The sequence below is a fragment of the Cryobacterium sp. TMN-39-2 genome, from assembly GCF_004402745.1.
In the GTDB taxonomy this organism is placed as follows: Bacteria; Actinomycetota; Actinomycetes; order Actinomycetales; family Microbacteriaceae; genus Cryobacterium; species Cryobacterium zongtaii.
The window spans coordinates 343,242-399,594 of sequence record NZ_SOFX01000027.1; the positions used below are offsets into that span (position 1 = coordinate 343,242).

Annotated in this window: 55 protein-coding genes, 2 tRNA genes and 1 riboswitch (2 of these 58 only partly in view); of the genes, 17 read left to right on the forward strand and 40 right to left on the reverse strand. The window is 68.9% G+C overall.

Annotated features, from left to right (window positions below; all coding sequences use genetic code 11):
* Both E3O57_RS09680 and E3O57_RS09685 read left to right on the forward strand, forming a co-directional pair.
* Positions 1-508, forward strand: the 3' portion of a protein-coding gene (locus E3O57_RS09680; protein WP_103479572.1) for an EI24 domain-containing protein. Its footprint begins 311 nt before the window's first position; only the last 508 of its 819 coding nucleotides appear in the window; its start codon lies beyond the left edge, outside the window; it ends in the stop codon at positions 506-508.
* A 143-nt stretch (positions 509-651) separates the two neighbouring features.
* Positions 652-1,338: a hypothetical protein gene (locus tag E3O57_RS09685; protein WP_241990363.1), complete on the forward strand. Its 687-nt coding sequence runs from the start codon at positions 652-654 to the stop codon at positions 1,336-1,338.
* Between the two features lie 100 nt (positions 1,339-1,438).
* Here the strand turns inward: E3O57_RS09685 and nadE are convergent, their stop codons facing one another.
* Positions 1,439-2,260, reverse strand: a complete 822-nt coding sequence (nadE, locus tag E3O57_RS09690) for an ammonia-dependent NAD(+) synthetase (RefSeq protein ID WP_103459937.1) — start codon at positions 2,258-2,260, stop codon at positions 1,439-1,441.
* A 159-nt stretch (positions 2,261-2,419) separates the two neighbouring features.
* On the opposite strand from nadE, the gene E3O57_RS09695 reads away from it, so the two are divergent.
* Positions 2,420-3,508: a YeeE/YedE family protein gene (locus E3O57_RS09695; RefSeq protein WP_103479573.1), complete on the forward strand. Its 1,089-nt coding sequence runs from the start codon at positions 2,420-2,422 to the stop codon at positions 3,506-3,508.
* 63 nt (positions 3,509-3,571) lie between these two features.
* The gene (locus E3O57_RS09700; RefSeq protein ID WP_088456421.1) at positions 3,572-3,799 is read left to right on the forward strand and encodes a sulfurtransferase TusA family protein; all 228 of its coding nucleotides are present in this window, start codon (positions 3,572-3,574) and stop codon (positions 3,797-3,799) included.
* A gap of 55 nt (positions 3,800-3,854) precedes the next feature.
* On the opposite strand, the gene E3O57_RS09705 is transcribed toward E3O57_RS09700, so the two are convergent.
* The 3 genes from E3O57_RS09705 to E3O57_RS09715 form a co-directional block, all read right to left on the reverse strand.
* Positions 3,855-3,927, reverse strand: a tRNA-Arg gene (locus E3O57_RS09705).
* Positions 3,928-3,981: 54 nt separating this feature from the next.
* The gene (locus E3O57_RS09710; RefSeq protein WP_088456422.1) at positions 3,982-4,242 is read right to left on the reverse strand and encodes a thioredoxin domain-containing protein; all 261 of its coding nucleotides are present in this window, start codon (positions 4,240-4,242) and stop codon (positions 3,982-3,984) included.
* 8 nt (positions 4,243-4,250) lie between these two features.
* The gene (locus E3O57_RS09715; protein ID WP_088456423.1) at positions 4,251-4,469 is read right to left on the reverse strand and encodes an SCO4848 family membrane protein; all 219 of its coding nucleotides are present in this window, start codon (positions 4,467-4,469) and stop codon (positions 4,251-4,253) included.
* 74 nt (positions 4,470-4,543) lie between these two features.
* On the opposite strand from E3O57_RS09715, the gene orn reads away from it, so the two are divergent.
* From orn to E3O57_RS09735, 4 genes are all read left to right on the forward strand, one after another.
* Complete coding sequence (orn, locus tag E3O57_RS09720; RefSeq protein WP_103459941.1) at positions 4,544-5,164, forward strand: oligoribonuclease; 621 nt, start codon at positions 4,544-4,546, stop codon at positions 5,162-5,164.
* A gap of 46 nt (positions 5,165-5,210) precedes the next feature.
* Positions 5,211-5,286, forward strand: a tRNA-His gene (locus E3O57_RS09725).
* 67 nt (positions 5,287-5,353) lie between these two features.
* Positions 5,354-5,704: a metallopeptidase family protein gene (locus E3O57_RS09730; protein ID WP_103432014.1), complete on the forward strand. Its 351-nt coding sequence runs from the start codon at positions 5,354-5,356 to the stop codon at positions 5,702-5,704.
* A 34-nt stretch (positions 5,705-5,738) separates the two neighbouring features.
* Complete coding sequence (locus E3O57_RS09735; RefSeq protein ID WP_103479574.1) at positions 5,739-7,061, forward strand: D-alanyl-D-alanine carboxypeptidase family protein; 1,323 nt, start codon at positions 5,739-5,741, stop codon at positions 7,059-7,061.
* 36 nt (positions 7,062-7,097) lie between these two features.
* On the opposite strand, the gene E3O57_RS09740 is transcribed toward E3O57_RS09735, so the two are convergent.
* The 9 genes from E3O57_RS09740 to E3O57_RS09780 all read right to left on the reverse strand — a co-directional run bounded on the left by E3O57_RS09740 (position 7,098) and on the right by E3O57_RS09780 (position 14,623).
* On the reverse strand, positions 7,098-7,358 hold the full coding sequence (locus tag E3O57_RS09740; RefSeq protein ID WP_088456427.1) for a hypothetical protein: 261 nt from the start codon (positions 7,356-7,358) through the stop codon (positions 7,098-7,100).
* Positions 7,359-7,392: 34 nt separating this feature from the next.
* Positions 7,393-7,959, reverse strand: coding sequence for an ATP-binding protein (locus tag E3O57_RS09745; RefSeq protein ID WP_241990364.1), 567 nt, complete (start codon positions 7,957-7,959; stop codon positions 7,393-7,395).
* A 13-nt stretch (positions 7,960-7,972) separates the two neighbouring features.
* The gene (locus tag E3O57_RS09750) at positions 7,973-8,767 is read right to left on the reverse strand and encodes an energy-coupling factor transporter transmembrane protein EcfT (protein WP_370289965.1); all 795 of its coding nucleotides are present in this window, start codon (positions 8,765-8,767) and stop codon (positions 7,973-7,975) included.
* A complete protein-coding gene (locus E3O57_RS09755; RefSeq protein WP_103479575.1) occupies positions 8,764-10,326 on the reverse strand; it encodes an ABC transporter ATP-binding protein in 1,563 nt (520 codons plus the stop codon). The genes E3O57_RS09750 and E3O57_RS09755 overlap by 4 nt, the downstream gene beginning before the upstream one ends.
* A gap of 10 nt (positions 10,327-10,336) precedes the next feature.
* Positions 10,337-11,014, reverse strand: a complete 678-nt coding sequence (locus E3O57_RS09760) for an ECF transporter S component (protein WP_103479576.1) — start codon at positions 11,012-11,014, stop codon at positions 10,337-10,339.
* Between the two features lie 31 nt (positions 11,015-11,045).
* A riboswitch (TPP riboswitch) is annotated at positions 11,046-11,156 on the reverse strand.
* An 82-nt stretch (positions 11,157-11,238) separates the two neighbouring features.
* Positions 11,239-11,565: a hypothetical protein gene (locus tag E3O57_RS09765; RefSeq protein ID WP_088456430.1), complete on the reverse strand. Its 327-nt coding sequence runs from the start codon at positions 11,563-11,565 to the stop codon at positions 11,239-11,241.
* 9 nt (positions 11,566-11,574) lie between these two features.
* Positions 11,575-12,858: a DNA polymerase IV gene (gene dinB, locus E3O57_RS09770; RefSeq protein WP_088456431.1), complete on the reverse strand. Its 1,284-nt coding sequence runs from the start codon at positions 12,856-12,858 to the stop codon at positions 11,575-11,577.
* Between the two features lie 84 nt (positions 12,859-12,942).
* Positions 12,943-13,560: a hypothetical protein gene (locus tag E3O57_RS09775; protein ID WP_103459945.1), complete on the reverse strand. Its 618-nt coding sequence runs from the start codon at positions 13,558-13,560 to the stop codon at positions 12,943-12,945.
* 28 nt (positions 13,561-13,588) lie between these two features.
* Positions 13,589-14,623, reverse strand: a complete 1,035-nt coding sequence (locus tag E3O57_RS09780) for an LLM class flavin-dependent oxidoreductase (protein WP_103479577.1) — start codon at positions 14,621-14,623, stop codon at positions 13,589-13,591.
* Between the two features lie 229 nt (positions 14,624-14,852).
* On the opposite strand from E3O57_RS09780, the gene E3O57_RS09785 reads away from it, so the two are divergent.
* On the forward strand, positions 14,853-15,443 hold the full coding sequence (locus E3O57_RS09785) for a TIGR03086 family metal-binding protein (RefSeq protein ID WP_241990365.1): 591 nt from the start codon (positions 14,853-14,855) through the stop codon (positions 15,441-15,443).
* A 114-nt stretch (positions 15,444-15,557) separates the two neighbouring features.
* Here E3O57_RS09785 and E3O57_RS09790 read toward each other — a convergent pair whose 3' ends face one another.
* The 11 genes from E3O57_RS09790 to E3O57_RS09840 form a co-directional block, all read right to left on the reverse strand.
* On the reverse strand, positions 15,558-16,667 hold the full coding sequence (locus tag E3O57_RS09790; protein ID WP_198416821.1) for a VIT1/CCC1 transporter family protein: 1,110 nt from the start codon (positions 16,665-16,667) through the stop codon (positions 15,558-15,560).
* A complete protein-coding gene (locus E3O57_RS09795) occupies positions 16,664-16,975 on the reverse strand; it encodes a hypothetical protein (RefSeq protein WP_088456435.1) in 312 nt (103 codons plus the stop codon). The genes E3O57_RS09790 and E3O57_RS09795 overlap by 4 nt, the downstream gene beginning before the upstream one ends.
* Entirely contained in the window at positions 16,975-18,510 is a 1,536-nt protein-coding gene (gatB, locus tag E3O57_RS09800) for an Asp-tRNA(Asn)/Glu-tRNA(Gln) amidotransferase subunit GatB (RefSeq protein WP_103459948.1), read from the reverse strand. Before gatB ends, E3O57_RS09795 begins: the two co-directional genes overlap by 1 nt.
* The gene (gene gatA, locus E3O57_RS09805; RefSeq protein WP_088456437.1) at positions 18,510-20,057 is read right to left on the reverse strand and encodes an Asp-tRNA(Asn)/Glu-tRNA(Gln) amidotransferase subunit GatA; all 1,548 of its coding nucleotides are present in this window, start codon (positions 20,055-20,057) and stop codon (positions 18,510-18,512) included. Before gatA ends, gatB begins: the two co-directional genes overlap by 1 nt.
* A 4-nt stretch (positions 20,058-20,061) precedes the next feature.
* Positions 20,062-20,358, reverse strand: a complete 297-nt coding sequence (gene gatC / locus E3O57_RS09810) for an Asp-tRNA(Asn)/Glu-tRNA(Gln) amidotransferase subunit GatC (RefSeq protein WP_088456438.1) — start codon at positions 20,356-20,358, stop codon at positions 20,062-20,064.
* A gap of 36 nt (positions 20,359-20,394) precedes the next feature.
* Positions 20,395-21,843 (reverse strand): alpha/beta hydrolase, encoded by a 1,449-nt coding sequence (locus E3O57_RS09815; RefSeq protein ID WP_103459949.1) that lies wholly within the window; start codon positions 21,841-21,843, stop codon positions 20,395-20,397.
* A 245-nt stretch (positions 21,844-22,088) separates the two neighbouring features.
* Complete coding sequence (locus tag E3O57_RS09820; RefSeq protein ID WP_088456440.1) at positions 22,089-22,319, reverse strand: hypothetical protein; 231 nt, start codon at positions 22,317-22,319, stop codon at positions 22,089-22,091.
* A 66-nt stretch (positions 22,320-22,385) separates the two neighbouring features.
* The gene (locus E3O57_RS09825) at positions 22,386-23,390 is read right to left on the reverse strand and encodes an NAD-dependent epimerase/dehydratase family protein (protein WP_103479579.1); all 1,005 of its coding nucleotides are present in this window, start codon (positions 23,388-23,390) and stop codon (positions 22,386-22,388) included.
* An 87-nt stretch (positions 23,391-23,477) separates the two neighbouring features.
* Positions 23,478-25,799 (reverse strand): NAD-dependent DNA ligase LigA, encoded by a 2,322-nt coding sequence (gene ligA / locus E3O57_RS09830; RefSeq protein ID WP_103479580.1) that lies wholly within the window; start codon positions 25,797-25,799, stop codon positions 23,478-23,480.
* Positions 25,792-26,988: a tRNA 2-thiouridine(34) synthase MnmA gene (gene mnmA, locus E3O57_RS09835; protein WP_198416822.1), complete on the reverse strand. Its 1,197-nt coding sequence runs from the start codon at positions 26,986-26,988 to the stop codon at positions 25,792-25,794. Before mnmA ends, ligA begins: the two co-directional genes overlap by 8 nt.
* A gap of 3 nt (positions 26,989-26,991) precedes the next feature.
* Positions 26,992-28,215: a cysteine desulfurase family protein gene (locus tag E3O57_RS09840; RefSeq protein ID WP_103479581.1), complete on the reverse strand. Its 1,224-nt coding sequence runs from the start codon at positions 28,213-28,215 to the stop codon at positions 26,992-26,994.
* Between the two features lie 89 nt (positions 28,216-28,304).
* Between E3O57_RS09840 and glgX the strand changes: the two genes are divergently transcribed.
* Together glgX and ybaK are read left to right on the forward strand one after the other, a co-directional pair.
* The gene (gene glgX, locus E3O57_RS09845) at positions 28,305-30,362 is read left to right on the forward strand and encodes a glycogen debranching protein GlgX (protein ID WP_103459955.1); all 2,058 of its coding nucleotides are present in this window, start codon (positions 28,305-28,307) and stop codon (positions 30,360-30,362) included.
* On the forward strand, positions 30,359-30,850 hold the full coding sequence (gene ybaK / locus E3O57_RS09850; protein WP_103479582.1) for a Cys-tRNA(Pro) deacylase: 492 nt from the start codon (positions 30,359-30,361) through the stop codon (positions 30,848-30,850). Before glgX ends, ybaK begins: the two co-directional genes overlap by 4 nt.
* Positions 30,851-30,872: 22 nt before the next feature.
* On the opposite strand, the gene glgP is transcribed toward ybaK, so the two are convergent.
* Positions 30,873-33,461 (reverse strand): alpha-glucan family phosphorylase, encoded by a 2,589-nt coding sequence (gene glgP, locus E3O57_RS09855; protein ID WP_103459957.1) that lies wholly within the window; start codon positions 33,459-33,461, stop codon positions 30,873-30,875.
* 94 nt (positions 33,462-33,555) lie between these two features.
* Here glgP and E3O57_RS09860 point away from each other — a divergent pair, with 94 nt between their 5' ends.
* Together E3O57_RS09860 and glgB are read left to right on the forward strand one after the other, a co-directional pair.
* Positions 33,556-35,634, forward strand: a complete 2,079-nt coding sequence (locus tag E3O57_RS09860; RefSeq protein ID WP_370289971.1) for a maltotransferase domain-containing protein — start codon at positions 33,556-33,558, stop codon at positions 35,632-35,634.
* Complete coding sequence (gene glgB, locus E3O57_RS09865; protein ID WP_103479583.1) at positions 35,631-37,847, forward strand: 1,4-alpha-glucan branching protein GlgB; 2,217 nt, start codon at positions 35,631-35,633, stop codon at positions 37,845-37,847. The genes E3O57_RS09860 and glgB overlap by 4 nt, the downstream gene beginning before the upstream one ends.
* A gap of 83 nt (positions 37,848-37,930) precedes the next feature.
* On the opposite strand, the gene E3O57_RS09870 is transcribed toward glgB, so the two are convergent.
* Together E3O57_RS09870 and E3O57_RS09875 are read right to left on the reverse strand one after the other, a co-directional pair.
* Positions 37,931-38,896, reverse strand: a complete 966-nt coding sequence (locus E3O57_RS09870; protein ID WP_103459959.1) for a tetratricopeptide repeat protein — start codon at positions 38,894-38,896, stop codon at positions 37,931-37,933.
* Complete coding sequence (locus E3O57_RS09875; RefSeq protein ID WP_103459960.1) at positions 38,893-40,701, reverse strand: hypothetical protein; 1,809 nt, start codon at positions 40,699-40,701, stop codon at positions 38,893-38,895. The genes E3O57_RS09870 and E3O57_RS09875 overlap by 4 nt, the downstream gene beginning before the upstream one ends.
* A gap of 269 nt (positions 40,702-40,970) precedes the next feature.
* Here E3O57_RS09875 and E3O57_RS09880 point away from each other — a divergent pair, with 269 nt between their 5' ends.
* Positions 40,971-42,584, forward strand: a complete 1,614-nt coding sequence (locus E3O57_RS09880) for a hypothetical protein (RefSeq protein WP_088456451.1) — start codon at positions 40,971-40,973, stop codon at positions 42,582-42,584.
* A 28-nt stretch (positions 42,585-42,612) separates the two neighbouring features.
* Positions 42,613-43,662, forward strand: a complete 1,050-nt coding sequence (locus E3O57_RS09885) for an AI-2E family transporter (RefSeq protein WP_088456452.1) — start codon at positions 42,613-42,615, stop codon at positions 43,660-43,662.
* 89 nt (positions 43,663-43,751) lie between these two features.
* Here the strand turns inward: E3O57_RS09885 and E3O57_RS09890 are convergent, their stop codons facing one another.
* The 9 genes from E3O57_RS09890 to rpsB all read right to left on the reverse strand — a co-directional run bounded on the left by E3O57_RS09890 (position 43,752) and on the right by rpsB (position 50,560).
* Positions 43,752-44,480 (reverse strand): alpha/beta hydrolase, encoded by a 729-nt coding sequence (locus E3O57_RS09890; RefSeq protein ID WP_103479584.1) that lies wholly within the window; start codon positions 44,478-44,480, stop codon positions 43,752-43,754.
* A gap of 54 nt (positions 44,481-44,534) precedes the next feature.
* The gene (locus E3O57_RS09895; RefSeq protein ID WP_088456454.1) at positions 44,535-44,834 is read right to left on the reverse strand and encodes a hypothetical protein; all 300 of its coding nucleotides are present in this window, start codon (positions 44,832-44,834) and stop codon (positions 44,535-44,537) included.
* Positions 44,835-44,894: 60 nt separating this feature from the next.
* Entirely contained in the window at positions 44,895-45,653 is a 759-nt protein-coding gene (locus tag E3O57_RS09900) for a lytic transglycosylase domain-containing protein (RefSeq protein ID WP_241990366.1), read from the reverse strand.
* Positions 45,654-45,710: 57 nt separating this feature from the next.
* Positions 45,711-46,259 (reverse strand): DivIVA domain-containing protein, encoded by a 549-nt coding sequence (locus E3O57_RS09905; RefSeq protein WP_174776329.1) that lies wholly within the window; start codon positions 46,257-46,259, stop codon positions 45,711-45,713.
* 46 nt (positions 46,260-46,305) lie between these two features.
* Complete coding sequence (locus tag E3O57_RS09910) at positions 46,306-47,286, reverse strand: phosphatidate cytidylyltransferase (protein ID WP_103459964.1); 981 nt, start codon at positions 47,284-47,286, stop codon at positions 46,306-46,308.
* Positions 47,287-47,300: 14 nt separating this feature from the next.
* Positions 47,301-47,855, reverse strand: a complete 555-nt coding sequence (frr, locus tag E3O57_RS09915; protein WP_088456457.1) for a ribosome recycling factor — start codon at positions 47,853-47,855, stop codon at positions 47,301-47,303.
* 31 nt (positions 47,856-47,886) lie between these two features.
* Positions 47,887-48,603 (reverse strand): UMP kinase, encoded by a 717-nt coding sequence (gene pyrH / locus E3O57_RS09920; protein WP_088456458.1) that lies wholly within the window; start codon positions 48,601-48,603, stop codon positions 47,887-47,889.
* A gap of 191 nt (positions 48,604-48,794) precedes the next feature.
* Entirely contained in the window at positions 48,795-49,622 is an 828-nt protein-coding gene (gene tsf / locus E3O57_RS09925) for a translation elongation factor Ts (RefSeq protein WP_103432043.1), read from the reverse strand.
* Positions 49,623-49,633: 11 nt separating this feature from the next.
* Entirely contained in the window at positions 49,634-50,560 is a 927-nt protein-coding gene (rpsB, locus tag E3O57_RS09930; RefSeq protein WP_103459965.1) for a 30S ribosomal protein S2, read from the reverse strand.
* A 324-nt stretch (positions 50,561-50,884) separates the two neighbouring features.
* On the opposite strand from rpsB, the gene E3O57_RS09935 reads away from it, so the two are divergent.
* On the forward strand, positions 50,885-51,610 hold the full coding sequence (locus tag E3O57_RS09935) for a M23 family metallopeptidase (protein ID WP_241990367.1): 726 nt from the start codon (positions 50,885-50,887) through the stop codon (positions 51,608-51,610).
* A gap of 23 nt (positions 51,611-51,633) precedes the next feature.
* Here E3O57_RS09935 and E3O57_RS09940 read toward each other — a convergent pair whose 3' ends face one another.
* Both E3O57_RS09940 and E3O57_RS09945 read right to left on the reverse strand, forming a co-directional pair.
* Positions 51,634-52,605, reverse strand: a complete 972-nt coding sequence (locus E3O57_RS09940) for a tyrosine recombinase XerC (protein WP_103460045.1) — start codon at positions 52,603-52,605, stop codon at positions 51,634-51,636.
* A 112-nt stretch (positions 52,606-52,717) separates the two neighbouring features.
* Positions 52,718-53,656, reverse strand: coding sequence for a phosphodiesterase (locus tag E3O57_RS09945; protein WP_103479587.1), 939 nt, complete (start codon positions 53,654-53,656; stop codon positions 52,718-52,720).
* A 278-nt stretch (positions 53,657-53,934) separates the two neighbouring features.
* Between E3O57_RS09945 and E3O57_RS09950 the strand changes: the two genes are divergently transcribed.
* On the forward strand, positions 53,935-54,588 hold the full coding sequence (locus E3O57_RS09950; RefSeq protein WP_103459968.1) for a hypothetical protein: 654 nt from the start codon (positions 53,935-53,937) through the stop codon (positions 54,586-54,588).
* Between the two features lie 103 nt (positions 54,589-54,691).
* Here the strand turns inward: E3O57_RS09950 and dprA are convergent, their stop codons facing one another.
* Both dprA and E3O57_RS09960 read right to left on the reverse strand, forming a co-directional pair.
* The gene (gene dprA, locus E3O57_RS09955) at positions 54,692-56,017 is read right to left on the reverse strand and encodes a DNA-processing protein DprA (protein ID WP_103479588.1); all 1,326 of its coding nucleotides are present in this window, start codon (positions 56,015-56,017) and stop codon (positions 54,692-54,694) included.
* Positions 56,014-56,353, reverse strand: the final stretch of a protein-coding gene (locus E3O57_RS09960; RefSeq protein WP_103479589.1) for a YifB family Mg chelatase-like AAA ATPase. 1,196 nt of this gene lie beyond the right edge of the window; only the last 340 of its 1,536 coding nucleotides appear in the window; its start codon lies off the right edge, out of view — the gene reads right to left on this strand; the stop codon is at positions 56,014-56,016. The genes dprA and E3O57_RS09960 overlap by 4 nt, the downstream gene beginning before the upstream one ends.

Below are 56,353 nucleotides of genomic sequence, written 5' to 3' on the forward strand. Positions count from 1 at the left end.
CGTGGTCTACACGTTCACGGCCGTGACCCTGGTCGTCGGCGACCCGTTCTACGAACGCATCTGGCGCGCCGTCGAGACCAACCTCGGCAACGCGCCCACCGCACCGGAGCGCGGCTTCTGGGGATCCTTGGGCCGTGCCATCGGGGACGGCCTCCGGCTCCTGATCCCCGCCGTCGGTGTGGGCCTGCTCCTGTTGGCCTGCGGCTTCATTCCGTTGGTGGGGCCGATCATGGTGGCGGTGCTCGGCGCCCTGTTGGGCGGCTGGTTGCTGGCGGTCGAGCTCACCGGATTCGCCTTCGACGCTCGCGGGTTCACTGTGCGCGAACGTCGTCGCGCCCTGCGCACGCGACGCGGCATCGCGCTGGGCTTCGGAGCGGCGTCCTACCTGCTGTTCCTCGTGCCGTTCTTCGCAATCGTGGCCATGCCCTCCGCCGTGGCGGGTGCCGCAATGCTCAGTCGCGACGCCCTCGAGCGGTCGACCAGCGCGTCGGCCGGCCGGACGCCCTGACCGCGCCGGAGTCTCGGTTTGACACCGCGTATCGGCCACGCCGCCACGGTTCCCTTCGATGCGCCGGCCCACGAGGTAGCGTTCCGCACATGCAGTGGTGGAATGATTTCGTAACCTGGCTCACAGCGACCAGGAACCAGCCCATGATTTTCAGCGCAATCGTGCTGATCGTCGCAATTATCGTGGCCAGCCTTCTGGCGGCCTGGATCGCACGCGGGGCCATCAAGCGCCTGCTCGCCCAGCACGATCGCGAGCTGCGGGCCGCGGCCATCGGATCGATCGTGGATGCCGCGACCGAGGCATCCGTGTGGAACTCGCTCACCCCACAGGAGCAGGTGATGAACGACCGTGCCGTGGGCATGGCCGACATCCAGATCCGGCTGCTGCCGATCAAGGGATCGAGCATCGCGGCGGACTGGGCAGCGCACCAGCTGGCCGAGCTCAAGCGCACCTCGGCCACGTTCGGCTATCAGCTCGAGCCGGCCCTCGTGGAGTTCCGCGACCGCCTCATCGACTGGCAGAACAAGCCGTCCCGGGCCCGCAAGATCTTCCAGGGCGACCTCGAGCGTTGGAAGTCGCAGAACACCTCCACCGAGAAGAGCCTCCTGGCCGAGCAGGATGCCTGGGTGGCCCAGCAGCACCACGACCAGTTCGCGACCCCCGCCGCACCGGCACAGGCTCCGACCGCGCAGCCGCTCGGCTATGTCCCCGCCGCGGCTCCCCCCGGGGCCGTGTCGTCGCCGGCCGCGTCTCCGTCTACGGAGACCCAGCGCCTCCTGGACGACGTTCAGGCCCTCGAAGTGCGTCCAGCGCCGCTGCCGCACCCCTAGCTCCCGCTATCCAGAAAAACGCCGGTCCGCTCACGCGGACCGGCGTTTTTCGCTGCCAGGCTGCGGCTCACAGAGCGGCAGACCGGCGGGCCGGATCGGACTACTTCCACCAGTCGTCGAACAGGGATGCCGGCACCTGGCGCTTGTGCTCGGTGCGCAGGTAGCGCCGCTCAATGGCCTCGGCGACGTGGTCCTCTACGGGCTTGCCCTCGAGGAAGTCGTCGATGTGCTCGTACTGCATTCCCAGGTTCGCCTCGTCGGTCTGTCCGGGGTTGTCGTCGAGCAGGTCAGCGGTCGGGGCCTTCAGGTAGAGCTGCTCCGGGGCGCCGAGCGCCATCAGCAACTGCCGGCCCTGGCGCTTGGTCAGACCGGTCAGCGGCAGCAGATCGGCGCCGCCGTCACCGAACTTGGTGAAGAACCCGGTGACCGCCTCCGCCGCATGGTCGGTGCCGACCACGAGCAGGCCCTGGGCGCCGGCGAGAGCGTACTGGGCGATCATCCGGGCGCGCGCCTTGACGTTGCCCTTGTCGAAGTCCGGCATCGGGGTACCGGTGCTGACGGCGAATTCGGCTTCGAAGCCGTCCACCGCACGCTGGATGTTGAACGTGAGGTTCGAGTCCGGATTAATGAACTCCAGGGCGAGTTGGGCGTCGTCCTCGTCGCGCTGCACCGCGTACGGCAGGCGCACCGGCACGAACCGGAGGGCATGTCCCTCGACGGTGAGTTCTTCGATCGCCAGCTGGCACAGGCGCCCGGCCAGGGACGAGTCCTGTCCCCCGCTGATCCCGAGGATCAGCCCCTTCGCCCCGCTGGCGAGCAGGTAGTCCTTGAGGAAGTCGATGCGCCGCCGAATCTCGGCGGCCGGGTCGATGACCGGGTTCACGTGCAGTTCCTTGATGATTCGCACCTGTTGTTCTCGCATCTGACGAATCTATCAAGTCGCGGCGGGCGGATGTCTGAAGGACGCCTGCACATCCGCCCGGTCACACGGCGACTCATTGGACCGAGCCGCTCGGCCGAACTCGTAGCGTCGTAGGTGCTTCCGACATCGCGTCGGAGGTGAAACGAATGGGGAAGCTGCATGCTGGTCACCGGATTGCTCGTGGGGATAGCCCTCGGATTTGTCATGCAGCGCGGGCGGTTCTGTGTCACGGGGGCGTTCCGGGACCTGTGGGTCACGGGCAACACGAGATGGCTCACCGCGTTCCTCATCGTCATCGCCGTGCAGAGCGTGGGGGTTTTCACCCTCGACGCCCTGGGCGTCATCTCGCTGTCTTCCAGCCCGTTCCCATGGCTCTCCACCATCGGCGGAGCCTTCATCTTCGGGTTTGCCATCGTTCTGGCCGGCGGTTGCGCGACGGGAACGTACTACCGCGCCGGTGAGGGCCTGGTGGGCAGCTGGCTGGCACTGATCTTCTACGCTCTGTTCTCCGCCGTGTCCAAGACCGGTGCGCTCGCCCCCGCCGTTACGGCCGCCCGCGGCGTCACCGTCGAGGCGTCCACGGTGCACGGCCTCCTCGGCGTGTCACCATGGCTCCTCGTGGCGGTTCTCGCCGTGGCCGTGGCCGCACTGGCCCGCCACCACCTGCGTCGCCGTCCGGCAGCACCGATGGCCACCCTGCCCGCTCGCAGGACGGGCATCGCCCACCTACTCTTCGAGAAGCAGTGGGGCGCCTTCAGCACCGCCCTGGTCATCGGAGTCCTCGCCATTGTGGCGTGGCCGCTCAGCTGGGCAACCGGCCGCGAGGCGGGCCTGGGCATAACAGGCCCCTCGTCCAACATCGTCAACTACCTCGTCGCCGGCGACGCCGAAGTGATCGACTGGGGCGTCTACCTCGTCATCGGCATCCTGCTGGGCTCCTTCATCGCCGCGAAGGCCAGCGGCGAATTCCGGGTGCGGATTCCCGATGCGCTCACCACTGTGCGCAGCATCGGCGGCGGTGCGCTGATGGGCATCGGCGCCAGCCTGGCCGGCGGCTGCACCATCGGCAACGCGATGGTCAACACCGCCACCTTCCAGCTGCAGGGCTGGGTGGCGTTCGGGTTCATGATCGTGGGAGTGGGCGCTGCGACCCGGCTGTTCATCACGGGACCGTCCAAGGCCCGGCTGGCGGCCGCCGGCCAGGCATCCGCGCCCGCCGCGCCCGCACCTGCATCGGTGCGCTCGTGACGGTCCGGTGATCGCTCCACTTCCTAGCAGCACCCCGTTCCGATCAGCAAGGAGACAACCCTCATGGCTCAGCACGTTCTCGAAACCGACGGCCAGGTCTGCCCGTTCCCCCTCGTGGAGGCCAAGGAAGCCATCGCCCTGCTGGCGATCGGCGACGAGCTGGTGATCAACTTCGACTGCACCCAGGCGACGGATGCACTGCCGCGGTGGGCGGCGGAGGCCGGCTACCCCGTGACGAACTTCGACAGGGTCGGCAGCGCGGCATGGACCATCACGGTGCAGAAGGCCTGAGTCCCGCCGCCCAGAAAAAACCAACCCCGCCGGCAGGACCGGCGGGGTTGTGCTGTGCCCCCGGCAGGATTCGAACCTGCGACAAAGAGATTAGAAGGCTCCTGCTCTATCCCCTGAGCTACGGGGGCGCATAGCGCTTCAACGATACCGCAGTCCGGACCGCTGCCCCCGCGGCGGCGCGTTCAGAGTGCCTTGGCCGTTGCGACGAGCACCTGAGCGAGGGTCGGAACGCCCGTGGCGCGGAACACCTCGTCGCCGGCGGCGTTCTGCACGATGATCGTGGGGGTGTTGCGGATTCCGGCGGCCTCGGCCTCGGCATTGTCGTGCGCCACATCGAGCTCGCGCACCGTGGCGGCCGGCACCAGCCGTTCGACCTCGGCCAGAACGGCGCGGGTCTGCAGGCACGGCTCACAGAATGCCGAGGAGAAGAAAATGAGTTCCATGACGGCTCCTAACCGTTGACCAAGGCGAGAACGGCCACAACCGCGGAAACCGCGGCCAGCAGCAGCGACACCCCGACCAGCACCGCGTGCACGATCAGGAACGACGTCGGCTTGCCGGACTCATCCCGCGCCCTGCCGTCCTGACTGACCCTCTTGTAGAAGCGCGGCCAGACCACGACGTTCCAGACGGCGTTGAGCAGAAGCAGGATGGCGAGTGTTGTAAGCATCGTCATCAGTCTACGAGCGCCGGGCCGCGAGCCGATCAGGGAGCCGCGTCGGGGCCCACCGCTAGACTCGCCCCATGACAAACAGCAGTGACCGGTTGGTATGGATCGATTGTGAAATGACCGGGCTCGACATCAACAATGACGAATTGGTGGAGATTGCGGTGGTCGTCACCGACTTCGACCTCAACATTCTCGACCCTGGCCTCGACATCGTGATCAAGCCCGACGCCTCCGCCCTGGCGAACATGGGCGACTTCGTGCGCAACATGCACACCTCTTCCGGCCTGATCGAGGAGATCCCCAACGGCGTGAGTGTGGCCGAGGCCGAGTACCAGGTGCTCGAGTACGTCCTGCGTTTCGTCCCCGAAGACCAGCGCGCGCCCCTGGCCGGAAACTCGATCGGCACCGACCGGGCGTTCCTGGCCCGGTACATGCCGCGCCTGGACAAGCAGCTGCACTACCGCAACGTCGATGTGTCCTCGATCAAGGAACTCGCCCACCGCTGGTTCCCGCGGGCTTACTTCAACGCACCCGCCAAGGACGGCGGCCACCGAGCCCTCGCCGACATCCTCGAGTCCATCCGTGAGCTCGCCTACTACCGCAAGAGCGTGTTCGTGGCCGACCCCGGACCCACGAGTGCGGAAGCAAAATCGCACGCAACGGCCGTTGTGAACATCTTCACCCAAAACGTGTAATAGAATTCTTGAGTTGCCTTCGCTTGAGAAAGTGGAGCGGCACTTGGTGGGTATAGCTCAGCTGGTAGAGCGCCTGGTTGTGGTCCAGGAGGTCGCGGGTTCAAGCCCCGTTACTCACCCCAATGAAACAAGAAGTCCCGGCCCAACAGGCCGGGACTTTTTGCGTGCACCTCATGGCATGCTGAGTGGATGCTCACGCTCAGCCACGACGACTTCGAACGTCTCGTCATCGATCAGCTCGACCTGCTCCCCGACGACATGGTCGACGGCCTCGAGAACGTGATCTTCGTCGTCGAGGACCGTCCAGAGGACGGCACCCTGGACACCCTGGGCCTCTACGACGGCGTCGCCCTCACCGAACGCGGCCAGTACGGTTTCGGTGAGATGCCCGACCGCATCATTCTGTTCCGCGAACCGCTGCTGGCCATCGTCGAGGATCTGGACGAGCTGCGCGACGAGGTTCACGTGACCCTCGTTCACGAGATCGCGCATTTCTACGGCATCGACGACGACAGGCTGCACGAGCTGGGTTGGGCGTGAGCCGCAGCCTGAGCGCGGTCGGCTACCCTGAACCATGAGTAGATTTCGACCTGGCCGTGTCCTCGGTATCTCGGTGGGAACTCTCGTGATCTTGATGATCGGGGTGTACGGGCCGGCCACATTGCTCGGCCCGCTGCCCAGCGCCACGGTCACCGTCACCGCGCCGAATAGTGCCGGGCCGGCGTCCACCCCGGTGCTGCCCGCCGCCGGCTCCAGTGGGCTGCTCGCCGTCACCGCGGTGGACGACACCGCTACGGACGACACCGCAACGAACGACACCGCGACCGGCGGCGACCCCGTCGAGCCCGCACCCGCGACGCTCGGCGTGGACACCATTGCCATCGGCGGCGGCAGCGACCCGGTGCCGATGGCATCCGCCGCCAAGATCATCACGGCCCTCGTCGTGCTGGACGCCAAGCCCCTCGCGGCCGGCGAACCCGGACCGGCCTACTCCTTGGTCACCGCCGACTACCAGGATTACCTCGACTACACGGCCCAGGATGCCCGCACCGTCATCGTGTTTCCCGGCGAGAGCTGGACCGAGCGAGAGATGCTGCAGGCCATGATCCTCGGCTCCAGCAATAACCACGCCGACACCCTGGCCCGCTGGGCGTTCGGCTCCGTCGACGCCTACCTCATCGCCGCCAACGCCTGGCTGGCCGCCAACGGCATGCCGAACACCACGGTGGTCGACGCCAACGGCCTCCTCGACGGCAGCGCCGGGACCGGCACCGACTTGGCGCGCGTCGCGGGCCTGGCCGCGACGAACCCCGTGGTCGCGGACATCATCGCGCAGCCGGCATCCGCTCTGGTCGGCCAGCGCGGCGTCAGGAACACCACGGAGTATCTGCCCGAAGAGGGCATCACCGGTATCTCGCGCAGCTACACCGACTCCGGCGGGGTCTGCTTCCTGTTCACCGGCACCGTCGTCGCCGGTGAGAAGGCCTTCACCTTCGCGGGTGCCTTCCTGGGCGAACCGGACTACGACACCCTCACGGCCGACCTGACGGCCCTGATGGCCTCGGCGCGGGCCGGGGTCACGGAGCTTCCGATCCTGGCGGAGGGTGACGGATACGCGACCCTCACGACGGCGTGGGGCGATTCGGCCGATGCCGTCGTCGCCACCCCCAAGACCCGCTTCGGCTGGCAGGCCGCCGCCGGCACCGACCCTGTCGTGACGCTCGACGACGTCACGACGGGGCGTGCGGGAGCCAAGATCGGCCGGGTCACGGTGGATGCGTTCGGTGAGAGCGTCTCGTCGACGTTGGAGCTCGACAGCAGTCTGACCGACCCGGGTCCGGGCTGGCGCCTGCTGCACCCGGTGCCCGTGGTCAGCGCCCTCGTCGCCAACTGGTAGTCAGCGGGTGGGCGTCAGCGGGTGGGCGTAACCGGTTCAGACCGGAGCGTCGTCAGATTCGACGGGATCGCTGTCCGACGAGTCGAAGGCGTAGCGCACGTGCAGCTTGCCCTGCACCTCTCGACTGTCGACCTCGTCGTACCAGAACAGCGATTCCATGCTGTCGACGGCGGCGACCATGCTGATCCGGGCGTCGTGCTTGCCGTGCAGGAGCACGCGGCTGTCGGTCTGGCCCTCGAGGGGACCGTCCACGAATTCCACGGTGTACTCGGTGTTCTCACTCTGCGGGGTAGTCATGACCCCAACTTACTGCTCAGGCCCGGTTTTCGCCTCAGGCGCCGCCGGAGCGCCCAAGCCCAGGCGGGGTGCCCGTGAGACTGACGCCGGCCGATAGTTGGGGCTGCTCCCGGGCTCGGTAGGCCTCCCAGTCGTGCTGCCACTGGTCCCAGTGCGCCTCGAACCCGCCGCCGTCACGGGCCAACGCCCGCCGCTTGCGGATGCCGTCGTCGGCATCCAGCCACACCCTGACGTCGCTCAGGGAGGCATGCGCCCGGGCCAGGGCACCGCAGCCCTCGATCACGAGCGGCCGGTCGGGGTCGACGCTATGCCATTCGGCCGGGACCGCCCCCGCCCAGTCGTACCGCTGCCAGGCGGCTGGCCGGCCGGCCTGCCGGGCGCCGAGCACCAGCCGGCCGACCTGGTCGACGGCGGCGTCCAGGCCGCCCCAGCCCGGGTAGATGTCATCGAGGCGCACCAGTGTCGGCGCCACCGGTCCCGGCCAGGCGGCCAGCACGGCGTCAGCGAGGGTGCTCTTGCCCGCGCCGCTGGGACCGTCGATGAGGATCACGGCCCGGTCGCCGACCGGATTGCGGTTCAGCGCCCTGACGGCGGCGAGCACCGGTGCGACCAGGTCAGGCGAGCACAAAATGCCACGTCCCCGCCAGAACGGCTGCCGAGATCGCCGCGGCGGCGATGGCAGCCCCGATCAGGACGACCAGTGTGTCACGCACTCCGAAGACCGATTCCCTGGCCCAGGTGCGCGGTTCGTCGCTGCCGAAACCCCGGGCCTCCATGGCCGTGGCGAGTTTGCTGCCCCGTCGCACCGAAAGAACCAGCAGAGCGAAGGCGAGTCCGCCGAACCGGCGGGCGCGGCCGCGCAGGCCGCCGCCGTCGCCCACCCCGCGGGCCCGCCGCGCCAGGGCCAGGGACTGCCAGTCGTCGATGAACATGCCCACCAGGCGCAGCCCGGCCAGGGCGCCGAGCACGAACCGGGCCGGCAGGCGCAGCACCTGCGCGAGGCCGTCACCGAGGTCGGTGGGATCGGTGGTGGCCAACAGCACGATCCCGGGGATGCCGATGGCCAAGATCCGCAACCCGATCGCGAGGGCCAGGGCCACGGACCCCTCGGTCACCGATACGAAGCCGGCGCTGAACAGCACGGCGCCGGAGTCCTGTCCGTAGAGCACCGTGGTGAGCACGGCGAAGGGAACCGCGATCCACACCGGTGCGGTGCGCAGCCAGAACTGTCGGGCGCTCAGCCCGCACCAGGCCAGCAGCACAGCCTCGAGTGCGAGGGCGACCGCGGCCGAGACCCAATCGATGGACAGCATCAGGGCGCAGCTGATCACCAGCGCCACGGCGAGCTTGGCGACCGGGTTCACTCCGGCGATCGCACTGGGCCGGATCTCCGGCGTCATCAGGCTCACGACGCCTCCCTCCCGGCGGGCGCGCGCAGCCCGGCGGTCACGCTGCGGCCACTCGCCGGCCCGGTTCCAGGCACCAGGGTGAGGCGCGCATCCGCCAGCGCGGCCACGAACTGCTCATCGTGCGTGACCGCCAGGACGGCGGTGCCGGTGTCCAGCAGTTCGGCGAGGAGGCGCACCAGCTCGGCCCAGGTGCGGGAGTCCTGCCCGAAGGTGGGTTCGTCGAGGACGAGCAGCCGGGGCCGGGTCGCCAGCACCGTCGCCACGGACAGCCGGCGCTTCTCGCCGCCGGACAGGGTGAACGGGTTGGCGTCGGCGAGGTGGTCCAGCCGCAGTCTGTGCAGCAGCGCGTCCACTCGCTCAGTTTGCTCTGCCCCGCCCAGGCCGAGGGCGCGGGGGCCGATCGTGAGCTCGGCACGCACGGTCCCGGCGAGGAACTGGTGCTCGGGGTCCTGGAAGACGGTGCCGATGCGCGCCAGCAGGTCGCGGGAGCGCCATCGGTGCGGGGCCGGCCCGAGTCCCGCGGCGAGGGCATCCGTTGCGGTCAACCGCCCGCCCGCGGGGGCCAGAAGCCCGGCCAGGGTGAGCGCGAGAGTCGACTTGCCGGTGCCGTTGGGGCCGGTGAGAGCGGTGGCCGTGCCGGCGCGCAGGGCGAGGTCGAGGCCGTGTGCGACGACGACGGCCTGTTTGCGGGCGAACGGCACCCGTCCGACGGCGAGGTCATCGGCGCTGAGCAGGACTTCCGCGCCGGGACCGTCGGAGCGGGGGCGCCGTTCGGGCGTCGCGGGTGGGAACCTGGGTATCCACACTCCGGCGGCGGCGAGCCGCTCCCCTTCGGCGCTGAGCACGCTGTCGGTGGGTCCGTCGGCAAGGATGCCGCCGGCCGGGTCGAGCACCACGATGCGGTCCACGACGTGCTGCCAGACCGCGACGCGGTGCTCGATCACGATGAGGGTCGCACCCGACGCCTCCACGGAGCGCAGCACGGCGTCGCGCACCTCGACGACACCGTCAGGGTCGAGGTTGGCGGTGGGTTCGTCCAGCAGCACCAGGCCCGGGCGCAAGGCGAGCACCCCGGCCAGCGCCAGGCGCTGCTTCTGGCCGCCGCTGAGCGCGCTGGTCGGGTGCCGCAGAGGCAGGTCCAGGCCCACGTCCGCGAGGGCCCGACCGACCCGGGGCCAGATTTCGGCGCGCGGAACGGCGCGGTTCTCACAGCCGAAGGCGACGTCGTCGCCCACCCTCGCGAGCACGACCTGCGAGTCCGGGTCCTGCAGCACGAGGCCCACCCGGCCGCGGGACGCGCTGGGGCGGCGGCCGTCGATGAGGAGTTCGCCGGTCTCGTCGCCGTCCTCGTCATCGCCGAGCACACCGGCGAGGGCGTGCATCAGCGTGCTCTTGCCGGCGCCGCTGGGTCCGAGCACGAGCACCCGCTCCCCCGGGCGGATGTCGAGATCGAGCCCGGAGACCGCGGGGCGGGACCGGCCGGCGTGCCGCCAGCCCCAGCCGGAGGCCGTGACCCTGGCGCCGGTCACGGCCGGGCCTCGGCGACGCGGAGCGGGCATCCGGTGCGGGTCACCGGGCGGGCTGGGTGTCGACCCGGTCGGTCGGGCCCGATTCCCGGCCGGCGGCGAACCGACTCAGCGCGCCGGTGCGGGCGAGTCCGCGCACCGCCAGCCAGGACAGCAGCCCGGCGAGCACGGTACCGGAGACGACGGCGGAAACCAGGTAGACGATCTTGGGGCCGATGTCGAGGGCCGCGTAGCTGGTGAAGGTGGTGTCGAGCAGACCCACGGCGATGCCCGCGCCGGCGCCGGCCAGGAGGGCCACGCCCAGGCGCCAGTTGGCGTACAAGAACAGGGCCAGCACGATCTCCGCGCCCAGCCCCTCGACGACACCCCAGATCAGGGTGGAGAAGCCCCACTGGGTGCCGATGAGCATCGAGACGACGGCGGCGACGACCTCGGTGTAGACGGCCGCACCGGGCTTGCGGATGATGAGTCCGCCGAGCACCCCGGCGAACAGCCAGCCGCCGGCCAGGAGTCCTTCGAGCCCGGGGGTGAAGGCCAGGAGGGCGCTCAGCGGCGACCAGGCCAGGCCCCATGCCCAGAAGATCACGCCGCTGGCGACGCCGATGACGCTGGCCACGACGATGTCGACGACCCGCCATTTCAGCACCCGCGGTTTCCGCGACGTGGAGGGAGTGGTGGCGGACGAAGTCCTGGAAGGCTGGGTGTTGATTGACGCGTGCACTGTACGTGCCCTTTCCGTAGAGGAATACTGGGCACGGGATTGAGAAGCCTCCCTGCGCTGGCATGATCCAGATCAGGTTCGACGGTCGAAGCTGAAGTAGCTTCCTCTCAGCCCGGTTCACCGGACTCCCGTGTTCAGCTTCGAGTATAGAACTCCCCGGGCGCATCTGGGCACTGCAAGGCGTCGCACGACAATTTCTGCGCGCGACGATCTCGCTGCTGGTGCTAGCGCTTGAGCGCGCGGATGATGCGCGCGATGGCCTTGCCGGCGACCCAGACGAAGGGGATGCCGACGGCCAGCAGCGAAATCACATTCGGTTCGAAGCGGGCCGCTCCGCCGGACTTCACGTAAGCGCCGATCGGGATGGCCATGCCACCGCCGCCACCGCCGGCCGCCGCGGACTCGTCACCTTCGCCGCCACCGCCGAAGCCGTACTGCACCAGGGCCACCGGAACGATCGTGACGCCCTCGATCTGCACGGGGTCTCCGTAGGCCGACCTGACGCCGATGGATCGAGCGTTTTCTGCGAGCTTCAAGGCGAGATTAGTCATGGTGAGAGGCTACTCCCCCTCTCCCTGCGGCGTCCCGGCGTTCGGTGTTCCGAACGGATGGACATCACGCTTCGGAGCACTCCCGCCGCCCAGCTGCGAGGCCGGCCGCACGATCCCCCGGCCGAACCGGGCGGTGACGGTGTCCACGGCCAGTTCGGCTTCCCGCCAGTCGTCGTCATCGTCCCACAGGCCCATGCCGGCGCCGTCGCCGGAGCCGAGTTGCTCGGCCCGCACTCCGATCAGGCGCACCCGGATGCCGCGGGCCGCGAGCACGTCGAAGCTCGCGGTGACCTCCTCGTATATCCGCCGGCCCACGTTGGTGGGCTCGGCCAGGGTGCGCGACCGGGTCACCGTGCTGAAGTCGGCGTAGCGGAGCTTGAGCACCACAGTCCGTGCGACGAGGCCGTTGCCGCGCAGCTTGGCGGCCACCGCATCCGCTTGGCGCAGGAGTTCGCTGCGCAACCGGGCGACATCGGTGACGTCATGTTCGAAGGTCACCTCGTGGCCGACGCTTTTCTCCTCGCGTTCGAGGTTGATCGTGCGCGGGTCGATACCCCAGGACAGATCGTGCAGTTTGTGCGCGCTGGCGACGCCGACGGCACGCTGCAGCATCTCGAGGGGGGCGTGCGCGATATCGCTCACGTGCCGCAGCCCGAGCCCGAGCAGCGCCTGTTCGGTGCTGGCGCCCACCCCCCAGAGGGCGCCGACGGGCAGCGGATGCAGGAAAGCGATGGTGTCCTCCGCGGGGATGACCAGCAGCCCGTCGGGCTTGGCCCGTCCGGAGGCCAGCTTGGCCACGAATTTGGTCGACGCGGCGCCGACCGAGCAGGTGAGTCCGGTCTCGGCGAACACGCGGGCGCGGATCTTCCGGCCGATCTCGGCGGGTGAACCGTGCACACGCCGGGCGCCCGCGACATCCAGGAACGCCTCGTCGATGCTGAGCGGCTCGACCATCGGCGTCATGTCGGTGAAAATGCCCATCACCTGGCGGGACACCTCCACGTACCGGCCCATGTGCGGCTCGAGCACGATGGCGGCCGGGCAGCGGCGCAGGGCGATGGCCATCGGCATAGCCGAGTTGACCCCGTACTTGCGGGCGACGTAGTTGGCCGCTGTCACCACGGACCGACCGGAGCGGTGGCCGATGACGACGGGGAGGTGCACGAGTTCGGGGTGGTCGAGCAACTCGACGGACGCGAAGAACGCATCCATGTCGATGTGCAGCATGGTGGCGGTTGTGTCGTCGACATCGGCGCCGGTGGTCTGCCGGTCGCTGCCATCCTGCCTGCTCACGCCGCACCACACCCTTCTGCCGCTCCGGCCGGAACCAACTCGAAGCTACCTTCGAGAGTACAGGCAGGAGGGGTCGGCATCGAGCTAGAAACCGCCGAAATCTCCACCGCCGCCGAAATCGCCGAATCCGCCGGAGTCACCACCGAAACCGCCGCCGGAGTCACCACCGAAATCGCCGCCGGAATCGCCTGAGTCCGCCGTGGTCTCGGCGCCCGAGTCGGTGCCGGCGTCACCGGCCGCATCCGCCTCACCGCCCATATCGGGCAGGAACGCGCCCACCAGCGCCGAGCCGACGACGTAGCCGGCCACGGTACCGAGCAGGGAAGCGCCGAGCATGCTGCCGAAGCCCGGGCCCTGCCGGCCGCCGGCCTGGTCGCCGCCGAAGACCCGGTCCAGGGTGCCCGGCTGGCGGAGTTCGGCCCGGGTGGCGGACTTGGCCAGGGTGGCCGGTTCGGCGTTCGCCGGGCGCTCACCCTCCATCGCGTTCTCGGTCAGCTGCTGGAAGAGCAGGTCGCGCTGCTCGTCGGTGAGCTTGCTGAACGCTTCGGTGTGCACCTGTTCAATGGTCTCCGGCGGTGCGGTGCGCAAGAGGTACCTGTAGCGTTCCACGGCGATCTCGTCGTCGGTGCGCTGCGGGGCCGGCGCGGTGCGGGGCGGCTCCGGTTGTTCGGGTCGGCCCAGGAGGCGATCGAGGAATCCCATGAGTCTGCTCCTTCGCTTTGGTGTCAGCCTAGGCGGCACCAGCCCGGACCGACAGGACCGTGGCCAGCGACTCCAGCGCTTTCACAGGGTCGGGACCGGCCGGGATGAGGACAACGCTCGTGGCTCCGGCGGTGTGCAGCTCATCGATGCGGCGGCGAGCGGATGCGGCGGTGCCGACCACCGCGAGCTGATCGACCCAGCTCTCGGGCATCGCTGCCGCGAAGTCAGCCCGGCTGGCGCTGGCCGAGCGCAGGGCGGCGAACTCCTCCGCGAAGGGCAGCACCGTGATGTGCGGGGCCCAATCGGGGTCGCCGATCCGCTCAAGAGCCGGGCGCACCAGGTTGCGGGCCACGGCGGGGTCCTCGTCGACGGCGGCCGCGTTGTAGGCCACCACGTGACGGGCCGCCGACGGGGGGCGGAGGCCGGGGAACCCGAAGCCCTCCGGCGGAGCGTCGCGGCCGGCATCGAGGGCACCGATCGCGGCAGCGAGGTATTCGGGGGTGACGGGCTCGGCCAGCACCACCCCGTCGGCGCAGGCGCCGGCCAGTTGCAAGGACTTCGGTCCGCGCACGCCCGCTAGGATCGGCGGCACCGTGGACGGCGGACCGGCCAAGGCCACGGCATCCGCCTGAACGTAGCGGCCGGCTGTCGTGATGGAGGCCCCGCGCAGCAGGGCACGCATGAGGTCGATGTTCTCGGCGAGCATGGCCAGGGGGCTGGTCGGCCAGCTGCCGGTCTGCCGCATCCAGACGGGCATGCCATGCCCGATGCCCACCTGCAGTCGACCCGGGAAAAGTTCGGCGAGGGTGGCGATCTCGAGGGTCGCGAAGCCGGGGTTCCGGGCTGCGGCGGGCAGGATCCCGATTCCCACAACTATGGTCGTGGTGGCGGCGAGCACCACGGCGGCCTGGGCGATGCCGCCGCGGAAGAAACAGTCCTCCACCACCCAGATCTCGGTGAAACCCAGTTCCTCGGCGCGGCGCGCGTAAGCCACGAACTGCGCTGCGGGCAGGTCTCGCGGCAGCATGACGGCGATGGAACCCGGGGCACTGGAAGCTGGCATGTGGACCTCGTCGCGGTAGGGCCGAGGACAGAGCCCGGCGGTGTTCTCTGTCGAACCTAGCTTCTACGGCGGAACTTCTCGCACTGACGGCGAGATTTCCGGCGGACCCGGAATGCCCGCGGGCCGAGCGTCGTTGCACCCAGCACGGACTTTCCCCTCTGGGCGGATGCCGCACGACAATCAACGAAGTGAGCCCACTGTGCTTGAAAAGACTCTGTCCGAAAAAACTGTGCTTGACACCACCTCCGCCAGCGCTGCCCCGGCGATCGACTGGTACACCCTGCAGAAACAGGCGCACCGTGAATTCGGCCGGCGCATCGCAGCCGTGGACGACTGGAACGCTCCGACGCCCGACAAGGAGTGGACCGTCGGTGATCTGGTGCGCCACGTCGTTCGGGAGCAGCAGTGGATCCCGCCGCTGCTGGCCGGGCTGACCCTGGACCAGGCCCGGCGCCGCGTCGACCCGCTCGGGGACGACCTCGTTGCCGAATGGCACACGCACTCCTCACTGGCCACCGCGGCGTGGCAGGCGGCGCCTGCGGATGCGTCGGTGCAGCTCTCCTACGACACCGTCACGGTGCTGGACTACCTGCGCGAGCAGGTCTCCGACGTGACGATTCACTCCTGGGACCTGGCCAGGGCGACGGCGGCCGAGGAGACCCTGGACCCTGCTCTGATCGAGGCGGTCTGGACGGTGTTCGAGCCGCAGCGGGATGCGCTGGAGGCCAGTGGCCTGTTCGATTCCCCGGTGCCGATGCCCGAGGACGCTCCGCTGCAGTCCCGGCTGCTGGCCCTCACCGGCCGCGACGACCGCCGCTGACCGCCGCCGCCGCGTCCGCCCACGCCGACCAACTGTTGCTCGTTCGGACAAGTGCGCCCGGCACACCGGGACCATTTGTCCGCACCGGCAACAGTTGCGGCGCTGGGCCGGGCGCTAGGCGACGGTGGTGCCGAAGAGCAGGCCGAGCAGGTAGGTGACCCCGGCGGCTCCGAAGCCGATCACAAGCTGACGCAGCGCACGCTTCAGCGGCGGACCGCCGGAGAGCAGACCGACGACGGCACCGGTGGCCAGCAGCGCGAGGCCCACGAGGACCGCGGCGACGATGATCGCAGCGACGCCCTGCATGCCGAACAGGTAGGGCAGCACCGGCAGCAGGGCTCCGGAGGCGAAGAAGCAGAAGCTGGAGATCGCGGCGCCCGTGCCGGTGCCGATGGCTTCGTGCTCGTCGACAAGTGCGGCGGTGGAGCCGTCGAGCCGGCTCACGTCGAGCGCACCGGTCGCGACGGCCACGGTGCGCAGCACCTCACGGGCGTGTACCTCGGCGTCCTCGGGCGTCATGCCCTGGGCACGGTACACGAGGGTCAGTTCGTTGGCGGCCTCGTCCAGGTGTGAGAGCACGCTGCGCGTGGCCGGGTTCGGGGTGGATGCCTCGAGAAGCTCGCGTTGGGAACGCACCGACACGTACTCTCCCGCACCCATCGACAGGGCTCCGGCCAGCAGGCCGGCGATGCCGGTGAAGAGGATGGTGGCGGTGGGCACCCCCGTCGCCCCGATGCCCAGCACCAGGGCGAGGTTGCTCACCAGACCGTCGTTGACGCCGAAGACCGCGGCCCGGAAGGTGCCGGACAGCCGCTGGCGGCCGCGGGCGGCCAGGCCACGAACGACTTCCTCGTGGATGCGCTCGTCTGCGGCCATGGCGCTGGTGGCGTCGGCATCCCCGTCGTAGGGCGACCGTGCCTCGGCGCGTTGGGCGAGGGCGAGCACGAAGACGGAACCGAACCGGCGGGCCAGCAGGCCAAGCACCCGGGTGCGCAGCGCACCCTTCCGGGGTGCTCCGACCCGCTCGCCGAGCAGGTCCCGCCAGTGCGCTTCGTGCCGGCCCTCTGCCTCGGCGAGGGCCAGGAGGATGTCGCGTTCCTCGCCGGAACGCCGACCGGCCAGGTCACGGTAGACGGCGGCCTCGGCCTGTTCATCGGCCAGATACCGCCGCCACCGACGGATGTCGGCCTCGGCGGGCTGGTTGAGGTCGGCCACGGCGATCACGACTCCGGAGCTGCCTCGAGCGAACCCTGCGACACCCGGGCCGACTCGTGCGGGCCGGTGCCGTCGAGACCGTAGAACGGTTCCTCGAAGTGCACCACCCACACCGCTTCCTTGCCCACGACGGGTGCATAAAGCGCCGAGCCGACGAGCTCGCCTGGCGCGGTGATGACCCCGATCGGGTCCTCCACCATCGAGTCGGGGTAGCGGCTGCGGTCAAGCCGCACCACCACCTGCATGCCGACGCCGAACACCGCGGCCGCCCCGTCGGCTGACGGGGCGTCCGCGGGCCGGCGGCTCCAGAGCGCCATTACTCCACCGACTCCGAAGGTGCAGACTCCACCGGAGCGCTGCCGGCGCGTTCGAGCACCAGTTCGCGCACCCTGGCGGCATCCGCCTGGCCGCGCATGGCCTTCATGACCGCGCCGATGACGGCGCCGGCGGCCTGCACCTTGCCGTCGCGGATCTTCGCAAGCACGTCGGGCTGCCCGGCGAGGGCCTCGTCGATGGCCGCAATCAGCGGCCCGTCGTCGCTGACGACGGCCAGTCCACGGCTGGCGACGACCTCGCTGGGGGTGCCCTCGCCGGCGATGACGCCCTCGAGCACCTGGCGGGCCAGGCGGTCGGTGAGGGTGCCGTCGGTGATCAGCTCGATCAGCGCGGCCACCTGGGCCGGGGTCACGAGGCTCTCGGCAGTCACGCCGGCGGCGTTGGCCAGACGGGCAATCTCGCCGGTCCACCACTTGCGGGCGGACTGAGCGGGCGCGCCGGCGGCGATGGTGGCCTCCAGAACGTCGAGGAGGTCGGAGTTGACCACATCCTGGAACTCGAGGTTCACAAAACCCCAGTCCGCCTGCAGCCGCTTGCGGCGGGCCGCGGGGGGCTCGGGCAGCGTGGCGCGCAACTCTTCGACCCAGGCACGCGACGGGGCGACGGGCACCAGGTCGGGCTCGGGGAAGTACCTGTAGTCGTCCGCGTCGCTCTTGGGCCGGCCGGCGGAGGTCACCCCGGTGTCCTCGTGCCAGTGCCGGGTCTCCTGGGTGATGGTGCCGCCGGCGGTGAGCAGCGCGGCCTGGCGCTGGATCTCATAGCGCACGGCGCGTTCGACGCTGCGCAGTGAGTTGACGTTCTTGGTCTCGGTGCGGGTGCCCAGGATGTTCGAGCCGCGCGGGCGCAGGGACACATTCGCGTCGCAGCGCACGTTACCCTCTTCCATCCGGGCGTTCGAGACGCCGAGCGCCTTGACGATCTCGCGGATGGCGGCGACGTAGGTCTTGCCGATCTCGGGCGAGTCGGCTTCGCCACCCTCGATCATCTGGGTGACGATCTCCACCAGTGGCACGCCGCCGCGGTTGTAGTCGACCAGTGAATAGTCGGCGCCCTGGATGCGTCCTGCCGCGCCACCCATGTGGGTGAGCTTGCCTGCGTCGTCCTCCATGTGCGCGCGCTCGATGTCCACGGTCACCTGGCGGCCGCTCTCCAGCTCGATGGTGAGCTGGCCGTTGAAGGCGATCGGCTCGTCGTACTGGGAGGTCTGGAAGTTCTTGGCGGTGTCGGGGTAGAAGTAGTTCTTGCGGGCGAACCGGCTGGTTTCGGCGATCTCGCAGCCCAGGGCCAGGCCCAGGCGGATGGAGGACTCGATGGCCTGGCGGTTCACCTGCGGCAGCCCGCCGGGCAGGCCCAGGCAGGTGGGGCAGGTGTTGGTGTTGGCACCGGAACCGAATTCGTTGGCGCAGCCGCAGAACATCTTGGTCTTGGTGTTGAGTTCGACGTGCACCTCGAAGCCGAGCACCGGCTCGAACAGCTCGAGGGCCTTGTCGTAGTCCATCAATTCGGCTTTCGCCATCAGACGGCTCCCCCTTCGGTTGCGAACATTTCGATGTTGGCCAGAGCGGGTGCCTGGCTGAGCAGGGTGTGCCCCCAGTGTGCCTCGAGCAGCTGCTCGACGGCGGCGCCGAAGGTGTACAGACGGGCATCCGCCCGGGCGGGCGCCATCACCTGCAGACCCACCGGGAGGCCGTCTTCGGGCGCGAGGCCCATCGGCAGGCTCATGCCGGGGATGCCGGCGAGGTTGGCCGGGATGGTGGTGATGTCGTTGAGGTACATCGCCATCGGGTCTTCGGTCTTCTCGCCGAACTTGAACGCCGTGGTCGGCGCCGTGGGCGAGACGAGCAGGTCGACCTTGTCGAACGCGGCGGCGAAGTCGCGCTGGATCAGCGTGCGCACCTTCTGGGCGCTGCCGTAGTAGGCGTCGTAGTAGCCGGCGCTGAGGGCGTAGGTGCCCAGGATGATGCGGCGTTTGACCTCGTCGCCGAAGCCGGCGTCGCGGGTGGCGGCCATGACGCGCTCGCTGGTGAGCGGGCCGTCCTCCGGGTTGACCCGGATGCCGAAGCGCACCGAGTCGAAGCGGGCCAGGTTGCTGGAGGCTTCGGCGGGCAGGATCAGGTAGTAGGCGGAGACCGCGTACTCGAAGTTCGGGGCGCTCACCTCGCTGACGATGGCGCCGGCCGCGGACAGCAGGGCCAGGGTCTCCTCGAAACGCTGCTTGACACCGGCCTGGAAACCCGCACCGTTGAGTTCCTTGATCACGCCGATCCGCACCCCCTTGAGGGCACCGTCGGCCAGCCCGGCCTGGGCCGCGGCGGCCATCGACGGCCACGCATCCGTCAGCGATGTCGAGTCGAGCGGGTCGTGCCCGCCGATCACATCGTGCAGCAGCGCGGCGTCGAGCACCGTGCGGGTGACCGGGCCGACCTGGTCGAGCGAGGAGGCCAGCGCGATCGCGCCGTAGCGGGACACGCCGCCGTAGGTGGGCTTGACGCCGACGGAACCGGTGACGGCGGCGGGCTGACGGATGGATCCGCCGGTGTCGCTGCCGAGCGCCAATGGTGCCTCGAACGCGGCGACGGCGGCCGCGGAGCCACCGCCGGAGCCGCCGGGGATGCGGTCAAGGTCCCACGGGTTGTGGGTGGGGCCGTAGGCGGAGTGTTCGGTAGAGGAGCCCATCGCGAACTCGTCCATGTTGGTCTTGCCCAGCGGGATGAGGTCGGCGTCGCGGATGCGCCGAACCACGGTGGCGTCATACGGCGGGATCCACCCCTGAAGGATCTTCGACCCAGAGGTGGTGGGCATGTCGTGCGTAGCGAGCACATCCTTGATGGCGATCGGAACGCCGGCCAGCGGGCCGAGCTTCTCGCCGGCGGCGCGACGGGCGTCGACCCTCGCGGCGGTGGCCAGGGCGGCGTCGCGGGCCACGTGCAGGAACGCGTGCACATCGGGTTCGACGGCGTCGATGTGGTCGAGGTGGGCGCGCGTGACGTCGACGGAGCTGACCGAGCCGTCGGCGAGCAGACCGGCCAGGGCGGCGGCGGTCTGGTTGATAAGACTGGTCACGTTGTTACTCCTCGTCCAGGATGGCGGGCACGCGGAATTTGTCGCCGGCACGGTCGGGGGCGCCGGACAGGGCCTGGTCGACGGTGAGCGACGGCACGACGACGTCGTCACGGAACACATTCGTCAGCGGCATCGGGTGGCTGGTCGCCGGGACGTCGGGCGTCGCGACCTCGGCGACCCTGGCGACAGAGTCGACGATCTGGCCGAGTTCGACCGTGAGGCGATCGATTTCTGCCGAGCTGAGGTCGATCCGGGCGAGGTTGGCCAGATGCGCAACCTGCTCGGCCGTGATTTCAGACATGAAACTCCCAAGAAAATCGAAGCGGAAGCTCCAATTCTATTCGTCGTCGTCGGTTGCCAGGTCCGCGTTGTCGGTGCCGATCAGCGCCATGTTGTGCAGGGACTCGCTTCCGGGCCTGAAATAGTCGTTGTGGCCGAGCGATCCGCCGAGCCAGGCGCCGGTGACGGTGTCGGTCGCCCCGTCCACGCCGAGTGCCCTGGCACCGTACGAGGAGGCGCCGGGATCGCTGCCGAAGAACGCCGAGCTGACCGCCGGGTCCCAGTCCGCCTTGCCGACGAAGACGTTCCCGTTGGCGACCTCGAGCTTGTCGGCGGACTGGATTTCGCTACCCGGTGAACCGACCACGACGAGGGCGTCCACCTGCACAGAGCCGTTGGCCAGCGCCATGAGCGAGACGGTCGAACCATAGGAATGCGCGAACACCGAGATGAAGGGCTGGTCCGCTCCCCTGCTGGCGCGCACGCCGGCCCACGAGGTCTCGAGGAAGGCGGCGCCGGCCACCGCACGGTCACGCCAGCCGACGGAGAACACGTCGGGCGCCTCGTAGCCGATCCAGGCGATCGTGGCCACGGTCTTCGCTGTGGTCGCCGCGGCATCCGGGTACCCAGAGACAAGCCGGCTGCCGGTGGCGGATGCCGCGGTGACGGACGCTGTGCCGGGTGCGGTTGTGGTGGCGGCCGGCGCCTTCTTGCGTGCGGCCAGGACCGCACGCTGCTCGCGGTAGACGTCGTCGGCCACGGTGGTCCAGTTGACCATCGCGGGCTCGACCCGGTAGTTCATTCCCGGTACCAGGTAGCCGATGTAGTCGGCGGTGTCCGGGTTGCCCAGGGCGATCGCCGCCCGCCCCGACCCGTTGGGGTCGAGCAGGATCAGGCTGCGTTTGGGCCCGCCGTCGCTGGGTTTCAGGGCCAGTTGGACCTGGCTGAGCACGGCCACCCGGCCGCTGGCCAGGGAGCGTTCGGCATCTGACGAGTGGCCGGCGAGGACCCGCTTGGCCTCGGCGAGGGATTCACTGAGGTATCGCTCGTTCGCGCGACTGCGCTGCGCCAGCGGCACGCCGTCGAGGTTGCCGACCAGCCGCGGGGTCGCCGTGGTGAGGGTGGCCCGCTGGGTGGAGTCGAGCAGCGTCCACCAGGCCGACACTACCGTGGCTTCGGGCGGGGTCGCCAGCACCGAGTCGACGCGGGTGGGATATTCGGCCACGAAGCTCCTCAACTCCGCGACGGCGAGCTGGGACATACCGACGAGCAGATTCGACCCCGTCATGGTGCGGAGGGAGGCCACGTCGATGTCGATGGCAGCGGCCGACTGCACCTCGAGCTCAGCCGAGGCCTGCGAGGCGCCCGCATCGCTCTGACGATCCGCGACCCGGGCCGAAACGGTCTCGTAGACGCTGACCTGCGAGGATTCGGGCATCAGGACGGGCCCGCCCACCCCGACGAGGGCGAGCGAGGCAGTCAGCAGTGCAGCGGCCTCGAATAGCACGACGCGTCCCGTCCCCTCCCGAACGAATGAGCAGCAAACAGACTCGACGCCCCTGGCAAGTCATGCGCTCTCAGCTTATCGAGCCGCGGGCGCTGCCACTGCCCCTCGTTCAGGGCGATCGGACACTTTTCGGCGCAATTCGGCGGCTGCGTTTCGGGCGGGTTTCCGGCGGGGGAACATCCGGTCACGGTGAGGTGAATTTTCGGGGCTCAGAGCGCCTCGGCGGCGCAGCAGACTGGAGGGGCTCAGAGGATGACGCTGCCCACCACCAACGTCCCGATGACCACGATCACACCGATCAGCAGCCCCGTCGCGCGGCCGATCCGTCGGCGGCTGACGGTTCCCTTGCGCCAGGAGGATCGGGACACCCGGTCCAGATTCGGGAACAGCGCTTGGAACGGTGGCTCGCCGGGCTGGAGGAGCTCAGGCACCGTGGGTTCCTCGGTCGGACGGTCATCATCCTTGATGGGGGTCATGGCCGCAGCTTAGTCCCGGCGCCGGCTCCGGCCGCCTGGTGCGGGCGGCCGGGCGGGCGCTGGGCATCAGCCGGCGGCGCGGGCGGCGAGCAGGGCCACCTCGTCGGCGTCGGACAGTCCCGCCCGGCGCGGGCCCTGCGGCACCCTGAGGCGCTCCCAGCGCAGCGTGTCAGCGAGGGTCTCGGCGAGCGGGCGGGTGACCAGTCCGGCGGCGCGGGCGGCACCGCTGTCTCGGGCATTGAACCCGGCGTAGTCCGGCAGGGGCAACCACAGCGGCAGGGACCGTGGCCCCGACCACGGCCCGACGTCGTGATCCACTAGCCATCGGGCATCCGCGCCCACGACCGGGCCGGTGTGTCCGGCCACGCTCCTCGCCACGGCCAGGTGTTCGGCCAGCGTCACGGTCTCCCCCGTCGCGTTGAACACCCCGGCTGCGCGGTCCTCGGCGGCGTCGACGATCCATTCCGCCAGGTCGCGCACGTCGATCACCTGAACCAGCAGCCCCGGGACGTCGGGCACGAGCACACTCCCGTCGGCACCGGCGGGCTCCCTGAACCGCAGTGGCCAGTACCCGCTGCGGTCGGAGACGTCGCCGGGTCCGCCGATCAGACCCGACCGCACGATGAGGGACCTGTCGGCGCCGAACCCCGCAAGGAGCCGGTCCTCGCAGGCGACCTTCGCCTCGCCGTAGGTCTCCATCGACTCCATCACGTCACCGCTCTGCGCACCGACACGCTCAGCGCTCTCGTCCTGGCCCGGCACGGCGGTGTCGGTGTAGACGTTTCCCGACGATACGAAGGTGTACGCGGCGGCCCGGTCGCCCAGCGCCGCCACGGCCGAGGCGACCTGCCCGGGCTGCCGCGACACATCCACGACCACATCCCAGTCTTCGGCCGCCACCTCCGCGTACGCCCCGGCATGGTCGCGGTCGCCCCGCACGAAGCGGATGCCGGCCGGGGCGTTCCCGGATTCGCCCCTGGCCAGGCAGGTGACCTTGTGACCGTGGTGCATCGCGGCCGTCGCGATGGTGCTGCCGAGCCAGGCCGTTCCGCCGAGAATGAGGAATCGCATGCGGCCAGCTAACCCAACCAGCGCTCCCCCCGGCAAGAGAGTTTCGCTCTGGGCACAGCGGAACGACGAGCGACCGCCGGCGGGAGCCTAGTCGGTGTCGCGGCCGGGCTCGGCCGCGGCGACCGACTCCGGTTCGGCACCGCTGTCGGCCGGGGCATCCGCCGGGGCGGCGTCTGGTAGGCCGGCCGGGCCGTGTTCGAGCAGCAGCCGGAACTGGTCGGCGTCGATGATGCGCACGCCCAGGGCTTCGGCCTTGGCCAGTTTGGAGCCGGCGCCGGGGCCGGCGGCCACGTAGTCGGTCTTCTTCGACACGCTGGAGGCGTTCTTGCCGCCGGCGGCGATGATCGCCTCCGACGCGCCCTCGCGGGTGAAGCCCTCCAGCGAGCCCGTCGCCACGACGGTCAGCCCGGTGAGCACTCCACCGGCCGCCGCAGCGGCACCGGGGCCCGGGTGCCCCGGCGTGGCGAACTGCACCCCGGCCGCTGCCCATCGCTCCACGATGTCGCGGTGCCAGTCCACCTCGAACCAGTCGATCACGGCGTCGGCGATGATGCCGCCCACTCCGTCGACCTCGGCCAGCTCGTCGCGCGACGCCGAACGGATGGCGTCGAGGGAGCCGAAGTGGTTCGCCAGGGCCCGTGCGGCCACCGGCCCGACGTGACGGATGTTGAGTGAGACCAGGATGCGCCAGAGCGGCTTGGTCTTGGCCAGTTCGATCTCGGCGATGAGCTTCACGGCGTTGGACGACGGTTGCGGGCCGTCCAGACCCGCCTTCTTCTCGGCTGCGGAGGGGTTCCGCCGGAACGGGGTGCGCTGACGCACGGTGCCGTCCTCGTCCTCGCGGGGCAGGCCGGTCTCGGGGTCCCGCACGACCACGCTGATCGGCAACAGATCCTCGATGGTGAGATCAAAAAGCCCGGCCTCGGTGTCCAACGGCGGCGTTTCGGGAACCGTGGGCTGGGTCAGCGCCGCCGCGGTCACCTCGCCGAGCACCTCGATGTCGAGGGCACCCCGCGAGCCGATGTGCTCGACCCGGCCGCAGACCTGGGCCGGGCAGCTCCGCGCGTTCGGGCAGCGCAGGTCGATATCGCCGTCCTTGGCGGCCTTCAGCCCAGTGCCGCAGACCGGGCAGTCTGCTGGCATCACGAATTCGCGTTCGGTGCCGTCGCGCAGCTCCACGACCGGCCCGAGGACCTCGGGGATCACGTCGCCGGCCTTCCGCAGCACGACGGTGTCGCCGATCAGCACGCCCTTGGCCCTCACGACATCCTGGTTGTGCAGGGTGGCCTGGCGCACGACGGAACCGGCGACCCTGACGGGTTCCATCACGGCGAACGGGGTGGCCCGGCCGGTGCGGCCCACGCTCACGACGATGTCGAGCAGCTTCGTGTTCACCTGCTCCGGCGGGTACTTGTAGGCGATCGCCCAGCGCGGTGCGCGGTTGGTGGCGCCGAGTTCGTCGTGCAGGGCGAGCTCGTCCACCTTGATGACGATGCCGTCGATCTCGTGTTCCACGCTGCCGCGGTGCTCGCCGAAGTACTCGATGAACGCGGATGCCTCTGCCGGCGTCTCGACGACCCTGAAGTGGGTGCTGGTGGGCAGACCCCAGCCGGCGAGCAGGTCATACACGGCGGACTGCGACTCGGCGCCGGGTTGGGCCCACGCGCCGATGCCGTGCACGAGCATCCGCAGCCGGCCGAGCCTGGCCTTCATCAGGGCGAGCTGGTCGGCGTTCTTGCTCTCGGCCTTCTGCCGGAGCGACCCGCTGGCCGCGTTGCGGGGATTGGCGAACACCCGCTCGCCCGCGGCGCTCTGCGCGGCATTGAGCTCCCGGAACGCTTCGACGGGGAAGAAGACCTCTCCGCGTACCTCCATCAGCGGCGGATGCCCGGTGCCGCCGAGGCGGGCGGGAATTCCGGGCACCAGGGCGATATTCTCGGTGACGTCTTCGCCGACCACGCCGTCACCGCGGGTGGCGGCGCTGACGAGCACCCCCCTCTCGTAGCGGAGGTTGATGGCCAGGCCGTCGATCTTGAGTTCGCAGAGGTAGTGCACGGCCCGGTTGGCGCTCACCTGCACCTTCGCCGCCCACGCCTCGAATTCCTCGATGGAGAACACGTTGTCGAGGCTGAGCATCCGCTCGGCGTGCTGCACCGGGTCGAACAGGGTGGTCTCGGCGCGGCCGCCGACGGTCTGGGTGGGGCTGTCCTGGCTGGCGAGTTCGGGGAAGAGCCGTTCGAGTTCTTCGAGGCGATGGATCAGGCCGTCGTAGTCGGCGTCGGAGACGATGACCTGGTTGCGCTCGTAGTAGGCGTCGCGGGCCTCGAGGATGCGCGTGGTCAGGCCGGCGGCCTCCTCGCCGGCGGCGGCCAGCGCGGCCGCCGGTGACGCTCCCGTCACGTCAGGCATTGATCGTCGCGGAGTCGGCAGGAACCGGGCCTGCAACGTTGTCGCTTTTGACCGGAACGGCACTGACCGTGCGGTCGATCGTGCACTGCCCGAGCACCCGGGTACCCACATAGACCACGGCGGTCTGGCCCGGCGCCACGCCGGTCAACGGCTCGGTCGGCAGGATGCGCAGCTCGGTGTGCGCCTCGACCGGCGGCGTCGCGGAGGGGTCGGCGGGCACGCTGATGACCTGGGCCACGGCGGGCTCCGGGTCGGCGTGCGCACGGATCTGCACGTCACAGGCGAATTCGATCTCGGGGTGCTCCGGGGGCAGTCCGGCCCAGGTGTACTTGGTGCCGGCGATCTCCTTGATCGCCAGGGCCTCCTTGGGGCCCACGACCACGGTGTTGGACACCGGGCGTACCTCGAGCACGAAGCGGGGCTTGCCGTCGGCGGCGGGGGTGCCGATCGAGAGGCCCTTACGCTGTCCCACGGTGAACGCCACGGCGCCCTCGTGCTGCCCGAGCTTGTTGCCCTCGCGGTCCAGGATGTCGCCGGTTTCCGGGGCGACCCGCTCGCCGAGCCAACCGCGGGTGTCACCGTCGGGGATGAAGCAGATGTCGTAGGAGTCGGGCTTGTTCGCCACCGAGAATCCGCGTTCGGCGGCCTCTGCGCGCACCTCGGCCTTGGACGGCGTGTCGCCCAGAGGGAACATCGAGTGCGCGAGCTGCTCCTTGGTGAGCACGCCCAGCACGTAGGACTGGTCCTTGGCCCAGGCGCTGGCCCGGTGCAGTTCCCGGTTGCCGTCGGCATCCGTCACGATCGAGGCGTAGTGGCCGGTGCAGACGGCGTCGAACCCGAGTGCCAGTGCCTTCTCGAGGAGGGCGGCGAACTTGATCTTCTCGTTGCAGCGCATGCACGGGTTGGGGGTGCGTCCGGCGGCGTACTCGGCGATGAAGTCGTCGACGACGTCGAGCTTGAACCGCTCGGAGAAGTCCCACACGTAATACGGGATGCCGATGATGTTCGCGGCCCGTTGGGCGTCCATCGAGTCCTCGACGGTGCAGCAGCCGCGGCTGCCGGTGCGGAGCGTGCCGGGCATGCGCGACAGGGCCAGGTGCACCCCGACCACCTCGTGCCCTGCCTCGACCGCGCGGGCTGCGGCCACGGCGGAATCCACCCCACCGCTCATTGCTGCCAGAATCTTCACTGGTTAAGTGTACGCACGCGGCGCCGAGTCGGCCATTCCCGCGCCGATCGCCTGCGCCCAGGCCACCGGCAGCGCCGTCAGCAAGGCGTCGACGTCGGCCTGGGTCGAGGTGCGGCCCAGCGTGATCCGCAGGGCGCTGCGGGCCTCGGCCTCGCTACGGCCCATGGCACGCAGCACGTGCGATGGCTCCGGGATGCCGGCCTGGCAGGCGGATCCCGTGGAGACCGACACCCCGGCGACGTCGAGCAGGAACAGGAGCGAGTCGCCTTCGCAGCCGGGGAAGGTGAAGTGGGCGTTGCCGGGCAGACGCCCGGCTGTGCCCGAATCTGCGGAGTCGGGGTCGCCGTTGTAGACGGCGGAGGGCACCGCGGCGCGGACGCCGGCGATCACACTGTCGCGCAGCACTCGCAGGCGCCGGTTCTCGGCGTCGAGGTCGGCGGTCATGGCTGTCGCCGCGACCGCGAACGACACCGCCGCCGCCACGTCCTGGGTGCCGCTGCGTACCTGGCGCTGTTGGCCGCCGCCGTGGATCAGCGGCACCACGGTGATCGTGCGGGACAGCACCAGGGCGCCGATGCCGACGGGGCCGCCGATCTTGTGCGCCGAGACGCTCAGCGCCGACACTCCGGTGGCGTGCAGGGCGGCGAAGTCGATGGGCACGTGACCGTAGGCGGAGATGGCGTCCACGTGCACCGGGATGCCGTGTGCCGCGGCGAGCGCCGCGACGTCTTCGACGGGCTGCAGGGTGCCCACCTCGTTGTTGGCGGCCAGCAGGGTCACCAGGGCCACATCCTCGGGGTCCTCAGCGATGGCCGCGGCGAGGGCGGCGAGGTCGATGCGGCCCAGCGTGTCCAGCGGGATCCACTGGACCGTCGCACCCTCCTGCTGGGCGAGCCATTCCACGGTGTCGACGGTGGCGTGGTGCTCTCCGCCGGGCACGAGGATCCGGGTGCGGGGCGCACGGGCCCAGTACAGGCCCTTGATGGCCAGGTTCACCGATTCGGTGCCGCTGCCGGTGAAGACGATCTCGATGGGGTCGGAGTGCACGCTCGCGGCGACCCGTTCGCGGGCCTCCTCGAGCATCCGTTTGGCGTTCTGGCCCTGGCTGTGGATGGACGCCGGATTGCCGACGACAGCCATCGCCTCCGCGTACGCGGTGATGGCGGCCGGCAGCATCGGTGCCGTCGCGGCGTGGTCGAGATACGCGTGGTCAAAATGCACCGACATGTGCTCGCCTCCTGGCTGGTTCGGGTCCCGTGGATGGGCCGGTGCGGGCTGGTCTTTATACACCGTCCGCACTGATTACTCTAGATCTCATGACTTCAGCTGACACCCTCCGCAATCTGGGCGTCCGCGCTACGAGCAATGGCGGGGAACTCCGCGTCTGGTCCGAACACGCCGAGGCCATCGAACTGTGCATCTTCGACCACACCGACCCCAACTGGATCGTGCGCACCGTACCCATGGTGCGCGACGCCCACAACGTCTGGGTCGGCCGTAGCCGCACCCTCACCGCGGGCCGCCGCTACGGCATCCGGGTCTCCGGTCCGGCCGGTCCCACGCACTCGTTCCACCCCGAGAAGACCCTGATCGACCCGTACGCCCGGGGTCTGGCCCGGGTGGGACCCGACCAATGGCAGTCCACCATGGTCGACGACGCCTTCGACTGGGCCGGAGCCGTCAAGCCCAACACGCCGATGGATCACACCGTGGTCTACGAGGCGCACGTCCGGGGCCTGAGCAAGCTCAGCCCGGCCATGCCCGTTGAACTCCGCGGCACCTACGCCGGACTGGCACACGAGAGCACCATCGCGTACCTCAAGAACCTCGGGGTGACCGCCGTTGAACTGCTGCCGGTGCAGTCGTTCGTCTCCGAACAGCGCCTGATCAAGCAGGGCCTGTCGAACTACTGGGGCTACAACACCCTCAACTTCTTCACCCCGCACGCCGACTACGCCACGCAGGCCTCCCAGTCCGAGGGGCCGGAGGCGGTGCTGCGCGAGTTCAAGGGCATGGTCAAACTGCTGCACGAGGCCGGCCTCGAGGTCATCCTCGACGTCGTGTACAACCACACCGCCGAGGAGGGCCCGGCCGGACCGGTCACCAGCCTGCGGGGCATCGACAACGCCACCTACTACCGGCAGAACGCCAAGGGTCATTACATCGACGTCACCGGCTGCGGCAACACGGTCAACTTCGGTCACGACGTGCCGATGCGACTGGTGCTGGACTCTCTGCGGTACTGGGCCAACGAGGTGCAGATCGACGGGTTCAGGTTCGACCTGGCCGCGACCCTCGGACGCGACGAGAACGTGCACTACACGCCGGACCACCCTCTGCTCACCGCCATCCGCGACGACCCGGACCTGGCCGGGGTGAAGCTCATCGCGGAACCGTGGGACGTGGGCATGGGCGGCTGGCAGACCGGCAACTTCCCGACCGGCTGGTCGGAGTGGAACGACCGGTACCGCGACCGGATGCGGTCCTTCTGGCTCACCGACGTCGCCGCCGTGCGCAACCACTCGACCTCAGACAGCGGCATCGGCCGGTTCGCCTCCCGTCTGGCCGGGTCGGCCAACACCTTCTCGCTGGAGCGCGGCCCGGTCGCCTCGCTGAACTTCATCACCGCCCACGACGGTTTCACCATGGCGGACCTCACCGCGTACAACGTGAAGCACAACGTCGGCAACGGTGAGGCGAACCGGGACGGCACCGACGGGAACAACTCGTTCAACCACGGTGTCGAGGGGCCCACTCGCGATGTCACGGTGTTGCGTACCCGTCGGCGGGCGATGCGCAACCTGCTCGGCACCCTGTTGCTCTCCGCGGGAGTGCCGATGCTCACCGCCGGGGACGAGTTCGGTCGCAGCCAACGCGGAAACAACAACGCCTACTGCCACGACAGCGAGCTCACCTGGCTGGACTGGAACTTCGACGACTGGCAGCAGGACCTGCACCGGATCACCCGGCAGTTGCTTGCCCTGCGCCGGGAGAACCCGGCCCTGCGCCCCGTGAGGTTCGGCCGGCCGGGCCAGACCACCCCCAGCGCCAGCCAGATGGACTGGTACAACGCCGCCGGAGCCTCGATGTCGGAGGCCGATTGGAACTCCCCCCAGGAACGCACCCTGCAGTACCTCGCGGCCAGCACCCCCGAGCACGAGGCGTTCAACCGCATCCTCCTGATCGTTCACGGCCTGGAGTCGCCCACCGAGGTGACCCTGCCCATCCACTCCGGGGTCTCCAGCTACACGGTGCTCTGGGACTCCAGTCACGACGACATCCGCGAGGTGCAGAGTTCGCACATGCCGGGCGCCCGCCTCACCATGGGGGGTACCTCGATGCTGCTGTTGCGGGCCGAGGAAGCCCGGGCATGACCAAGCCGGATGCCGGCGGCACACCCGCCACCGTGGCGCTGCTGCACGCCGGCATCCGGTTCACCGCCCACCACTACCCGCATGAAGCGGCGGTGGCCGGCTACGGCCTCGAGGCGGCGGACAAGCTCGGGCTGGATCCCGACCAGGTGTTCAAGACCCTCTTGGCGGACGCCGACGGTGCCCTCGTCGTGGCGATCGTGCCCGTCTCCGGTCAGCTGGACCTCAAGGCCCTCGCCGCGGCGGTCGGCGCGAAGAAAGCCGTCATGGCCGACCCCAAGGTGGCCGAGCGCAAAACGGGCTACGTCGTGGGCGGCATCAGCCCGATCGGACAGAAGACCCGGCTGACGACGGTGCTCGACGAGACGGCCGAGCTCTTCGACTCGGTCTTCGTCTCCGGCGGCCGCCGCGGCTTCGACCTCGAGCTCTCCCCCGCCGACCTCGTCTCCGTCACCGCCGCCGTCGTGGCCGCGATCGGCCGGGACCGCTGACGATGCCGGCCCGCGGGCGAGGTCAGCCGGCGACGGCCACCAGCCCCATCTCGGCCGCGCTGATCAGCAGGTCGTTCCGCGGCACGACCCTGACGGTGTAGCCGAAGCCGCCGGACCTGTCGAGTTCGACGGTTCCGGTGAACAGGGTGGGCGCGCCGGGCGTCACGGTTTCGGTGGCGTCCTGCCCCAGCACGTCGTTGATCGGCTCGAGGGCCTGGGTGCTGACGTCGGTGAGGTCGTCACCGCCGGTGCTCCTGCCGTAGACGACCTGCACCGTCACGTCCTCGGGTGCGAGGCCGTTCAACTGCACGTGAGCGCGCAGGCGCAGTTCATCGCCCACCTGCGGCACCGGGGCGACGCCGCCGGACTCCACGTGCTCGACGGCCACGCCGGGCCAGGCTCCCCCGATGCGGGCCTTCCATTCCGCGAGTTCGCGGGCCGCCCGGTAGTTGTTGGCCGAGAGCCGCGCCTCGGAGACACCGGCGGGGCGGTAGAGCTTCTCCACGTATTCGCGCACCATCCGGCCGGCGTTCAACTCGGGCGAGAGCCCGGCCAGGGTCTGGCGGATGTTAGCGACCCAGCGTTCGGGCACGTCATCGGCGTTGCGCTCGTAGAACGGCGGCGCCACCTGGTGTTCGATGAGCTCGTACAGGGCGTCGGCCTCGAGGCGGTCGCGCTCGGCGGAGTTGGTGCTCGCGTCGGCAGAGGGAATGGCCCAGCCGTTCTGGCCGTCGAAGTACTCCGGCCACCAGCCGTCGAGGATGGACAGGTTGAGGGCGCCGTTCAGGGCCGCCTTCATGCCGGAGGTGCCGCAGGCCTCGAGCGGGCGCAGCGGATTGTTCAGCCACACGTCGGTGCCCGGGTACATCAGCTGAGCCATACCGATGTTGTAGTCGGGCAGGAACGCGATGCGGGTGCGCAGCTCAGGATCGGCGGCAAACTGCACGATCCGCTGGATCAGCCGCTTGCCCTCCTCGTCGGCGGGGTGCGACTTGCCGGCGATGACGATCTGCACGGGGTGCTCGGGGTGCAGCAGCAGGGCGCGCAACCGCTCGGGATCGTGCAGCATCAGGGTGAGCCGCTTGTAGGTGGGCACCCGACGGGCGAAGCCGATGGTGAGCACGTTGGGGTCGAAGACCTGGTTGATCCACGCCGGCACCAGACCGCCGGGGTTCTGCACCAGCCATGCCGCGCCGATACGGCGACGGGCGTCCTCGACGAACTGGCGGCGCATATCGCCGCGCACCTCCCAGAGGTCCTGGTCGCTCACCGCGGGCGATGCCCAGTCGGCGGTGGAGGTGTCGGTGGTGCCGAGCCGGTTCGCGGCGAGGGCTTTCAGCGCCGGGTCCGTCCAAGTGGGGGCGTGCACCCCGTTGGTGATCGAGGTGATCGGCACCTCGCTGGCGTCGAAGCCCGGCCAGAGGCCGCTGAACATGCGCCGGCTCACCTCGCCGTGCAGCTTCGAGACACCGTTGGCGTGCTGTCCAAGCCGCAGGCCCATGATGGCCATGTTGAAGACATCCGGCGACCCGCCCGGATAGCTCTCGGCGCCCAGACCCAGCAGGTCGTCCACGGCCACACCGGGCAGCAGGTCGGTCTCGAAGTAGCGGCGCACGAGGGAGGTTTCGAACCTGTCGATACCCGCAGCCACCGGAGTGTGCGTGGTGAACACGGTGCCGGCACGGGCTACCTGCAACGCCTCGGCGAAGCTCAGGCCCTCACCGATGAGGCTGGAAATGCGTTCCAGGCCGAGGAATCCGGCGTGTCCCTCGTTGGTGTGGAACACCTCGGGCTCGTCGCGGCCGTTGAGGTGGCTCCACAGGCGCACGGCACGGGCCCCGCCGATGCCGAGCAACAGTTCCTGCAGCAGCCGGTGTTCGCCGCCGCCGCCGTAAAGCCTGTCGGTCACCTGGCGCAGTTCGTCGGTGTTCTCCGGGATGTCGGTGTCCAGCATCAGCAGACGGATGCGGCCGACCCTGGCCTCCCACACGCGGGCGTGCAGGGTACGGTCGTCCGGCAGGGCGAGGGACACCTGCACCGGCGAACCGTCCGCCCGGCGCAGCACCGACAGGGGCAGACCGTCGGGGTCGAGCAGCGGGTAGCTCTCCAGCTGCCAACCATCGGTGGAGATCGCCTGGCTGAAGTAGCCGGCCTTGTAGAACAGGCCCACGCCGACGAGTGGAACACCGAGGTCCGAGGCACTCTTGAGGTGGTCCCCGGCCAGGATGCCCAGGCCGCCGGAGTACTGCGGCAGCGCCGCCGCGATGCCGAACTCGGGCGAGAAGTACGCGATCGACGCCGGCTTCGCCCCCTCGAGGCCCTGATACCAGCGCGGTTCGTTGAGGTAGGCGCGCAGGTCGTCGCGCACCAGGTTGACGCCGGCGACGTAGTCGTGGTCCAGGGCGAGTTCCGCCAGCCGGGCCGGGTCGACGGCGCCGAGCAGGGCGACGGGGTCGGTGCCGATGCTGCGCCACAGCTCCGGGGCGATGTGCTCGAAGAGCTGCCGGGTGGGCTCGTGCCAGGACCAGCGCAAGTTGCCGGCCAGCTCATCGAGCGCGGCAAGCGACTCTGGCAGGACTGCACGGACGGTAAATTTACGGATCGCCTTCACGAACCTTACTTTAGGGGCGCAACGTGCCCACCGGGTAACAGGTGTGCGCGCGTGTGACCACCGATTCGGCCCCCGTTCGCGCTACGGTCGTCTTGTGGCTAAGACACCAAAACGAACCGGTACCGCCCTCTCAACTCCGAGCATCGCGGATGTTCCGACCAAAGTCGGTCGAATCCCCGTCCTCGACCTGTCCCCGCAGCTGAACGACAATCTCTGGCCGGCGAAGGCTTTCGCCGGCGAGGTCGTGCCGTTCGGTGCGACCGCCTTCAGGGAGGGGCACGACGCCATCGGCGTGATGCTGTTTCTCACGGCGCCGGACGGCACCCAGACCCAGCATCCGATGCGCCCCGGCGCCCCGGGCACCGACAGGTACGAGACCCAGGTGCGCCTGGACCTGCAGGGCTCGTACACCTACAGGGTGCGTGCCTACGCGGATGACTTCACCACTTGGGTGCACAACGCCGCGATCAAGATCCCCGCCGGCATCGACGTCGAGCTGATGTTCCTGATCGGTTCGACACTGCTGGCCTCCGCCGGCAAGGACCTCAAGCGTCCCACCGTGGAACGCCGGCTGTTCGCGGCCGCCGCCAAGACCCTGGCCAATACCAGGCTTCCCCTCGCGGTCCGGCTGGCCGTCGTCACCGATCCGGCCCTGGCCGCGGCTGCAGTCGTGCGCCCCCTCGCCAGTCTCGACTCGTTCTCCGCCGAGCGCACCGTGCGGGTCGAACGCACCCGCGCCGGCGTCGGCTCCTGGTACGAGTTCTTCCCCCGCTCGGAGGGCGCCGTGCGGCGAGAAGACGGCAGCTGGCAGAGCGGAACCTTCCGCACCGCGGCGGCCCGCCTGCCCGGCGTCGCCGCGATGGGCTTCGACGTGTTGTACCTGCCGCCGATCCACCCGATCGGCCGGTCCTTCCGCAAGGGCCCGAACAACACCCTCGACGCCGGCGCGAACGACCCGGGTTCGCCGTGGGCGATCGGCTCAGCGGCCGGCGGCCACGACGCCATCCACCCGGAGCTCGGCACCATCGACGACTTCAGCTTCTTCCTCGACGCCGCCCGCACGGAGGGCATCGAGGTCGCCATCGACCTGGCCCTGCAGGCCTCGCCGGATCACCCCTGGGTCACCGAGCACCCGGAGTGGTTCACCACGCTGCCGGACGGCACCATCGCCTACGCCGAGAACCCGCCGAAGAAGTACCAGGACATCTACCCGATCAACTTCGACAACGATCCCGCCGGCATCCGTGCCGAGGTGCTGCGCTTGGTGCGCTACTGGATCGGCGTGGGCGTGAACATCTTCAGGGTCGACAATCCGCACACCAAGCCGTTGGACTTCTGGGAGTGGCTGATCGGCACCATCAACCGGGAATCGCCCGACGTGGTGTTCCTGGCCGAGGCATTCACCCGTCCTGCGCTGCTGCAGGGCCTGGCCAAGGTCGGCTTCCAGCAGTCGTACACCTACTTCACCTGGCGCAACACCAAGGAAGAGCTCGAGGAATTCTTCGACGGCCTGGCCCACGACACCGCGGACTTCCTGCGCCCGAACCTGTTCGTGAACACTCCCGACATCCTCTCCGAATACCTTCAGTTCGGCGGACCGGCAGCGTTCAAGATCCGTGCGGCCCTGGCCGCAACGGCGGCGCCCACCTGGGGCCTGTACGCGGGATTCGAGCTGTACGAGAGCGTCGCCCGTCCCGGCGCCGAAGAGAACATCGACAACGAGAAGTACGAGCTGCGGCCCCGCGACTTCGCGAAGGCCGAGGCACTCGGCAGGTCACTGGCGCCGTTCCTGGCCCAGCTGGGCCGCATCCGTGCCGCACACCCGGCCCTGCGACAGCTGCGCAACCTCGACATCCACTCCAGCGACGACGACTCGATCCTCGTCTACAGCAAGTACCTGTCCGGTGAATTCACCGACGACGGTCGCACCGACGCGCTCATCATCGTCGCCAACGTCGACCCGCATTCGGTGCGTGAGACCGTGGTGCACCTGGATGTGACCAGGTTCGGTCTCCCCCTCGGCTCCCACTTCGAGGTCGAGGACCTCATTACCGGCGCCGTGTGGACCTGGTCAGCGGACAACTTCGTGCGCCTGGACGCCTTCACCGAACCCGTGCACATCCTGCACGTGCGGATCCCACAGGTACCGAACCAGAACGGACTGGCCGAATGAAACACGCCACCGGCCGACCCGCCGACGAACTGCCCACCTTCTCCGCGCACATCCTTGAGACGGTCTCGGTTGGCTCGTACTACAACCCGCACGAGGTGCTCGGCCAGCACCTGCTGGACCTGCCGAACATCACCGACCCGATCACGGTCATCCGGGTCCTGCGTCCCCTGGCCATCGAGGTCGTCGCGGTGCTGTCCACCGGCGCCCGCGTCGAGCTGTCCCATCTGGGCTACGGCATCTGGCAGGGTGTCAGCACCATCGGCCCGCAGGACTACGAGATCGAAGCGCACTACGAGAATGGTCCGGCCTGGATCAGCGACGATCCCTACCGTTACCGGCCCACGCTCGGCGAGCTCGACCTGCACCTGATCGGCGAGGGCCGGCACGAACGTCTCTGGGACGTACTCGGCGCCCACGTGCGCACCTTCACCGGCGTGACCAAGCCCGTCAGCGGCACCTCGTTCTCGGTCTGGGCGCCACACGCCCGCGCCGTGCGCGTGATCGGTGACTTCAACAGCTGGTACGGCGTGCAGCACTCGATGCGCAACATGGGCAGCACCGGCGTCTGGGAACTCTTCGTGCCCGGCCTGGCCGCTGGCTCCAACTACAAATTCGAAATCCTCACCCAGGCCGGCGAGTGGGTGCAGAAGGCCGACCCGATGGCCCGTTACACCGAGGTGCCGCCGCTGACCGCGTCGGTGGTCGGTGAGACCGCCTATACCTGGCAGGATGCCGCCTGGCTGGCCGAACGCAGCGCCACCGACCCGCACAACCGGGCCATGAGCGTGTACGAGATGCACGTGGGCTCCTGGCGGCCCGGGCTGGGCTACCGGGCCCTGGCCGACGAGTTGATCAGCTACCTCGAAGAACTCGCGTACACGCACGTGGAGTTCATGCCGCTGTCCGAGCACCCGTTCGGGGGCTCCTGGGGCTACCAGGTCACCGGCTACTACGCTCCGACGAGCCGGTTCGGCCACCCCGACGACCTGCGCTACCTGATCGACCGGCTGCACCAGGCCGGCATCGGCGTGATCATGGACTGGGTTCCGGGACACTTCCCCAAGGATGAATTCGCCCTGGCCCGCTTCGACGGGCAGGCCCTGTACGAGCACCCGGACCCGCGCCGCGGTGAGCAGATGGACTGGGGCACCTACGTCTTCGACTTCGGCCAGATGCAGGTGCGCAACTTCCTCGTCGCCAATGCGCTGTACTGGCTCGAGGAGTTCCACATCGACGCCCTCCGGGTGGACGCGGTCGCCTCGATGCTGTACCTGGACTACTCGCGCAAGGACGGCGAGTGGGAACCCAACAAGTTCGGCGGCCGGGAAAACCTCGAGGCGATCAGCCTGCTGCAGGAGATCACCGCGACGGCATACAAGCGCAACCCCGGCACCATCATGATCGCCGAGGAATCCACCAACTGGCCCGGTGTCACCGCGGCCACCTCCGGCGGCGGCCTGGGCTTCGGGCTGAAGTGGAACATGGGCTGGATGCACGACTCGCTCGAGTACATGAGCGAAGACCCGATGCACCGCGCGTACCACCACAACGAGATCACCTTCTCGTTCGTCTATGCGTTCAGCGAGAGCTTCCTGCTGCCGATCAGCCACGACGAGGTTGTGCACGGCAAGGGCTCCCTGATCGGCAAGATGCCCGGAGATCCGTGGCAGCAGCTCGCCAACGTGCGGGTCTACCTCGCATTCATGTGGGCGCACCCGGGCAAGCAGCTCCTGTTCATGGGGCAGGAGTTCGGCCAGCGGTCCGAGTGGAGTGAAGAGCGCGGACTGGACTGGTGGATGCTCGACCAGCCCGGTCACCGTGGCCTGTTCAACCTCGTCGGCCAGCTCAACCGGGTGTACCGGGACACGCCCAGCCTCTGGGAGCGTGACAACGAACCCGGCGGGTTCGAGCTGCTCGACGGCGGCGCCGCTGCGGAGAACGTGGTCAGCTTCGTGCGCTGGGACCACGACGGCACGCCGGTGGTCTGCCTGTACAACTTCTCCGGAGCCCCGCACACCGGCTACAGGGTGGGGCTGCCCCTGCCCGGCGCCTGGGAGGAGATCCTCAACACCGATGCCGAGAACTTCGGCGGCTCCGGGGTCGGCAACCTCGGTGAGGTGACAGCGTTCGCCGAGCCGTGGGCCGGCCGGCCGGCATCCGCCACCCTCACCCTGCCGCCGCTTGGCGCCCTCTGGCTGCGCCTGCGCCGCTGACATCGCTGAGGCCACGCGAAAGCGCCCGCATGGTCGCCTCAGTCGCCTGAGGCAGCCACACGGGCGCTTTCGCGTTCCCGCGGTTAGTAGAGCAGCGCGGTGAGGCGTTTGCGGGCCGGCGGCACGCGCGGGTCGTCGGTGCCGACGACCTCGAACAGCTCGAGCATGCGCTGCCGGATGACGTTCTTGCCCGCAGCATCCTGGCCGGGGAACAGGCCCAGCAGCCTGTCGAAGGCGTCCTCGATGTGTCCGCCGGACAGGTCCAGGTCGGCCACGAGGAGTTGAGCGTCCAGGTTCGCCGGGTCGTCAGCGGCAGCCGAACGCACCTCGGCGATGGTCTTGCCCTGCAGCCGGGCGAGCAGGCTGACCTGGGCGAGACCGGCGGCGGCCATGGTGTCGCGGGGGTCGCGGGCCAGGGCGAGCTTGTAGATGTCGATGGCGGCGGCGTAGTCGCCGCGTTCGATGGCCTCGTAGGCCTCACGGTGATGCGGTGGCAGTTCGGGTTCGACGGGCTCGGCCGGCGGGCCGGCGGGCGTCTCGGCGGCCTCGGCCACCCCGGTCACACCGTGCTGAGCGGCCAGCTCCAGCACCCGCTCGAAAACCTCGCGGATCTGCACCACGGGGAGTACCCCGTCGAAAAGCTGCACCGGCTGACCGTTGATCACCGCGGCGAGGGTCGGCACCGACGTGGCCTGGAACGCTTGGGCGAGCTGCGGGTTCGTGTCGATGTCGACGGTGGCCAGCACGAAGCGGCCGTTGTACTCCCTGATCAGGTTCTCGATCACCGGGGTGAGCTGGGTGGCCGGCTCGCTCCAGGTGGCCCACAGGTCCACAATCACCGGCACGATCTTCGACAGTTCCAGCAGCTCCGCGAAGTTGGTGTCGGTACCCTCGAGCACCAGATTCGGTACCGGAACGACACCGGCGACGGCGCCATCCGGCGCGGTCCCGGTGCTCACGCCGGCCGCGGCCGCCGGTGGGCGGTTCACGAGCGAGGACAGGTCGACGGCGCCGCGCAGGTTGGCGCCGGCTGGAGGGACAACGGTCATGGAAGCTCCACGGAATTGATCAGTCCCTGACTAAAGCCAAGGAGAACGATTTTGTCGGTTGAATTGGCGGCAGGCACGTGGAACAGGAGCTGCTCGCTATAGGTGCTCTGGATGCCCTTGGTGGTCTCCTCGATACCGGAGAGCGCCTTGCTCGGGCCTTCTTTCGGGGTGATGGTCGCCTTGCCCGCGACGGGAGTCACCGTGGTGATCTCGTTCACACTCACGGCCACGATACTGCCGGAGTCATTCGTGGCAAGGGCAATGATCTCGCCACTCCCAACGGCATTGGTGAACTCCATCGTGCCGGTGTCCTCAAGCTCCAGCAGCTGCTTCTCCTTGTACTCCAAGCCCAGCTGGGTGCGGGCGGTGTCGCCCTTGGCTTCGAAGAGCGGGAACGACGGGCTCGCCTCGCCTTTCAGCAGGATGTCGGCGTAGGCCGGGCCGACGGCGTTGGGCGCCATCGACATGAACTTGTTGTCGGGGGCGATCAGCGGTGCTCCGATGGTGGCCGGGGCCACACTCGGAACCTTGGCGGATGCCTCGAGCTGGACGGCGTACTCGACCAGGTAGTTCTCCCGCGGAGATTCCTGCTTGAGAATAAGCGCCATGGTGGGCACCGAGGCCTCATCAGCCGACTGCAGCACCGTCATGACCACGCGCGGCCAGGCATCGGTCTGTTGGGGAAGCGTCAGCGTCAGCGGGGAGTCCGGCAGCGCCACGGTCGCCGCGTACGACGCATCGGCGGCGCGGACCTTGTAGTTGGCCAGACGCTGCTCCAGCGCGGGGCCGGTGAACCGGGTGGCCAGGCTGTCGGCATCCAGGTTCGCGTCGGCCTCCGCCGTGAGCGCGACAATGTCGCCAACGATGCGCTCGAGTTGCGGCACCGTCACAGCGGGCTCCGGAGCCTCGTCGGCCACGGGAGCCTCGGTGTCCTCGGCGCTGGGCGAGGGCGTCGCCGTTGCGGTCGCGGCGGCCTCTGGAGCGGCGGTCGGCCAGAACTCCGGCGAACATCCGCTGAGCACCAGGCCGGAGACCAGCACGAGGGGAACGGCGATCATGGACCGGCCGATCGACCGGCGTGGACCGGTGATCTCGCTCGCCTTGATGGTCTTGGGGCGCGGCACCCGGGGCAGCCTGGGCATGCGCGGCCCGCGCGGCACGTTGCGCCGCGGACGGCGGGACCGGCGGAAGTGCAACAGGCCCAGCAGGTAGATCACGAAGCCGAGCAGACCGATGAGAGCTCCCCCGACGATCAGCGGACCGGCCCACGGTGTCGCGTTGTCCGTCGGCCAGGCCACGGTGATATCCGTCGGCGCCGGGGCGGTCCCGTCGGAGGCGACAAGCACCGAGATCCCTTCCGGCGCACTGATCGTGGTGGTCAGCGACCGGTCACCGGTGTACTCCTCCAACCACAGGTCGGAGCCGGCAGGGTCGGTGGCCAGCGGGGCCGCTTCCGTTTCCGCCGCCGGCGTGACGGCGGTTCCCGTCGCCGGGGTGACAGTCAATTTTCCGGTATCGGCATCGAGGCCCACCGCCGCGTACTCGTCAGCGCCGATCCAGGCCTGGATGTCCGCGGTACGCGCGTAGGCGACGAAGACGCTGTCGGAGCCGGAAACCGTGATGGTCTGGCTGCCCGGGAACGCGCCCAGGGCCGCGCCGTCGATCACCGCGTACGGTGCACCGTCGTCGACCGTCGCGCTCAGGCTCGTGGAAGCAGGTTCGAGAAAGACTGTCCGCTGCGCGATGCCGAATGCGATCATCAGCGCGGCGAGGACGAATGCCAAAATGGCAAAGACGAAACGCACGTAAAACCCTCCTGTGTTGCCTGCCGATGGCTGCGAATCACAACGCCTGCCACCGCTTGTCGGGGCCGGGAAGCAACAGACACGGACGTCTTACGATAGTGGACGCTCCTGAGAGGTGCCTAATAGCGACTTTTCGCGTGATTCCCCTCACTCCACGGCCTCCTTTCCCCCGAAGGCGGGATGGGGAGCAGAGTGTCCGGGCACTAAAATTGCACGGTCTGCTCCGTCCGTATCTGACTCGGGGTCAGGCCCATTTATGAGGAGACAACGTGGCGACCGACGAGGCTGACTTCACCCAGGTATTCCGGGGGTACGACAAGGACGAGGTCGACAAGGCCATCCAGGGACTTCGGCGCGACCTGATCCAGGCCAACGCCCAGAGCACCGAGTCGGCCAAGGAAGTCAAACGGCTGGGGGCCAGAATCGACGACCTCAATGCCGAGATCGAAGAGGTCGGCAGTCCCACCTTCTCCGGGCTGGGCACCAAGCTCGAGAACACCCTGCGCGTCGCCGAGGAGCAGTCAACCCGGGTCATCGCCCAGGCCGATATCGACGCCGAGAAGCTGCGCGCCTCCGCATCCGCCGAGATCGACGCGCTGAAGCGCCAAGCCTCCGAACACGCCGAACGAACGGTGTCCGACGCCACCGTCAAGGCTCACCGACTGCTCACCGATGCCCAGGTCGAGGCAGACGATCTGCTCACCCGCGCTGGGCAGACCCACGAACAGCTCACCCAGGATGCCCTCCAGGAGGCCGCGGCGATCCGCGGCGCCGTCGCCACCGAAGCGGCGGAGCTCCGGGCCACGGTCAAGCGTGAGGTCGCCGCCATTCGCTCCGAGGCCGAACGGGAGGCCGCTGAGGTGCGGGTCGTCGCTCAGCGCGAGGCCACCGAAGCGAGGGAAATCGCCGCTGGTCTCACTCGGGAAACCGAATTGACGCGCGCGGAAGTGGCCCATGAACTGGACCAGCAGCGTGCCGACCTCGCCCGCGAGACCGAACAAGCCCGCATCGACCTCGCCACCGAGACCGAACAGGACCGCATCGACCTGGCCCGGGAGACCGAACAGGCCCGCATCGATCTGGCCCACGAGACCGAACAAGCCCGCTCAGACCTGTCCGTGGAGATCGAGCAGGGTCGCACCGACCTCGCCCGGGAGATCGAACAGGCTCGCGCGGATCTCACCATCGAGGGTGAGCAGGCGCACACCGACCTCGACCGGGAGCTGGACCGAGATCGGGCGGCAGTGAACCGCGACCTCGACAAGGCGCACGCCGACCTTGCCGCCGAGATCGAGCAGGCCAGGGCCGACCTCGCCCGGGAACTCGAGCAGACCAAGGCGGACTTCGACGCCGACAGCGAGCAGGCCAGAATCGATCTGGACAACCATCTCACCGCCACCCGCAAGCGCGGCGAGCACGAGGCGGCCAAGCTGCGACGCGAAATCGACCAGATCCGAGCCGACCTCGAGGTGGAGCTCAAGGCGCGCAGGGACGAAGCCGAGCAGGACCACCTGGCCCGTCACCAGGCGGCCGTCGCTCAGACGCAGCGTTACCTGGACGACTCCTCGGCTCAGCTCGCCGTCACCAACGCCCGCACCGTGGAACTGCGCACTCTCAACGAACAACTGGATGCCGGTGCCCGCGCCGACGCGAAGACGGCGAAGGCGAAGGCCGACGATGAGGCCGAACGCATCGTGCGGAATGCCGAGGATCGCGCGGCGGCCCTCGTCGCCGATGCGGAGACACGCACGCGTGAACTCGTCAACGACGCTGAAGACCGTCTGGCGCAGATTAGGATTGAGCGCGAGTCGGTCGCCGGCTACTTCGAAAGCCTGCGCAGCGTCCTGACCCAGGCGGAGAAAGTGAACGCTGACCAGGACTAGTCACAACGCCGAGCAAGTGGAGACAACAGTGAAGATCCAAAACGCCTTCCGGCTCGGCCTGGTAGGAACCCTGGGTGTCGGCCTCGGGGTGCTGATCCTGAGCTCGATCGTCTCGCTGTCCACGATCATCACCTACATCGGGGCGGCCCTGTTCCTGGCCCTGGGACTCGACCCGGCGGTCTCGTGGCTCGAGAAGAAGAAGTTCCCGCGGTGGGCCGCCATCCTCACGGTGCTCGTGGCCGTGCTGGGCGCGCTGACCGGGGTGATCTTCGCCATCGTCCCGATCATCGCCGACCAGATCTCCAACCTGTCTGAACGCATTCCGGCCCTGGTGAAGTCGGTGAATTCAGCGACTTTCCTCGTCGACCTGCAGAAGCAGTTCCCGGCCCTTGATGTGCAGGAGATCGTCGAGGCGGTCACGAAATACCTCGGCGGCAACCTCACGGAGATCACGTCCACCATCGTCCAATCCGGTTTCGCCATCGTCAGCGGCTTGTTCGGCGGCCTGATCATCCTGATCCTGACCCTGTACTTCACGGCGTCACTGAACACCATGAAGCGAGCCACCTACCAGCTGGTCCCCGCCTCCAAGCGGGAACGCTTCGCGGACCTGAGCGAGCAGATCACCACGGCCGTCGGCCGGTTCATCGTGGGACAGGGCGCCCTGGCCGCCTGCAACGGTGTTTTCAGCTTCATCTTCCTGTCGATCATCGGCGCCCCCTTCCCCGCCCTGCTGTCGGTGATCGCGTTCCTGTTCTCGCTCATCCCGCTGGTCGGCACCATCACCGGATCCGTCATCATCGTCGCCACCTGCGCGATTCCCGGTATCGGCAGCTCCTGGCTCACCGTGCTCGTCGCGGGCATCTACTACCTGGTCTACATGCAGCTCGAGGCCTACGTTCTCAGCCCGAACATCATGAACCGCGCCGTCGCCGTTCCCGGCGCCGTCGTGGTGGTGGCAGCCCTCGCCGGCGGGTCGCTGCTGGGCATCCTCGGCGCCCTGATCGCGATCCCGGTCGCGGCATCGGTCATCATGATCATCAAGCAGGTCGTGATCCCCCGCCAGAACGAGCTGTAAAGCCTCCGGAGCGCCCTATCAAGCGGCGCGGTGCTCCTGAGCGCCGGACGCCCGCCGGTCGCTTACGCGACGGCTCAGAGCTCTGCGGCTCAGAGTTCGCCGGCCCAGGTCTCCGGCAGCCGGCCGGCTGCCGGGTTCACCGCGGCGACGATCTCGTTGAGCACCCGGCGGGTCTGGCTCTCACCCACCCAGAGATGCTTCGCGCCGTCCACATTGATCAGTCGGGCGTTCGGAACGCTCGCGAACCGGGTGCGGGCCTCCTCGGGCCGGAGGTAGTCGTCGTGTTCGGGCACCAGCACCACGAGCTCGCGCTCGTCGTCCGCCCAGGCCGCCAGTTCGGCATCCGTTGCCCGATGCAGCGGTGGCGACAGCAGGATCGCGCCGTGGATCGGGTGGTCGAGGCCGTACTTGATCGCCAGTTCCGTGCCGAACGACCAACCGACCAACCAGGGGTCAGGCAGGCCACGCTCCGTGACGAAGGCCATGGCCGCGGCCACATCGGCACGTTCGGCGTCGCCGTGTCCGAAGCTGCCCCCGCTGGTCCCCCGCGGTGAACTGGTGCCGCGGGTGTTGAAGCGCAGCACGGCGAGGTCGGCCAGCGCCGGCAGCCGTCCGGCGGCCTTCCGCAGGATGTGCGAGTCCATGAAGCCGCCGTGCGTGGGCAGCGGATGCAGGGTGACCAGGGTGGCGACGGCGGGCCGGTTCGCCGGCGTGGCCAGCTCGCCCACCAGGGTGAGGCCGTCGTCGGTGTGCAGCTCGATCTGCTCGCGGGTTGCGGGCAGGTCGATGCCGCCGCGGATCTCGACTGGTCCGGCCATGGTGGTGCTCCTCGTCGGGGGGGGGGGGGTGAACGCCTGCGCGAAACGCTCGGGTTACTTGATCTTCCAGCAGTGCAGATGCCAGTGGCGCCGGGCGGCGAGGTCCGCCGCGTCGCCGGTTACACCGTCGCCGCGCCAGGTGACCATGTGGGCCACTCCGGGGTTGATGTCGAGCAGGCAACCGGGGCAGAGGTAGGTCTTCCCCGCCTGGGCGGCGCTGATCGGCTGCACGTGCCACACGCCGTCGCGCTTCACCTCGGTGCGGCGCCAGCCGGCGAGCATGCGCGAGAGATCATCGGTCTCGTCTTCGCCGGTGCCGGCTCTGCGGCCCTTGGGGCGGTTGCTGCGCGGCATGGTGCAAGTCTAACCCTGGCTCGACGGGCCCAGCTGGGCAGGTCGGGTCGGGTCGGGTGACTAGTACCAGCCGACGTCGACGGAGTGGCCCCAGGCGCCGCAGGGGGTGCCGTAGCGGCCGCTGATGTAGCCCAGGCCCCATTCGATCTGGGTGCCGGCGTTGGTTTCCCAGTCGGAGCCGGCCGAGGCCATCTTCGAACCAGGCAGTGACTGCGGGATCCCATAAGCGCCGCTGCTGGAGTTCATCGCGTTGACGCGCCAGCCGGACTCCTTGTTCCACAGCGACACCAGGCAGCTGTACTGGTCTTCGCCCCAGCCGCGGGACGCGACGGCGCCGTAGGCGTATGCCTGGGCGGAGCCCGGGTCGGGGACGGCAGCCGGTGCGGCGCTGACGGGGCCCGGCGACGTCGCCGACGCGGCGGCCACGGGGGCCGGTGCGGGTTCCGGCTCGGGTTCGTTGATCGTGTAGCTGTCGATGACGACGGCGTTGGCCACGGTGCTGGCCACGAGCAGGGACTGAGCGGCCTCGCCCTTGTACCGGTCGGATGCGGCGCCGGGCACCTGGAAGTACGGTGACGCCGTCGCCCCGGAGTACGGGTCGACGACGGTGACGAGCACGAAGGCGGCAGCAGCGGTGAATGCGAACAGCGACAGCGCTACGTGGCTGCGTGAGCGCGGGCGGTGCATGCTCCGCGGGATCGGCCGGGCGGGCGTCTGCACGGCCAGGTTCCCGAAGGGTGCACGAAGCGATTTGGTGCCCGGTGTGCTCACCGGCATCGCGCCCGAAACGGGCGCGGAAATGTTGAGATGTCTACCCACGATGATTCGACCCTAACCCACTTCACGGGTAACGGCCAGGTAACGACACGCAATGTGTCACCGAACGGCGAGCATCACGTCCACGACACTGTCGAGAACCAGGTCGACCTGGGCCTCCCTGTAGCCGGTCCGCTGCGGGCGGAAGACCGCCGTGCGCACATCGTCGACGGTGACCGGGTGGCCGTCCTGGAAGTAGGTGACGAGCTTCGCGGCGAGGCGGTCGACATCGGCTTTGTTGTAGCCGGTGCTGAAGATGCTGGTGCGGGAGAACCGGTGACCCGCCGGTCGGCCGAGGCGGTTGATGATCACCTGCGCGGTCTGACGGGCCTCGTCCAGCCAGGCCTGCGAGCCGGATTCGCCGGTGGCGCGTTCCCGCTCCCGCAGCGCGAAAGCGTCCTCGAGACGCTCCAGGGCCGCGTCGACGTGGCTGGGCGAATAGCCGCCCTTCTGCATGGCAAAGGCCGTGTGACGGATGTCGGCTGCGGTGAGCTGGTCCGTCCCAGCCGCATCGTCGTACGCGTGTCGAGTCGACTCGAGGAACTCCTCGACCTGCTTGAGGTTGTAGCCGAGCATCTTTTTGCTGGTTCGCGGAAACGTAGTGCTCACCGCCTCATTCTGCCCCACAGGACGCCGAGTGTCGAAAGCATCCGGGTCAGGCGAAGATGAGGTAGAGCGCATAGGCCGCGGCAGCTGACGGCAGGATGGAGTCCAGACGGTCTAGGAAACCGCCGTGGCCCGGTAGCCAGGAGCTCATGTCCTTGATGCCGAGGTCCCGCTTGATCAGCGATTCCGCCAGGTCACCGAAAGTGGCTGTGATCAGGATCACTACGCCGAAGATCGGACCGAACCACCACGGCTCGCCGAGCATGAAGATGGCCAGCAGGATGCCGACGACCACACATACGATGGCCGCTCCGGCGAAGCCCTCCCAGGTCTTCTTGGGACTGATCGACGGCACCATCCGGTGTTTGCCGAAGGAGAGTCCTGCGGCGTACGCGGCGGTGTCAGCGGAGATCACCAGTAGCAGGAACGCGAGCGTCCACCACTGGCCGCCCTCCTGGGTGACCAGAAGCACCGCGAAACTGGCCAGGAATACGACGTAGACCTGGATCAGGAAGCCGCCGCCGATGTCGGCGAGCACCACGCTGCGGGGTGCGCGGTGCCTGGGGAAGGCGAGCATGGCCAGCCGCCACAGGGTGATCAGCAGGATGCCGCCCAGCGTGGCGAGCCACTGGCCGCCGGCACCCCAGTAGAACGCGGCGGGCACGACGGCCACCGCCGACGCCAGCACCGGGATCCGGGGCACCTTCCGGCCGCCCCGTCGCAGAGCCTCGGCCAGTTCGAAGGCCGTGAACCCCACGACCACGAAAGCCACGATCATGAACAGCTCTTTGATGAAGATCAGGCTCACGAGCATCGCGCCGCCCAGGACCAGCCCGATCAGGGTCGCCAGAATCAGGTTGCGCCCTGTGCGGGCCTCGATGCGTTCGTTCGTCGCATCCAGCTGCGCCTTGGTGGCCTGTACCTGGCGTTCGATGTCGGCCTTGGTGGACTGCACCTGTGCCCGAAACTCGGCGCGGCCGGTGCCGCGACCCCGCTGGGGTGGCTGGGCGGGCCCTGGCTGATCCGTCATTCGCTTAGCCTCCGCTAGATAGCGAGGAGTTCGGCTTCCTTGCGCTTGAGGGCGTCGTCGATCGCGTCGATGTGAGTCTTCGTGATCTGCTCGAGCTCCTTCTCTCCACGGGCCACGTCATCGTCACCGACCTCGCTCTTGAGCGCGTCGAGTTCGTCCTTGGCCTTGCGGCGCAGGTTGCGAACGGAGACCTTGGCATCCTCACCCTTGGTCTTGACGATCTTGACGTACTCCTTGCGGCGGTCGTTCGTCAGTTCGGGCAGCGAAGCCCGGATGACGATACCGTCGTTGCCGAGGTTGGCGCCGAGGTTCGGGGTGTCCCGAATGGCGTTTTCGATGTCGCGCAGGGCGCTCTTGTCGTACGGGGTGATCAGGAGCGTGCGAGCTTCCTGGTTCTGCAGCGAGGCAAGCTGCCCCAGGGGCGTCGGGGTGCCGTAGTAGTCGACCAGGATCTTCTGGAACATCTGCGGGTTTGCTCGCCCCGTACGCACGGTGGCGAAGTCTTCCTTCGCGGCCTCGACGGCCTTATCCATGCGCTGGGTGGTGTCGGTCAGGACATCCGTAATCACGGTGACTCCTTCTTCGGTGGCTTCAATAATCCTAGTTGGAGACGAGGGTTCCCAGTTCGGCGCCGAGAATGGCGGCCGTCACGTTGCCGTGCGGAGCCATCCCGAACACCCGCATGGGCATGCTGTTGTCCATGCACAGGCTGAACGCCGTCGAGTCGACGACCTTGAGGCCGCGCTGGAGCGCATCCTGGTAGGTGATGCTGTGGATCTTGTGTGCGTCGGGGTTGGTGCGCGGGTCGTCTGAGTAGACACCGTCGACGCCGTTCTTGGCGACCAGGACGACCTCGGCACCGATTTCAAGGGCGCGCTGCGCGGCCACGGTGTCGGTGGAGAAGTAGGGCAGTCCGGCGCCGGCGCCGAAGATGACGACGCGGCCCTTTTCAAGGTGACGCTCGGCGCGGCGCGGGATGTACGGCTCGGCGACCTGGGTCATGGCGATGGCGGACTGCACACGGGTCTCGGCGCCGGCCTGTTCCAGGAAGTCCTGCAGGGCGAGGGCGTTCATGACGGTGCCCAGCATGCCCATGTAGTCGGCGCGGCCGCGGTCCATGCCGCGCTGGGAGAGTTCGGCGCCGCGGAAGAAGTTGCCGCCGCCGACGACGATCGCGATCTCGACGCTCTTGGCGGCCTCGGCGATTTCCCGGGCCAGGCTGCTGATGACGTCGGGGTTGACGCCGAGGCTTCCGGCCCCGAAGGCTTCGCCCGACAGTTTGAGGAGGACTCTGCGCTTGGTACCTGTATCTGACATGCCCGTGAGCGTCCTTCCGTTGTGGATCGTGATTCTAAAACTACCGGTTGAGCACCGGTGGGCTGTACCCCTGCTGCGGCCCGCCTGGAGCCGGGCAGAGAAGAAGGAGACCGGATTGCCGAGGCGATCCGATCTCCTTCTGTCTCATGCTGCCTTACTGGTTACTGCTGTGCCGGTTGCGGCGGAGCTGGTTACGCGCCGACCTTGAACCGGGCGAAGCCGGTGACGGTCAGACCCGCGTCAGCGAGCACCTTCGCCACGGACAGCTTGTTGTCCTTGGCGTAGTCCTGCTCGAGAAGTGCGACCTGCTTGAAGTACGCGTTGACGCGGCCTTCAACGATCTTGGGCAGTGCGGCGGCCGGCTTGCCCTCGTTCTCGGAGATCTCGGTGACGATGCGACGCTCGGCCTCGACGGCTTCTGCGGGGACGTCTTCGCGAGCCAGGTATTCCGGGTTCGCGAACGAGATGTGCTGGGCGATGCTGCGAGCGGTCGCGGCGTCCTCACCCGTGTAGCCCAGGACAACGCCCACCTGCGGGGGCAGGTCCTTGCTGGTCTTGTGCAGGTAGATCTCGAAGTTGTCACCGGTGACGGCCGCGACGCGGCGAAGTTCGAACTTCTCACCGATGATCGCGGCTTCGCCGTTGATGAGGTCTCCGACGGTCTGGCCATCCGCCGGAGCGGCAAGCGCCTCGGCGACGTTGGTGGCACCGGCAGCGGAAACCGCGTCCAGAACCTTCTCGGAAAGAGCGCCGAACTTCTCGCCCTTGGCGACGAAGTCGGTCTCGCAGGCGAGCTCGAGCAGGTAAGCGGTGTTTCCGATCACCTTGGCGGCCACGAGGCCCTCAGAGGTAGAACGGTCGGCGCGCTTTGCGTTGCCCTTTGCACCCTTGAGACGCAGGATCTCAACCGCGCGCTCGATGTCGCCATCGGCTTCGACGAGTGCGTTCTTGGTGTCGACCATGCCGGTGCCGAGGCGCTCGCGCAGGATCTTGACGGATTCGAGGTTGAAGTTTGCCATACCTGTTGTCCTTACTTGGTGTCGGCTACGGGAGCGTCGGCTGCAACCTCTTCGGTTGCGGCTTCGGCCGCTGCGGGCTCTGCTACTGCGGGTGCCTCTTCTGCAACCTGCTCGGTGGCGACGGTTTCGTCGGCCACCTTCTCGGTGTCAGCGGAGGACTGCTCGGGCGTGGTCTCGGCCGGAGCTGCGAGCAGCTCGGCTTCCCACGCGGCGAGGGGCTCAACTTCGGCGCCCTCTTCCGGCTTCTGGTGACGCTGGATGAGGCCCTCGGCCGCGGCGTCGGCGATGATGCGGGTGAGCAGGCCAACGGAGCGGATGGCGTCGTCGTTACCCGGGATCGGGTACTGAACGTCGTCGGGGTCGCAGTTGGTGTCGAGGATCGCGATGACGGGGATGCCGAGCTTGCGCGCCTCGTCGATGGCGAGGTGCTCCTTGTTGGTGTCAACAACCCAGAGCGCGGACGGCGTCTTGGTCAGGTTGCGGATTCCGCCGAGGCTCTTGTGCAGCTTGACGAGCTCGCGCTTCTTGATGAGCATTTCCTTCTTCGTGAAGCCGCTCTTGGCGGTGTCCTCGAAGTCGAGCTCTTCGAGCTCTTTCATGCGGGCCAGACGCTTGGAAACGGTCTGGAAGTTGGTGAGAAGGCCACCGAGCCAGCGCTGGTTGACGTAGGGCTGGCCGACTCGCGTCGCCTGCTCCGAAATGGATTCCTGCGCCTGCTTCTTGGTGCCGACGAAGAGGATGGTGCCGCCGTGGGCGACGGTCTCCTTGACGAAGTCATAGGCCTTGTCAACGAACCCGAGCGACTGCTGCAGGTCGATGATGTAGATGCCGGAACGCTCGGTGAAGATGAAGCGCTTCATCTTCGGGTTCCAACGGCGGGTCTGGTGCCCGAAGTGCACGCCGCTGTCGAGCAGCTGGCGAATGGTTACGACGGCCATGAGCCGTACTCCTTATCCGACGTTTCTGCACAGCAGAAAACGCCCATCGGTTTGTGTCGTGATCGGATGATCACTACTCCTGGTGCCCGGCGCACAACCGCCCGACTTCGTGAAAAGTCAGGACCGAGTGGATGTGTTGGCCGAATGGGCACGCGTAGTCAGCGCACAAAGCGCTGCTCAGAGAACTCTAGCACCCGGCCGACCCCGTCCGCGCACCAACGCGCTCCCCCACAGCCACTCCTCCACAGCCAGTACTTTTACACGTTTGGCACAGCCGGGCCCGCGGCGCGCCTCCCGCCCTCGACGTCGTCCGATGGTGGAGCCATGACAGCGACAGGACGCCCCGACAAACGCCTCGCCTCCACCCGTTCTCCCCTGCACAGGTTCCGGCCTCGCCGACGCCCGGCGCCGGCTCGGTTCCGTTGCGCGGCGCTGCCGGCCTGTGCCGTCGCGGCCGCAATACTCACCGGCGCACCAATCATGTCCGGCTCGCCGGCACCGGCGCTGGCCTCTGCGCCGGTGTCTGTCGTTGCGGAGCACAGTGCCGCGGCATCAGTTGCGGTTCCCGTGTCGGCGGCGCCCGCTGCTGTCCTACCCGGGCAGGCGGCGCCGGCCGGATGGGCTTGGCCCGTCGGACCACCACGGGAGCTGGCGCGTCCCTTCGAGGCGCCGGCCAGCCGGTATGCGGCCGGGCACCGCGGCATCGACCTCGTGGCCGGTGAAGGCCACCCGGTTCGCTCCCCCGCCGACGGGGTGGTCACCTTCGTGGGCAGGGTCGTGGACCGGCCCGTTCTGTCCATCCAGCACGGTGAGGGCCTGGTGTCCAGCTTCGAGCCGGTCTCGGCCACGGTGAGCGAGGGCGATCGGGTGCTGGCCGGGCAGGTGGTGGGCGTCGTGGCGACGGGTTCGCACTGCACCGCGCGCTGTGTTCACTTCGGGGTGCGCCGGCACGGTCAATACATTTCACCGATGCTCTTTCTCGGCGGGCTGGCGCGCGCGATACTGCTGCCCCTCCCGCCGATCGGCCCGGTACCGATCCCGGCCCGCTGACGCCCATCTCTCACGGATTGGCGTCAGGCGCGGGGGTGCGCGAGCCGGTAGCTCTGCTGCAGTCTCTCCGCCGAGACGTGGGTGTAAATCTGAGTCGTGCCGAGGCTGGCATGGCCGAGCATCTCCTGCACCGCGCGCAGGTCGGCTCCACCGTCGAGCAGGTGGGTGGCCGCCGTATGGCGCAGGGCGTGCGGACCGGCCGGACCGGTGCCGGGCATCGACTCAAGCAGGGCCGCGACCAGGCGGTACACGGCGCGCACCCCGAGGCGCTGCCGGTGGCTGCCGAGAAACAGGGCGGCCGGGTCGGCCCCCGTGACCCGCCGAACGGCCATCGTGCCCCCCGTCGCCTCTGACCGCGTCGTCTCGGCCGGAACCGCGGCGGCCAGCACCGGACGTGCCGCCCGCAGGTACCGCACGATGGCGCTCTGCGCCGGCACGCCGAACGGCACAACGCGTTCCTTGTCGCCCTTGCCGGTGACGCGCACCGTCAGGCGGGACAGGTCGACGTCCCCCACATCGAGTCCGACGAGTTCGGAGACCCGCAGGCCGGACGCGTAGAGCAGTTCGATGATGGCCAGGTCACGCACGGCTCCCGGGTCGTCGGCGCCCGCGGCGGCCACGAGGCGGTCGAGCAGTTCCTGCATCTGGCTGCGATTGATCACCCGCGGCAGGGTGCGACCGGGTTTCGGCGAACGCAGCCGCACGGCGGGGTCGCTGGGCAGCACGCCGTCCCGGGTGAGCCAGGCGGTGAACCCGCGCGCTGAGGCGGAGCGCCGGGCGATGGTGGCCCGCGCCAGTCCGGCCTGCGTTCCCGTCCACAGCCAGTCGCGCAGGAGTTCCAGGGTCAGGCCGTCGACGGTGTCCACCGCCCGGTCTTCGGCGAAGGTGGCCAACCCGGCCAGGTCGGCGCAATATGCGCGCACCGTGTTCACGGAGAAACCGCGTTCGGTGGTGAGATAGCGGGCGAAGCCGTCGATCGCCGGGTCGAGATGCATGCCTCCAGCATCTCGCGCACCGGGCGGGATGCCGGCACCGACGCGGGAATCGCCGTCATTCGCCCGCTCTCCCGCGCGGCGCTCACTCATGGTGATCCTCCCCCGGTCTCGGCTACCCGGCCGGCTGTGCGACGTGCCGGGAGAACGCCGCCAGCCGGTCTGTCGGGCTGAGCGCCTCCATCCGGTCGAGGTAGGCCGGATCGAAACGGGTGACCACGTCGAAGGCGCCCAGGGGAACGTTCGAGTGCACCACCTGGTCGGCATAGACGTGCACAAGATTGATCGACTGGCCGCCGCCGACCCCGGTGAGCTGGCGTGGCGGGGCTGCCGCGTCGATCGTGTAACAGGTGGCCGCGGCGACGGACACCGGGATTTCGGCGAACAGTCCCGTGGTGGCGTAGTGCAGGTGACCGCCGAGGATCGCGCGTACATCGCTGCCCCCGAGCACCTCGGCCAGCGCCGTCTGGTCGCGCAGTTCAAGGATGGTCATCAGCGGCAGGGCCGTGGGTACCGGTGGGTGGTGCAGGGCGAGCAGGGAACCGTGTTCGGCGGGTTCGCTGAGCACGTCGCGCAGCCAGGCGAGTTGGTCGGCGGTGACCTCGCCGTGGTGGTACCCGGGCACGCTGGTGTCCAGGGAGATCACTCTCAGTCCGTTGACGTCGACGACCCTGTCGACGGGCCCGTCGTGGGCCTCGACACGCAGGAGTTCGGTGCGGAACGCCGCCCGTTCATCGTGGTTGCCCATCACCCAGACCAGTGCGGCGCCCATCCGCTCTGCGGACGCCTCGACGATGTCGCGCACCCGGCGGTACGCATCCGCGTCGCCTCGGTCGGCGATGTCTCCGGTGAAGATGAGGGCGTCGATGGCCAGGCCGGAGGCTTCCAGCTGCGCCATCGCGCGATGCACTGTGCTGTCGGTGTCGACGGCGTCGTACAGCAACCGCCCGGATCCGTCCGCGCCCGTGCCGAGGAAGTGAGTGTCGCTGAGGTGCGCGATGAGGTGGGAGGCCGGCCGGTACTGGCCCATCTGTACAGTGTCTGTTCCGGTCATGAGCTACCCCTCGCTGATCCGACGGACTGAATCGACGCCCTCGGTGTGACGCGCCGTCAGGAACACCCTAGGGCGTAGCGCCGACAACGATTCCGAGGAGATCCCGCGTACTGCGACACCGGCTGTCACCTCGGATATCGGCGCGCCGACTCCCGACACCTGCGGGGCCGGCGCAGTACGGCACGGTTAGATGGTGCCATCTGTTCACGCTGTTCTTGGGGGTCCTGTTGGTTTCGAAACGCTATACCTGTGTTCTGGTTGCACTCACACTCTCTCTCGTGACGGGCTGTTCTCAGGCTGACGAAACCCTCGCGGTACCGGACACCAGTGAGGCGCCAGCCGCGGAGGCCGGCCCCGAGGCGGACGATCTCGCGGCCCTCGCCCTCACGGTCGCGGACCTGCCGTCCGGTGGCTGGAGCCTGGAGCCGTCCACCAGCACCGACTCGGAGGATGCGGAAGTCTCCACCGACAAGTCAACAGGGGACCTGTGTGCACTGGACTTCGCGAGTGCCTTGTCCGTTGACGAGGCCGACAACCTCAACGGACACACCTTCACGCGGGAGACACTCGATCAGACCCTGAGTACCGGGGTGTTCATTGTCGAAGACGGTGAACAGGTCATAGCGGACTTGAGCGCAGAGCTAGCCTCCTGCACCGAACCCCTGGCAACGACGGAAAACGGTCGAGACACGCTGATAGAGATCGACGACTTAGTAGGCGGCGAGGCCGCCATCGAGGGTGATTCCCTGGCCTGCCGCCAGATAAAAATGACCTTCGGGTATAACGCGTTCGCCGGCTCGATCTGTTTCGTCGCCGACGGTGACCTGGTCGTGTCGACGATGACCACCGGACCGTCCATGTCCCCCGTCCAGGCCGAAGAGTTCGCCCAGCTCACCAACGCCGCCACCCAGAAGGCCTTTGCAGCCCGGTAGTCCAGGCCCAGACCTGCGCGGAGCACAACTGTCGCCGCTCCGGACAAGTGCGCCCGGTGTGCCGGGAACATGTGTCCGGACGGGGAACAGTCAGGCCGGCGACTCAGGTGACCCTGACCCAGCCGGTCGCTCGTTCCCGCACCGAGCCCTCAAGGTCGAGGGTGCCCAGCGCCCCGAGCACCGCCACAGTCGACAGCCCGGAGCGCCGGGCGATGTCGGCAGCTACGCGAGGCGCCCGCACGCTGAGCGCATCGAACACCCGCACCTGATCGCTCGTGCGTTCCCGCGGCACGGTTCCCTCAGCATCCCGGCCGGCCGCCCCGGGCACGTCCAGCTCCAAATCCACGCCCAGGCCGATGAGCTCGGCCATCTCGGCGGCGCTGGTGACGCAGATGGCGTCGTAGTCCCGCAGTAAGCGGTGACAGCCGGCGGAGGTGGGCGAGGTGACCGGGCCGGGAACGGCACCGAGCGGGCGCCCGAGCGCTGCCGCGTGCCCAGCCGTATTGAGCGATCCGGAGCGCCAGCCCGCTTCGAGCACCACGGTGGCCGCACTCGAAGCGGCAATCAGCCGGTTGCGTTGCAGGAACCGCCATTTGGTGGGCGGCGCCCCACAGGGCAGCTCGGACAGCACCGCGCCGGCCTCGACGATGCGGGTGAGCAGGGCGTCGTGTCCGCTGGGGTAAAAGCGGTCAACTCCCCCGGCCAGAAATGCGACGGTCGTTCCGTTGCTGGCCAGCGCCGACCGATGTGCCATACCGTCGATCCCGTAGGCCGCCCCCGACACAATAGCGAGTCCCCGGTCGACCAATCCCGCCGCCGCCTCCATCGCCACGTGTTCGCCGTACCCTGTCGCAGCGCGAGCGCCGACCAAGGCGATGGAGTGGCGGAGCGCCGCCAGGGCATCCGGCTGACCTCGCCACCACAGGGCGAGCGGGGCGTGCCGGCCCAGGTCGTCGACAGCGCCGGGCCAGAGCGGGTCGCTGGGCAGGAGCAGTGCCGTTCCCGTGCGCCGGGCCTGCTGCAGCGACCGGATCACCTCGGTCGACGATAATCGTGGTCGCCACCGGGCGAGTGCCTGCTCCAGCTCCGGGCGGAGTCCGGCAGGGTCACCCGCCTCGTGCTCGTCAACGGAGTCCGTGAGCGTGCCGGCCAGTCGGTCCGGGGGCCACGCCTCCACCACCGAGCGAAGGGCCGCCGCCGCGCCGAGCAGGCCCACCACGGCGCCGGCGACCCCGTCCCCCGGTTCGGCGATCGTGGTCCAGGCCGCTCGGGCGAATACCTCCCCAGGGTCGGAGGGCCGCGCAGAAGTGAGCTCGGCATCGGCGGGCCGGGCATCCGCCGACTGCTCCTCACCGGGTGCTGCGGCGGCCGGGCGAACGCCGGCGGTGAGCGAGGTCACCACCGCCTCGTCGATTCCGAACAGTGTCATGACGCCATTCCCTTCCGCAGGTATAGGGCCTGCCCCACTTCGTCTGGCCCGGGTCTGGCGACTCCGGTCAAATCCGCGACAGACCACGCCACCCGGAGTATCCGGTCGTAGCCGCGCATGGTGATCCCACCCCTCTCAAGGGCCCGGTCGAGCATCGCCGTGACCGGGGCGCCCAACCGTCTCTCGGAACTGCGCAGCCAGGGCCCTGACACCTGCGAGTTCACCGTCCAGGGCGTTCCGGCCAGCCGCTCCGCCGCCTTTTCCCGCGCGGCCAGAACGCGGCTGCGGGCCGCGGCGCTGGACAACCGGCCGCCGTCGGCCGAGATGCGCAATTGC

Excerpts from the sequence above, each read along its gene's own strand:
- gatC (WP_088456438.1), bottom strand. The coding sequence starts at position 20,358 with ATGTCTGAAATCACGGCCGAGCAGGTTGCGCATCTGGCCAACCTCGCC.
- E3O57_RS09840 (WP_103479581.1), bottom strand. The coding sequence starts at position 28,215 with ATGTCGGTGCATTTTGACCACGCGTATCTCGACCACGCCGCGACGGCA.
- E3O57_RS09740 (WP_088456427.1), bottom strand. The coding sequence starts at position 7,358 with ATGACTACCCCGCAGAGTGAGAACACCGAGTACACCGTGGAATTCGTG.
- E3O57_RS09735 (WP_103479574.1), top strand. The coding sequence starts at position 5,739 with ATGAGTAGATTTCGACCTGGCCGTGTCCTCGGTATCTCGGTGGGAACT.
- tsf (WP_103432043.1), bottom strand. The coding sequence starts at position 49,622 with ATGGCAAACTTCAACCTCGAATCCGTCAAGATCCTGCGCGAGCGCCTC.
- E3O57_RS09780 (WP_103479577.1), bottom strand. The coding sequence starts at position 14,623 with ATGCCAGCTTCCAGTGCCCCGGGTTCCATCGCCGTCATGCTGCCGCGA.
- glgB (WP_103479583.1), top strand. The coding sequence starts at position 35,631 with ATGAAACACGCCACCGGCCGACCCGCCGACGAACTGCCCACCTTCTCC.
- nadE (WP_103459937.1), bottom strand. The coding sequence starts at position 2,260 with ATGCGAGAACAACAGGTGCGAATCATCAAGGAACTGCACGTGAACCCG.
- E3O57_RS09820 (WP_088456440.1), bottom strand. The coding sequence starts at position 22,319 with ATGACCCCCATCAAGGATGATGACCGTCCGACCGAGGAACCCACGGTG.
- E3O57_RS09695 (WP_103479573.1), top strand. The coding sequence starts at position 2,420 with ATGCTGGTCACCGGATTGCTCGTGGGGATAGCCCTCGGATTTGTCATG.
- gatB (WP_103459948.1), bottom strand. The coding sequence starts at position 18,510 with ATGGCGAAAGCCGAATTGATGGACTACGACAAGGCCCTCGAGCTGTTC.
- E3O57_RS09730 (WP_103432014.1), top strand. The coding sequence starts at position 5,354 with ATGCTCACGCTCAGCCACGACGACTTCGAACGTCTCGTCATCGATCAG.
- E3O57_RS09775 (WP_103459945.1), bottom strand. The coding sequence starts at position 13,560 with ATGGGATTCCTCGATCGCCTCCTGGGCCGACCCGAACAACCGGAGCCG.
- E3O57_RS09765 (WP_088456430.1), bottom strand. The coding sequence starts at position 11,565 with ATGACTAATCTCGCCTTGAAGCTCGCAGAAAACGCTCGATCCATCGGC.
- E3O57_RS09795 (WP_088456435.1), bottom strand. The coding sequence starts at position 16,975 with ATGGCGCTCTGGAGCCGCCGGCCCGCGGACGCCCCGTCAGCCGACGGG.
- E3O57_RS09870 (WP_103459959.1), bottom strand. The coding sequence starts at position 38,896 with ATGACCGTTGTCCCTCCAGCCGGCGCCAACCTGCGCGGCGCCGTCGAC.
- E3O57_RS09715 (WP_088456423.1), bottom strand. The coding sequence starts at position 4,469 with ATGCTTACAACACTCGCCATCCTGCTTCTGCTCAACGCCGTCTGGAAC.
- ybaK (WP_103479582.1), top strand. The coding sequence starts at position 30,359 with ATGACCAAGCCGGATGCCGGCGGCACACCCGCCACCGTGGCGCTGCTG.
- ligA (WP_103479580.1), bottom strand. The coding sequence starts at position 25,799 with ATGCCTGACGTGACGGGAGCGTCACCGGCGGCCGCGCTGGCCGCCGCC.
- pyrH (WP_088456458.1), bottom strand. The coding sequence starts at position 48,603 with ATGTCAGATACAGGTACCAAGCGCAGAGTCCTCCTCAAACTGTCGGGC.
- orn (WP_103459941.1), top strand. The coding sequence starts at position 4,544 with ATGACAAACAGCAGTGACCGGTTGGTATGGATCGATTGTGAAATGACC.
- E3O57_RS09700 (WP_088456421.1), top strand. The coding sequence starts at position 3,572 with ATGGCTCAGCACGTTCTCGAAACCGACGGCCAGGTCTGCCCGTTCCCC.
- E3O57_RS09825 (WP_103479579.1), bottom strand. The coding sequence starts at position 23,390 with ATGCGATTCCTCATTCTCGGCGGAACGGCCTGGCTCGGCAGCACCATC.
- E3O57_RS09935 (WP_241990367.1), top strand. The coding sequence starts at position 50,885 with ATGACAGCGACAGGACGCCCCGACAAACGCCTCGCCTCCACCCGTTCT.
- E3O57_RS09710 (WP_088456422.1), bottom strand. The coding sequence starts at position 4,242 with ATGGAACTCATTTTCTTCTCCTCGGCATTCTGTGAGCCGTGCCTGCAG.
- E3O57_RS09910 (WP_103459964.1), bottom strand. The coding sequence starts at position 47,286 with ATGACGGATCAGCCAGGGCCCGCCCAGCCACCCCAGCGGGGTCGCGGC.
- E3O57_RS09890 (WP_103479584.1), bottom strand. The coding sequence starts at position 44,480 with ATGGCCGGACCAGTCGAGATCCGCGGCGGCATCGACCTGCCCGCAACC.
- E3O57_RS09895 (WP_088456454.1), bottom strand. The coding sequence starts at position 44,834 with ATGCCGCGCAGCAACCGCCCCAAGGGCCGCAGAGCCGGCACCGGCGAA.
- E3O57_RS09685 (WP_241990363.1), top strand. The coding sequence starts at position 652 with ATGATTTTCAGCGCAATCGTGCTGATCGTCGCAATTATCGTGGCCAGC.
- rpsB (WP_103459965.1), bottom strand. The coding sequence starts at position 50,560 with ATGGCCGTCGTAACCATTCGCCAGCTGCTCGACAGCGGCGTGCACTTC.
- E3O57_RS09940 (WP_103460045.1), bottom strand. The coding sequence starts at position 52,605 with ATGCATCTCGACCCGGCGATCGACGGCTTCGCCCGCTATCTCACCACC.
- E3O57_RS09945 (WP_103479587.1), bottom strand. The coding sequence starts at position 53,656 with ATGACCGGAACAGACACTGTACAGATGGGCCAGTACCGGCCGGCCTCC.
- dprA (WP_103479588.1), bottom strand. The coding sequence starts at position 56,017 with ATGACACTGTTCGGAATCGACGAGGCGGTGGTGACCTCGCTCACCGCC.
- E3O57_RS09755 (WP_103479575.1), bottom strand. The coding sequence starts at position 10,326 with ATGCCCGCTCCGCGTCGCCGAGGCCCGGCCGTGACCGGCGCCAGGGTC.
- glgX (WP_103459955.1), top strand. The coding sequence starts at position 28,305 with ATGACTTCAGCTGACACCCTCCGCAATCTGGGCGTCCGCGCTACGAGC.